Consider the following 55,438-nt stretch of genomic DNA (forward strand, 5'->3'; position numbering starts at 1 on the left):
ACATCAGCTTGGAAGGCTGGAGTTTTACCATTAAACTACACCCGCATATATTATTTTATATCCCGAATGGTCGGGAAGACAGGATTCGAACCTGCGACCCCTTGGTCCCAAACCAAGTGCTCTACCAAGCTGAGCTACTTCCCGTAGTATGGCGCGCCCGAAAGGAGTCGAACCCATAACCTTCTGATCCGTAGTCAGACGCTCTATCCAATTGAGCTACGGGCGCAAATTTTTAAAAAAGACTTAATCAAATCTACAATCACCAACATCTTTATTGGTGCGGCCGAGAGGACTTGAACCTCCACGGGGTTGCCCCCACTAGGCCCTCAACCTAGCGCGTCTGCCATTCCGCCACGACCGCGTAAATTAAATTAGCGACAAGATTAATCATACCACTTATTTTTCAGTATTGCAACTGGTATATTGTGGTGCGGGTGAAGGGAGTCGAACCCCCACGCCTCGCGGCGCCAGATCCTAAGTCTGGTGCGTCTGCCAATTCCGCCACACCCGCATATAAAATGGTGAGCCATGAAGGACTCGAACCTTCGACCCTCTGATTAAAAGTCAGATGCTCTACCAACTGAGCTAATGGCTCATATAGGGATGGATCCCCATAATAAATTGAGCGTTCAGTCGTGTGCTCCGCAGAACTTTCGTTCCACTCCGCAACTCGCAGCAAATTCACAGAAGTGCTGCTCGTCTCTACCAACTGAGCTAATGGCTCAAAAGAAAATGGCTGGGCTAGCTGGATTCGAACCAACGAATGACGGAGTCAAAGTCCGTTGCCTTACCGCTTGGCTATAGCCCAAAATATAAAAGTGACCCCTACGGGATTCGAACCCGTGTTACCGCCGTGAAAGGGCGGTGTCTTAACCGCTTGACCAAGGGGCCATTAAAAATGCAGAGCGGAGAAGGAGGGATTTGAACCCTCGCGCCGGTTACCCGACCTACACCCTTAGCAGGGGCGCCTCTTCAGCCTCTTGAGTACTTCCCCATAATGGCTCCGCAGGTAGGACTCGAACCTACGACCGATCGGTTAACAGCCGATTGCTCTACCACTGAGCTACTGCGGAATAATAAGTATTTCCATACGCCTATATAGCAATTTGTGTCCCCGCCTCAGGAAGATCTGCAAGAAGCAGCTCGGCGTGTACAACTCGCAGTTTATTCAGGGAAGTGATGCTCGTCTCTACCACTGAGCTACTGCGGAATAATCAAATTAGCTAAACGCCAAGTTAGCAACTTTTTTAATTCACATGCCTCAGAATGCCTTAGCAATCTGCAGCTGGCGTATCAACGGATTTTGTTGTTCCTTCCGTCGACTCTTACCATTATAATGACGGTGCACCTCAATGTCAAGAATGATTGGCATATAAATTTTGGCTTTCCTTCCATCCTCTACTGCGCATGCATTTCGTTTACTTTTCGGAGTTCTCCTCTGCATTTTCCGCATACATATTTGGCTGTGTTTATGTTTCTCCTTCTTTTGAAAACAATTCTGCAGCTTGTGCATTCATAGACCACGATCTTCTTGCTTTTCTTCTTTACTCCGCTTTCGGGAAGCTGGCCACAAAACCTCGGCGCTCCGACTTTTTTCAACAACGCTCTGAAGTCCGCGTCCCTGTGCTTGTATCCTTTACCAAGCAGATGGAGGTGGTAGTGGCAAAGTTCATGTTTTATAATTCCGACCAATTCGTCATAGCCCAACTGTTCCAAATACCGTTTGTTTATTTCGATATTATGGGTTTTCAAAAGGTACCTTCCGCCTGTTGTGCGTAACCTGGAATTAAAAACAGCTTTGTGCAGGAAGGGCAAGCCAAATTGCTCCTGTGATATTTTTTCCGTCAATTCCTGAAGTTCCTGGTTATCCATCCGCAATTCGCCACCTCTTTCTGTTGAACATGACAACCTATTATAGCATAGAATAGAAAAACATTAAGGTACGCAGGGAGGGCACTTGAATGCCAACATGGTTCCAAAACAGGATGAGGCGGGCATTTTATGAAAAGAATCGCTATCAGATTAAACTGCTTAACCAATGCTGGTTCTTCTATAGAAGGAAACATCCATCCTAACTCCCAATTATCATCCAAAACACCTCAAAAAAAAGACGTGCCCGCAATTCCCAGGCACGCCATTTTTACATTGTAGTACACATACATAGCTAAATCTTCATTGGCTTAGCCTAAAATTAGTTAGTGATCCCCTTCGCCAATTCAAGTGGGATCATTGTTATGTTTTTTATTGATCACCTTTTGCCGATTCAGGCTGGATCATCGTTAAGGAGACACGGCCTTTTTGTTTATCGACTGAATCAACCCACACAGTGACGACGTCCCCGACAGAAACGACATCAAGTGGATGCTTGACAAATCGCTTCCTTAGCTTGCTTATATGGACGAGGCCATCCTGTTTGACGCCAACGTCTACAAAAGCGCCGAAATCTACAACATTCCTTACTGTCCCTTGAAGTTCCATTCCTGGTTGGAGGTCCTCGAGTTTTAACACATCTTTTTTAAGCAATGGAGCATCTAGTTCATCACGAGGATCCCGTTCGGGCCGGATAAGGGCATCGATAATGTCCTTCAACGTGATTTCCCCAATTTCAAGCTCTTCAGCCACTTTTCCGTGATCGAGTTGTCCCAATGCTTCTTTCAGCCGGTCACTGCCAAGGTCGGTTGTCGTAAAACCAAGGCTTCCGAGCAGTTTTTTCACCGCGTTATAATTTTCAGGGTGGATGCCAGTCCGGTCCATGGGTTCTGCCCCATCCAGGATGCGAAGGAAGCCGATTGCCTGCTCATACGTCTTGGCGCCAAGGCGCGGAATTTTCTTCAATTGGGAGCGGTTGACGAATTTCCCTTCTTCCTCACGCTGCTTGACAATGTTCGCGGCGGTTGTTTTCGTCAGGCCGGCTACATATTGGAGCAGGGAAGGCGAGGCTGTGTTCACGTTCACTCCTACCTGGTTAACTGCCGTTTCGACGACAAAATGGAGAGATTCCGACAGTCTCTTTTGCGAAACGTCATGCTGGTATTGGCCAACACCGACCGATTTCGGATCGATTTTAACAAGCTCCGCAAGAGGATCCTGCAGGCGCCTCCCAATGGAAACCGCACTCCGCTCTTCTACCTGCAAATGCGGGAATTCCTCACGGGCCAGGTCAGAAGCCGAGTAGACACTTGCGCCCGCTTCGTTGACAATTAAATAGTATATTTCCTGGTTCACTTCTTTAAGGATATCGGCTACGAATTGCTCTGTTTCCCTTGAAGCAGTCCCGTTTCCGATTGCAACCATTTCAACTTTGTAGCCGGATAAGATGGCCATGAATTTTTCTTTCGCTTCGCGGCGTTTTGATACTGGCGGATGCGGATAAATCACATCTGTTTTTAGCAATTTGCCCGTATCATCGATGACAGCTAGCTTGCACCCTGTACGGTAGGCAGGATCGACGGCCAGAACCACTTTGCCCTTTAGCGGCGGCTGAAGCAGCAGTTTGCGGAGGTTTTCGGCGAAAATGTGGATGGCCTGTTCCTCCGCCTTTTCAGTTAACTCGTTGCGGATTTCCCTTTCGATTGAAGGCTGGATAAGCCGTTTGTACCCATCCTCGATTGCTTCAGTGACGACAGGTGCAGAAGGCGAGTGGACTTTTCCAATCCATTTCTTTGTTAAATAGTTCATGATTGAATCTGTCCCAGCTTTTATCGCGACTCGGAGAATTTCATCCTTTTCCCCACGGTTCAGGGCAAGGATTCGGTGAGGGACGATTTTGCTGACAGGTTCTTCATAGTCGTAATACATTTCAAACACTTTCTTTTCATCCTTTTCGGCGTCCTTGACCGCCGAGACGACCGACCCGGTCTTGAACATTTCCGTTCGAATCCACTTCCTGCTTTCCGCGTCATCCGACACGCGCTCGGCAATTATATCCTTGGCGCCGACAATGGCATCCTCGATTGAAAGGACGCCCATCTCTTCGGATAAAAACTCTCCAGCCTTGTCCTCAACGGAACCAGTTGAAAAAGTGAGAAGCCAGTCCGCAAGCGGTTCAAGCCCCTTTTCCTTGGCAACCGTCGCCTTTGTACGCCGCTTTTGCTTGTACGGCCTGTACAAATCTTCCAGCTCCTGGAGTTTTGTCGCTTTTTCTATTTGTTCGGCCAATTCATCTGTTAATTTTCCCTGCTCTGTAATGGAGCGAAGGATTTCTTCTTTCCTTTGCCCAAGGTTTTGCAGGTATTGCCATCTTTCCATTATGTTACGGATTTGCACTTCATCAAGCGCGCCCGTCTGTTCTTTTCTGTAACGGGCGATGAAAGGTACCGTGTTTCCTTCGCTGACGAGCGACATGACATTGTGGACCTGCTTAAGGGACAGTCCCTGTTCCTTGGCAATCAGTTTTGCGAATTCATCGTTCTTTGTGATGGTTTCATTCACTAACCATTCCTCCACTCTTTCTTGCTTCCTTTCTATTGTATCAAACTATCGGGATTGGAAGAAACACAGGAGTAGATGTTGGATACAAAAACTGCCAAACGGGAGGTGTAGCGAATGTACCGGAAACGCTTGGCATTGTCCCTTTTAATTTGTCTAGTTCCAGCGCCCAGCGCCTAGTGTACTTCGGTCCCCTCGCTACGATAAGTCAACATCGATTCGCATGTGCTCATCGTGTTTCCTTTATCTCCATCGGAGCCCTCCAGTCCATACGGCGCTAAACGGACGCTTACACTTTTCTTCAAAAAGCAAAGGAGCCTGCAATTACTGCAGGCTCCCGATAATAAAGGTCGCGTCATCTGATTTCGTTGGATATTTGCGTTTGATTTCGTCGGCGATCATGGTGACGGGGAAGAGGCCCTTCAGGAGGGTTTTTACTCCCTGAAAATCATATCCATCCGAAAAAATCAGGAATTTGGAATGGGGATCATAGGAAAAGCGCTGTGTATGGTAGGTTTGCGGTTTTCCAGACAGGTAGCCTGTGACTGGGAGGGGATAGGTCAGCTTTCCTTTTGAGGAATACAAAAAGAAGCGGATGTTCCCTACGCAGCTATATACAAACTCCCTTGCATGGAAATAGACTTTCAGTACGGAAACCGCTGCTCCCCTTTTATTGGCAAGGGCATCATTGCAAAATTTCATTAAAGTTTCCACGTCTTCATGGTGGTTTTTTTCCACCGCCAGGACAACCGCGTTCGATGCTTCGTAGGCGTATTGGCCGCTTCCAAGGCCATCGGCGAGTACACATACGAAATAGTCATCGGTCGCAACGAAGAAGTAGCTGTCCCCGCATTGGGATTTTCCTTCTTTGGCTGTTTGATGCGCATAAACCTCAATGTTGTCTTTTACAAGATGGTTCATGAAAGACACTCCGAGTTATTGGCCTCCGCATGGATCGCTTCCTGCAGCTTTTTAATTGCCCGCCTTTGCAAGCGGGATACATGCATTTGGGATATGCCAAGCTTGTCGCCAGCATCCTTTTGGCTCATATTCTCCAGGTAGGTGTACTGAATGATTTTCTTTTCACGGTCATTGAGGACGTGGAGGACTTTTTCAAGGACCAGCCTTTGGTTGATCTTTTCGTACCCTTCGTCTACACTGCCGACGATATCAAGCAGGGTGACAGTACCTCCATCCGAATCCGCTTCGATTGAATGATCAACGGAAAGGGCCTGGTAGCTTTTGCCCATTTCCATCGCCTCAAGCACTTCTTCTTCGGAAACCTCAAGGGCTTCGGCGATCTCGATTACCTTCGGGGAACGGTGGAGCTTGGTGGTCAGTTCCTCGACTGTTGTTTTAATTTTCGGGCCAAGCTCTTTGATCCTTCTAGGAACATGGACACTCCATGTCTTATCCCTTAGGAATCGCTTGATTTCCCCTATAATCGTCGGTACAGCGAATGCTTCGAAACTTTTCCCGAACGATTCGTCATATCTTCTGATTGCCCCAAGAAGGCCGATCATTCCCACTTGAAAAATATCTTCATGGAATGAGCGCCCTTTGGAATATTTACGCGCGATTGTTTCAACAAGATTTTTGTAGTGAAGGACCAGCTGCTCCTGGGCATCGTTATCCTGATGGAGCTGATACGCTTTGATTAGTTCATTTATTTCCTGTTTCCCGGAGGAGTTAGGTTGAGATTGTTTCGACATCCGTCTCCACCTGCTCTCCTTCAAGGTACTTGGTCATGAAGACCGTTACACCTTCTTTATGGTGAATCCTTACTTCATCCATAAGCGTTTCAATCAGGTAAAGCCCTAAGCCTCCTTCACGCAAAAACTCCACGGAATCATTGTCTTCATACCGGCCAAGGCCCTGCCTTGCCGACTCGAAATCAAAACTTTGCCCGTTATCAGCGACCATCACTTCAAGCCGGTCCTGATAGAGGCCGAAACCGACAATCACTTCGCCCTGGTCCTTGTTCTTGTAAGCATGCTGGACAGCATTCGTGCACGCTTCACTCGTCGCAATTTTCAAATCTTCCAAATCATCATATGAAAATCCCATCCGGCTCGCGATGCCGGAAAGTGTAAGGCGAATGACTCCTACATATTCGGGCTTGGCCGGGATTTTCATTTCAATATAGTCAAACGCCTGGCTCATTGCACTCCACCCTCTATCTGGCTATTTATATCTATGATGTCAGCCAGACCTGTAATTTCAAAAAGTCTGATTAACCGTTCCGATAACCCAACCAGCTTGAACTCGCCGTTGTGGCTGCGGACCGATTTGAATACGCCAACGATAACTCCAAGGCCTGTACTGTCCATATAGGATACTTCCGAAAGATCGATCACCATTTTGACGCCGTCTTTTTCCGATAGCGGAAATACCGTTTCACGAAGCTTCGGTGCCGTATAGGCATCTATTTCGCCGTTTACATATATTTCAACAAAATCATTGGATTCATTAACATCTAATTTGATATCCACTTTGACCCACCCCTTGTCTATTTACTAACCACTTAAACACTTTACCCGTTAGCGTGGCTGTTAAACGCTCCTTTTCAGGATAATCAGAGTAAAATCATCCCTTAATTGGAAATCCTGGAGCCTTTCAAGGTCTTTGTAAATATTGTTCACGATTTCCTGCGCATCCAGATGGATATATTTACGGATATAGCCAATAAGGGCATCCCGCTCAAGGAAGCCTTCCTCCGTCCGGCATTCCGTTACCCCATCCGACATAAGGATGATCATATCGCCCGGATTGATAAGGCGTTCGAACTGCTGATACTTCGTTTTTTTGTCTATGCCCAAAAGAAGCCCTTTCGCTTCCATTTCCGTAAATTCGCTTGTTTTCGCATTATAGTAAAATCCCGGCTCGTGTCCGGCCGAAGAATAATAAAAAATATGATTGCCCGGATTGTACATTCCGTAAAACATTGTGATGAACATGCTAGGATCAACGTTTTGCTCGACAACCCTGTTCAGGCTTTCAAGGACCATATTGGGGGCATGCCTGTTTTCCGGGAGGCTGTCCATCGCATACTTGATCATCGACATGCACAACGCGGCCGGAATCCCTTTGCCAATGACATCGGCGATCGCAACGTTCACACACTGGTTGTCATCCAGCACAAAATGGAAATAATCTCCATTCATATGCCTTGCCGGAACGCTTATTGCACCAATATCCATTCCTTCGACTTTCGGAATGGATGTCCCAAGGAGTGTTTGCTGGACATTCGCCGCTATTTCCATTTCAGTGCGGAATTCCATTTGCTTGTTCCTCAGGCTTTGGTGTTCCCTGTAGGCAAGCCCATAACCAACCATTACTTCCAAAAGTACGTCAAAAGAATGGATTACACTTTCAGGTATGGTGGGATAAAGGTCAAGCAAGAGGCTTTTATGAAGGCTTACGATTTCCTCCGGGGAAATTTTCTTCTCAATCAATTCCCTGCTTAACTTCTGCCCTTGGTACAAGATTTGTTCGGATTGGTCTTTCAGGTATTCGGTCAAAATATTCCGATACTGCGATTCCATTCTTTCCCGCAAATCCATCTTTCATCCCCCTAACGGAGCCATTTCACTGCTCTTATATCCGTTCCTTTACCAGGCGAAGAGAGGATGTCGAATTCATCCATTAGCCGTTTCACTCCAGGAAGGCCAGCTCCAAGGCCGCCGGAAGTCGAAAAGCCGTCCTCCATAACCTGCCTGATATCATTGATTCCGGGACCGCTGTCCACAGCAATCACCTTAAGGCCTGATTTTGGGCCGTCATAAATTTTCTCTATGCAAATTTGGCCCTGGCCCGCATATAGGTATATATTTCTCGCCAGCTCACTTATTGCAGTTGTAATTCTCGCCTGGTCCACAGTTCCGAACCCAAGCTCTCGGGCAACATTGCGGCCAAGCTGGCGTGCAGCCACAATGTCCCACTCATTTAGGATCTTTACACAGGATTGGATGCCCATTTAGCTAATCCCCCAATTCCTGTTGTAATTTCTCCAAACCTTTTTCTAAGTCTAATGCCGTTAGGACATCCTCCAATCCAATTCCCAGTTCAATCAGCGTAATTGCAACCGCTGGCTGGATCCCTGTAATAACGACCTTGGCTCCCATCAGTTTGGACATGCTTATCACATCGCCTAGCACTTTGGCGATGAAGGAGTCGATAAAATCGATCGAGGTAATATCAATTACAACCCCGTTGGCACTCGTTTCGTGGATTTTGTGGAGCAAATCCTCCTGAAATTGGAGGGCTGTCTGATCATCCAACTCCCATTGAATGGAAACAAGCAAGCAATCATGCAGCTTTAAAATAGGTATCCTCATTCTCATTATGCACCCTCCACGTTAATAATTTTCCGATTGGTCAGTTCCAAGGCGGCTTCAACGCCTTTTTTCAATGTATTTTTAGTCGTGAATTGGTTCAGGTCAATTCCAAGGTTAACAATGGTTTGTGCGATTTCCGGCCTGATGCCGACAAGCATGCATTTTGCCCCCACAAGGCGAACCGCTTCGGCAGCCTGGATAATATGATGGGCGACCATTGTATCGACAACCGGTACACCTGTAATATCGATTAATACTACCTCGGAACGGTGCTTGACGACGCCTGTCAGAAGGTTTTCCATAATTTGCTTTGCTCGTTCTGTGTCGATTGTGCCAACAAGCGGCATAACCGTAATTTTTTCAAAGACAGGAATAAGCGGCGCTGACAGCTCCTGGAGCGCGATTTTTTGAAGGGAGACGGTCCGTTCCCACGTCCTCGAATAAATATCGACCACTTCGTTTTGCAACGGGCTGATCCAGCGGTCAAATGCATAGACAAGGTCCATCTGGTTTTCGGCAGTTACATATCCTCTTTCCTGCATGCCTTCGAAAAGCATTTTGCTGAATGTCCTGACGCCTTCTATTACAAAGTGAAGCGGCCAGCCAAGCCTCACTACTTTTTCGGCAAATTCACTCAGCCTGAAACGGAACTCTTCCTTCGAACCCCCGAGGCTTGAGCCAATGAGTTCAATAAACTCTGAGCTCGTCCCATTAAAGACTTGTTCAGAGACCAACTTTAGTACCCGTTCGTCCCCCTCTGTCTTCATCCTGTCCATCCATTCATTTGCAAGCTCACTCTTTTGTGCTCTCAAATAGTCCAATATTAGGTTCTCCATTAGTCCTCCCTGCTTTTCCGGACGCTTCCTCCGCATTTTTTATCCAAAAAAGCGCTACTCATTATAATTTGCCACAAAAAATTCAAATAATTGTCTTATCTCAATTAAATGATAACAATAGTAAACCGTCAATTCCAAACTATCCGTTTTACTATTTAAACGGCTTATGCCGAAACGTTTTAAACGACTATGTTTTATACCCTAATCTTAACCGGGATAAACCCGCTTTTTTAAAATCAGAAAATGAAAATATTGGATGTTGATTCCGCTGCGGGACCCTATTTTCGAGTAGAAGCCAAAATAAAAAGGCGGCCCCCTTTGGGAGAGCCTGCCTGAATCAAAATGTTCAATATGAGGTGGTTATGTAGAATACGCCCATAAAGAGCGTAAAGGTTAAAACTCGATAAGACCCAGGCTAATCTGCAAGGCTTCATCCACTTTTTCCATCATCTCGTCATCAAGGTGGGTAATCTTATCCGTCAGTCTCTGTTTATCAATTGTACGGATCTGCTCAAGCAGGATGACTGAATCCCGTTCAAAACCATAGCGCTTCGCATCGATTTCAACATGGGTTGGCAGCTTTGCCTTTTGGATTTGGGCCGTGATAGCTGCAATGATTACTGTGGGACTAAACCGATTCCCTATGTCGTTTTGGATGACAAGTACAGGCCGGACGCCGCCTTGTTCGGAACCGACAACCGGGGATAGGTCCGCAAAATAAACGTCACCACGTTTAACAATCAAAGGATTATCCTCCGCTTACAAGACGTTCAACAGTGTGTTCCGCCTCATATTCTGCGAGGAATGCTTCCGATGCAATCGTCAAATTGATTTTGGCCATCTCCATGTAGCCCCGCCTCATGGCTTCGCGAATCTGTCTTTTTTTCTTTTCGCGTAAATAAGCCTTTGTTGCCTGGTAAATAAATTCGCTGCGGTTCACATTTTCAAGCTTAACGATTCCGTCCAACTCGGTTAAAAGATGTTGCGGCAATTTTACCAGGATTTCCGTTGTTGCGCCAGTCTCTGACACAAGCTACACCTCCACCATCACTATAAAGACCGTTTATTCCGCCACTATGAGCGGGAAAAGCCATTTTCTTTTTTAAAAGAGGCACTTCTATTGTTTCCGGTTTCGGCCGGACAAGAAGTCGCCATATTTTCTACCAGTTTTAATAATACCATGATTCGCATGGCTTGCAAAGCCAATTCCGTAATCAACATGTAGTATTGGCAAAAAAATTCGGTTTTAATCCATTAATTCGCCAGCAAATTGTTTCGAAGCCCGAGCATTTCCCCATTTTTCTTATACAGGCGCGGAACCCTGTTCGAAATGATGCAAGGAATTTCATAATTGATCGTGCCGAGGTTGTGGGCGATTTCGTCAATGCCGACAAATTCATCCCCCTGCTTGCCGATTAAAATGACTTCCGTACCGGGTGGCGCATAGTCCTCCAATCTCACCATGCATTGATCCATGCAAATCCTGCCGACAATCGGTGCCCGTTTTCCGCCAACAAGGACTTCCTGGCCCTGCAGCTGCCTGATCCAACCGTCTGCATAACCGATTGGTATTGTCGCAATCCATTCGTCGCCGGCTGCTTCATACGTGGCACCATAGCTGACCTTTTCTCCCTTTTTCAATTTCTTGACATGGACGATCCGTGAGTGCAGCGAAAAAGCTTCATGCAAGTTGGCCGGCACCTCGTCCTTCATTTCCGGGGAGGGAGAAAGCCCGTACATTGCAATGCCCAGCCGAATGGCATTGAACCTTGCTTCCGGGAATCTTATCGCCGCTGCGCTATTGCTCGCATGAACAAGGCTTGGGCGCGCGCTGAGTGTTTCAAGCAAACGCTCGAATTCCTCGAGCTGATGGCGGAAGTAGTCCGTTCCGGCTTCATCGGCCGTGGCGAAATGGGTAAATACCCCTTCAAGCTTAAATCTGCCGTCCTTCTGGATTAACTCCTCCGCCTTCTTCAATTCCGCGGCATCCCTGAAGCCAATCCGGCCCATTCCCGTATCCACTTTAATATGAATGGAAAGAGGATATTCACCGAGGTGGGCCGAAGCTTCCTCAAGCCATTCATAACTGAATGCCGTGACAGTAAGCTTGTTCCTAGCGGCCACTTTGACATCCTCCGGCCTAGTCGCCCCAAGAATCAAAATGGGTGCGCTAATCCCTTTTTTCCTTAACGCCAGGGCCTCATCCAAAAAGGCAACCGCCAAATAGCTTGCGCCAGCGGCAAGAGCTGTTTCCGCGACTTCCACCCCTCCATGCCCATATGCATTTGCTTTTACAACGGCAATGACCTCAACCTTATCGGGTAAAAGCTTTCTGATAGAAGAGATATTTCGTTCAATCTGGCCCAAATCGATTTCAGCCCATGTATCCCTAAAGAAAAAGCCGTCCTTTTCCATATTGTCACTTCCCTGGCATTGATTCGTTTTTTCTGATTTCATTATTCTATCATAAAGGATGCCAAGCACTACAAAAAACACAAATGGTATCTTCCTCCACCGCTTCCAATTCAGAAAAGCGGAAACGCGAAATAGTCCTTAATGCAAAAGGCGGACCCATTACCGGGCCCGCCTGAAACAATCGGGAAAGTTTCCTATTTTGACATTTCTCCTTGTACAGCCATCGCCAGGGATGCCATTTCTTCCTTTGTCAAATCATTGGAAGCAATCATGTAGTCTACCCCATCCTGGGACCAGCTTAACGAGTGGTTTGTGATTGCGCCAATTGTAAAGCCAAGGTCGACCGGCTCGCCGTTTGCATCAATCGGATAGGATGCCGAAGCAGGTTCCGCAACCCTTTTCTCCTGGACGAGCGTAAATGTTTTGGCACCGCCATATGTTAAAATAACCCGTTTTCCATCCTCGATTGCAATCTCTTTTTCCTTTTGCAGAGTCACTCCCTCAAGTAGTTCGGCCGGGTATTTGACCGTAAAGGATGTATCCTGGTTTGCCGCTCCAGCCATTACAGGGGCGCCAATCTGGGCCCTCGTCATATTTTTCTTCATTTCAAAATCATCTTTGTCAAAGCTCACATTGAATTTCACCTTTGAAAATTCAACAGTGACAAGTGCGTTCCTGTCAGCATCCATAACCCTGACAATGGCCGGAGAAAGATCCTTCTTATTGAATTTTATTTCCTGGGTCGGAAGCATATGGTTGTTTTGATAACGTGTTTTTGTTTCAAACACATAATAATCCTTTGTTGATGAAAATTTCGCCTCTTTGTCGGCGACGATATCTTTTACAAGCGATTCATACAGGTAAGCCTGGCTGCTGTTTTTAGGCCAGTCGCTCTGGAAACGGAAGCTTTTCTTCAATGCCGGCGTCAGGACAAAGACCCCTTCATCGTTTCTGAGAATCATTTGGCTCTGGTCCTTTTTGGCATTTTTCAAATTCACGCGATAGTAGGAAGGATCTTTATGCCAAATTTCCACTTTATACACTTGCGGCTTGGAACCCATTGACAGCGTCATCGTTGCATTCGCCTTATACCCTGAAAGCTTTTCCAGTTTACCCGCGAGCTGCTCCCGGACGGACTCCTGCGATTTCGAACCGCAGGCGGACAGGGCCAAAACAGCCAGCAACCCGGCAATAACGAGCAACACCCTTTTCCCCATTCTTTCAACCCCTTCTGTTCTCATATCATCGTTTTGGGAAGTCGGCATCCGGTCGCCCTGCTGCCTGTCTTCCCCGTGTCATTATGAATATATGAGACAACCATGGACAATATGTTAACGAATGAATTGAATTATGGGCTGGCCATTTGGGCGGATCTTTTTTAAAAAAAGAAGAGCCGGTTTAGCTCTCCTCGATGACAACATAGGCTGCTGCGTATTCCTTTGTGTGGGTGATGGAAAGGTGGGCATTCGACCCTACGGGGAGGGCGAAATACGGTTTTCCCAGGGTATCCTTGGCTATTTCGATATCCTGGAAGGAGAGTGAAGTGCCAATGCCGGTGCCGAGTGCTTTGGCAAATGCCTCTTTCGCCGCGAACCTGCCCGCTAGGTATTCAGCCCTTCTTCCATCCGGCAGCTGACTGTATTCCTCTTTTTCTCTCACGGTCAATATCCGGTCGGGAAACCGCCCCTGCTTTTCTAAAAGTTCTCTTATCCGGCCGATTTCAATTAAATCGATTCCAATTCCTTTTATCATTGTCCAACTTCCTTCTAACAGCTAGTTTGCAAGCATACGATTTACCTGAATGGATTTGTATGTGACTTCCGGCTAAGATGATAGTATCGCTTAATTCCGCAGTCATAGGAGGGCCCCCATGTTTACAAGAACCGAAAGCTTCAGCCAGTTCATCCGTTATTATCCGGTCGTATCTGCCATTGTCGCCATTAATCTGATTTTTTATCTCGCCACTGTTCTTCCTTTTTTCCCAAACTATTGGTTTATCTCGACCTTTACAGGCGTAAATCTTTATATCGCGGAGGGGGAGTTTTGGAGGCTTGCCACTCCTATATTCATGCATGCAGGTTTCTCCCACGTCCTGTTCAATAGCTTTTCGCTTGTCCTCTTTGGCCCGGGGCTGGAAAGGATTCTCGGCGGCGTTAAGTTTTTGGCAGTGTATTTCATATCCGGCATTGCCGCCAACTTCGCGACATTTCTCCTTGAACCGATGACCTTTACCCATGTTGGCTCGAGCGGTGCCATTTTTGGATTGTTCGGGTATTATATCGCGATGGTGGTTCTGAAGAAAAGAACCATGTCACGACAGGACAGCCAGGTCATCATGACAATTGCCGCGATTAGTGTCGTCATGACGTTCCTCCAGCCCAACATCAATATTACCGCCCATTTGTTCGGGCTATTGGCAGGGTTCCTGCTCGGCGCGGGGGCAGGCCGTAAATAAACATCCGTATAGTCGCCCTGCTAAGGGCCCTGCCATCCTGGCTTACGAACATTCCTTGGCCGAACTTGATAACCAATTGTATATGGCGATTGCATCCGCGGACTCGGCATCCTGCACTCCCCCGCCGGAAAATCCTGTGCCGGATTTGATGTACGCATCAATCCTGGCCAGCTGTTTCTTCCTTTGAAAATAACTTTCTCTAATGTCGATCGCTTGAATTTTATTTTTTTGCATGTGAATGATTGTTCTTCCCAGCATTCTCTTCCTGAAGGAAAGCTGTTCCTTTTTTATTTCCCAGCCGGCGGCCTTAAAGCGGGCATACGCCCATAGAGCTGCCGCAGCGGGAACAAGAATGGCCAAATTACCCCATGGCTGGAAAAACCAAGCCGCAAAGGCAGCTGGCGGAAGAGTGAAAATTAAACTTCTGAACAAATATCTCCATAACGACCTCCGGGGCACAGGAGTAAAATGGGCATTAAAATGATAATTCCCTAAATGCCCGCCAAGTACCGCTTCAATCTCCTCTAGCTTCACAAGCGGGAGGAGCATGATTCGGGCGCTGTCCTTGTCAAGGGCGGCCCCGCCTGCACTATCGACGTGTACTGCCGCATATCCAAGCAACTCCCTAACCGGGTTTTGTGAAATTTGCACGGCCTGGATTCGCTTAAGCGGGATGGTAATTCTCCTTTTTTCCAAAAGCCCCCGCGAAATCACCAATTCTTCCTCTGTTTTTTCAACCGAATAATTCCCGTACTTTACCATCATCCCAGCGATTGCAAGCAGCCAGGCGGCAAGCAATGTGATGAAAATGAGAATGCTGATAAAAACCATTCCATTTGAAATCAGGTTTTCAAACTCTTTAAAAACCTTTTTATAAGGGATCATTTCTTCAAATTGGAATATGAAGGCCAGCACCGCCGAGATAACGACCCCAGCACCTCCCGAGGTGGTTGCCATGAGAAAGAGTCTTGAAATTGGCAGTGAATAAATTGGGCGGTTGGTTGGCCGGAACTCATTCCCGGCCTCATCAAGAGCATGTTTTCCTTTGCCCGCCGCAATTGCTCCCTCCAATAAGGAGGCATCCCGCTTCGTAATCGCAGATAAAACAGCTTCTGGGTCTTCCGTTCCGGCTCCCCCTCCGGCCGTTTCAATCTTTATTTGGACAAGGCCGAACGGGCGCTGCAGTATTCCCTCTGTCCGGTCCACACTTTGAATCCTCTCCAACGGAATATACCTTTTCTTCCTAATGAGTACGCCATACTCAAGACGCAGTTCATTTCCCTCGACCGCATATGTGAACCGCAGCCATGAAAGGATTCCCGTAACGAAAGCAATTAAAATTCCAACTCCGGCAGCCACATAATAAAAAACATCCCATCCCGCCCTGGTTCCCAAAAAGAGAAACGCCGCAAATGGGACAATTATTCCTTTAATTTGCCTGATGACGTTGATAACGGCCGCAACAGGATGAAGCCTTTTCGGTTCAAACATCATCGTCCGCCACCCTCGCAAGCATTGAAATTTGTTTTCGCAACGCTTCTGCTTCGTCCTCTTCTAGAGCAGGTATTTCATGGATGGTTGCCGCTGTGGCGACCACCACGGTTGAAAGGCCATACCTCCGCAATATCGGCCCCTGGAATGTATCGACATGCTGGACCCTTGCCATCGGCACAAGGGAGCGCCTGATCACAAAAATGCCCTGCTGAAGTTCAATTTCCTGCTCCCTGACCTCATAACGCCAGCGCTTCCATTTTAACGGTGGGAACACAACTACCATAAAAGCGGTAATAGCCACCGCAATTAAAAAGAGGGTAAGGGGAATCCAAAGCGGCCAGTCAAACAACCTGGCAAGGCCAGCTGCAAGTGCAGTTGGAATCCAGATGAACAAGGTACCAAACGCTCCCCCTATCCGCCAAACCTTGAGTGCTTTCCGTGAAATTCGATTCTCCGGCTGTAAGATCATCTTTATCCTCCGATTATTATTCTGTATCCAGTATACCGAAGGAATTTCATTGCTGCACTTACTTACTTGATTAAGAATGAAGCCTGGTCGATGATTTCAACGCTTGGTTCGTTCCTTATTTCTTCCATAAGCCTGAACAGGGCGGCATCCTTTTCCTTTGCTTCTATCATGCAATCAATTTTCGGTACGGACCCTTTTACTTTTTGTAAAAAGCCCAAAAACATCTTGCAGTCGATATACCCGGCATGGGCCCTGAACTCACTTTCCGACTTCGGGCTTGAAATATGCATCTTAATGGGGAGCGTTGACGATGACCATGTATTTATTACCCTTTCCCACTCATCCTCCCAGCCAGCCCCGCCATTATGGGCAAGATGGTGATGGTAGTCGAATACACATGGGATGCCAAGCTTTTCACACAAATAGAGGCATTCTTTTAAAGTAAACGTTGTATCATCATTTTCAAGCATAATCATCTCCTGCAGATGTCGATGAAGAAAGCCCCAATTATGGATAAATAGCTCCAAAGCCTTTTCCTTGTCGTTATACCCGCCGCCAATATGGACGACACAGCGGTGCAAAGGGGGGATTTCCATTTCTTTTAATATGCGGTAGTGCATTGCGAGTGTCTGTATGGACGTTTTTAAAATATCCTTCTTATTTGTATTCAGGACAACAAAATGGTCCGGATGGAAATCAATTCGCGATGGATGCTCTTTTAAAAAGGCTGCTATATTCTTAAAACCCTCCTCTAAAGGGGTTATGTAATCCCAATCGGATAGTTCCTCGTGGTTAGCGAGGGGGATAAGCCGCGAACTAAGCCGGAAAAAATGGATGTCATTTGCCAGGTTATGCCTGAGAAGCCGGAGGCAATTGGCAAGGTTGGAAAGGGCAATCCGTTCCAGTTTCCTGATTGCCGCTTCCCTGTCCTTAAGCCGCCTGAATTGGGCGAACGTCATTGTTTGTGATGGGGAGCAATGCTCTACAATTGTGCTCATCGCCACGTATCCGAGCCTGATAACGGTCATTTGGCATCCCTCCAATTTAAGCTTTGTATTATTTTCGCCACAAAAACACAAATCAAGCTCCCAAAAAGAAACTGGAAACAAAAAACACAGGCCCCAATCGGGAACCTGTGCCTTAGACATTATTATTTATTGTAGCTGCGAGGCTTGCCGCCGGTACGCTTTTCGTATGGGCGTTTTTCGCCGTAACGGCCAGAACCTTTGCGGCGGTCATAACCGCCTTTGGAATCCCCGCGGCCGCCTCTGTTGAAAGGCTTACGATCGCGATCCCTTCTTTGTGGAAGAGGTGCTTCCTCAGTCAGTTTTACAGGAGTTTGGTCTGGCTCCTTCGTCAGCATTTTCAGAACAGCTGCGACGACAGTCGAAGCATCATGGTTTTCAAGAAGCTCAGCGGCAGCTTGCTTGTAGTATTGAAGATTATTGGACTCAATTGTTTGTTCAATCCGCTCGACAACCGCTTTTTGCTGCCCTTCAAGCGCTTCATCAAGGGTTGGCGGCTTCATTCTTTCCATCTTGCGCTTTGTTGTCCTCTCAACTACTGCTAGATAGGACTTTTCACGCGGCGTGATGAAGGTTAAAGCTACGCCTGTTTTGCCCGCACGCCCTGTCCTTCCGATCCTGTGGACATATGATTCCGGATCCTGCGGGATATCAAAATTGTATACATGGGTAACGCCTGAAATATCCAGTCCACGAGCGGCAACATCTGTCGCTACAAGGACATCGATGGAACCTTCTTTGAATTTCCTTAACACAGAAATACGTTTTGCCTGTGTAAGGTCCCCATGGATTCCCTCAGCCGTATAGCCCCTGAGCGTCAACGCCTCGGCAAGCTCATCAACACGGCGCTTCGTCCGGCCGAATACAATCGCCAGTTCCGGCGATTGGATATCAAGAAGCCTTGTCAGGACATCGAATTTATTCTTTTCCTGCACTTCGAGATAATACTGTTCAATTGATGGGACAGTCATTTCCTTTGCTTTTACACGGACAATCTGCGGGTCCTTCATGAACTTTTCGGCCATCCTCTGGATAGGTGCCGGCATAGTGGCAGAGAACAGCAGCGTTTGGCGCTCAGCAGGAATCTCGGCGAGGATTGATTCAATATCTTCAATGAAGCCCATGTTCAACATTTCATCCGCTTCATCAAGGATGGCTGTATGAACCTGGTCAAGGCGCATGGTCTTTCTGTTGATATGGTCGAGAACACGCCCTGGAGTACCGACAATGATATGCGGGCCTTTTTTCAATGAACGGATTTGGCGGCTAATGTCCTGCCCCCCATAAATAGGAAGTACTTGAATTCGTTTGCCGGCGCCAATTTTGTAAAGCTCCTCGGACACCTGGATGGCAAGCTCACGGGTTGGGGCAATGATGATACCCTGGATGGCATGGTTGGAAGGGTTGATTTTTTCAACGAGAGGAATCCCGAAGGCAGCGGTTTTCCCTGTTCCCGTTTGGGCCTGCCCGATAAGGTCCTTGTTTTCCAGGCTCAACGGAATGGTTTCCGCCTGGATGGGGGTTGCTTCTTCAAAGCCCATTTTAAGGACAGCTTTTAACGTTTGTTGGCTAATGCCTAATTCTTCAAACTTTATCAATGTTTTCATTCTCCTTCATGTGTTGCTGTAAATATGTTATGCGTGCAGAAAAACGTCCCGAATCCACATTCCGTTTTCATTTCTCTATTTTAGCAAAAAAAAGACATTCTCCCAAAGGAGTATGCCCTGTAATGACTACTTTTTAGACACGTTGGTGCTTATCATACCATTTCCGGCCTGATAATGCAATGAAGCAAACCTGCGCTAACAGGATTCCGGGAGCGCAGGTATGCCCTCCAGAAAGTCGTCTACCTGGGAAAAAAGGGCAGCTTTTTCCCGGCAATGGCAAATATGGTGGGCTGATTCTTTTATATAGGCCAACTTTTTTTGGTCTGAGGGTATTGTTTCATACAAAAACTCAGCGCTCTTGGGAGGAACAAGTCCATCCATCTCCCCCTGGGCAATAAACGTTGGCGCTTTAATCAGTGATAATTGGGGCCTTATAAAAGCAACCAGCTTCCTGAACTGCAGGGCTGAGGACAGTGGCGTTTCAGTTATTTTTCGTTTATAGCGCGAAAATAATTCATTTTCCTCCAAGGTTCCGTTAATTAGGTCCCTCGCCATTTCCCTTAATTCAGCAGCCATCTGCCTTGGGTTAAGGTAATAAGCGGCGGCGCTCAGGAGGACGAGCCTATCCACTTTATAATTTGCGGCAAGGTATCCCGCAATCAATCCGCCCATCGAAAAACCAATTACATATACTTCATCACACCGCTCGGCGAGTTCAAGGTATTCCTTTTCGGCACAAGCAATCCATTCCTTGAATTTTATCCCTCTTAGTGAAAGGGTTTCCCCATGCCCAGGCAAGGTTGGAATCCGAAATGCCCAATCGGGATGCCTGCTTTTAAGATAATCGGCAAGCGGTTCGACTTCATACGGCGCGCCTGTAAAACCATGGATGCATAAACAGCCTATCATGCCTGATCACTCCGGTTGCTTCAAGTTGAATAAATTAACGGCTTTCCTCCTTCTGTAGGGAGGCGACCACTTCTTCCAACCTCATTCCCCTAGAAGCTTTAAACAAAACCAGCGTTTGGGAATTTGTATGCTTTTTTATTTCATTGCTTAGCTTTTCCTTATCTTCAAAGGCATAAACCCTCTCCTGCCCCAGAACCTTCCTCGCTCCATCAGCAATCAGGGAACCAAGCTTCCCGTAGGTAAAGACGAGATCAATTTTCTCAGGGTCAAGCATTTCCCCAATCTTATGGTGATATTCCTTTTCAAGCGGGCCTAATTCGAGCATATCCCCAAGTACAAGGATTTTTTTCGCATATCCACCCAAATTGGCGACCAGTTCAATGGCCGCACTCATTGATGTCGGGCTTGCATTATAGGCATCGTTAATGATTTTTTCGCCATTTTGTCCTTCCGACAGCTCCATCCTCATCTGTGTCAGCCTAACTGATTTAAGGCCTTCTGCCATTTCCTCGAATGACACCGAGAAGTGGCGGGCAACAAGCATGGCGGCCATTGCATTCATAATATTGTGCGTTCCGAGAACAGGCAGGTAAAAACGCTTTCCCGAAAGGTTCACACGGAATTCGTTCCCATGAGCCGATTGGGTAATTTCAACCGGGTACATATCATTTGATTCACTGCGGCCAAATGTTTGCATATTGATGCCACTTCCCATCCCGGGTACCCTATCCATTAGAAGCGGCTCGTCCCCATTCAGGACAGCGATTCCACCTTCCTTCAACCCTTCAAGGATTTCAAGCTTTGCTTCGGCAATGCCTTCCCTAGATCCAAGGTCAAGTAAATGGGATTCGCCAATATTCGTAATAATGACAGCCTCGGGTAGTGCCAGCCTCGTCAGAAAGGAAATTTCTCCTCTGCTGCTCATCCCCATTTCAAGGACAGCCACTTCCGTATCCACATCCAAATTTAATATCGTGAGCGGAAGGCCTAGATGGTTGTTGTAGTTGCCTTCCGTTTTTTGCACTTTGTACTTTGCCGAAAGGAGGCTTGCCGCCATATCCTTTGTCGTTGTTTTTCCGTTGCTGCCTGTAACCCCGACTACTTTAACGCCAAGCTGTCGGCGGTAGCTCCTTGCCAGCTCCTGAAGCGCTTCAAGGCAGTCTTCCACAATCAGGACCGGAAGGCCTTGCGGTGGATTCGGGACATCCTTCTGCCAAAGGGCGGCGGCTGCGCCATTTTCAATTGCGCTTGCCACAAAGTTATGGCCATCAACCTTTTCACCTTTAAATGGGATGAATAAATTGCCCTTCTTTATTATCCGGGTATTGATGCAAACTCCGCTTACCAAGGTTTCTCCAAATGGTGATACATCATTGAGCACAGAAATCATTTTTGTAATTTCGTTAATCGTTTTCCGAATCAATCGGATTACCTCCTAATAAAGACCGGGCGATGCAACTTGGCCCAAAGATCGGATAGCCTTAAAAAGGACACCGCTATTGAAGTGTCCCGCCCGCCATTTCCTTAAAATGTATATTTGATGTTTTGTTTCTCCGCATGCCTTTCAAGTGCCAGTTTAACAAGCCTCTCTATAAGTTCCGGATATTCAACCCCTGTATGTTTCCAAAGCAGCGGGAACATACTGAACGGCGTGAAACCAGGCATCGTATTTATTTCATTGATTAATACTGCACCATTTTCGGCCAGGAAGAAGTCCGCCCTTACGAGTCCCGAGCAATCAAGCGACTTGAAGGCTCTGATTGCCATTTCCTTGATACGCTCGTATGTTTTGCCATCAATATCTGCTGGTATGATAAGAGCTGTGTCTCCGTCCTCGTATTTCGCCTTGTAATCATAGAAATCCGTTTTCGGAACAATTTCACCAGCAACGGAAACTTCTGGATTGTCATTGCCAAGTACGCCTACTTCGATTTCCCTGGCAGTAACGCCGACTTCAACAATTACCTTCCTGTCAAAAAGGAAAGCTTCCACAAACGCCTGCTCCAGTTCGCCGCGGTTCCTGCATTTGCTGATCCCGACACTGGAGCCGAGATTAGCAGGCTTTACAAAACATGGGTAGCCAAGCTTCTGCTCAACTTTTTCATAGGCTCCTGCCTTATCCGTCTCCCAGTCACTTCTGATGAAGGACGTGTAATCGACTTGCGCAAGGCCTGCTTCGGCAAAAATATTTTTCATCATTACTTTATCCATACCCGCAGCCGATGCGAGAACGCCATTCCCAACATAAGGAAGGTTCAATAATTCCAACAGCCCCTGGACAGTACCATCCTCTCCATTCGGCCCATGCAAAAGCGGGAAAATAACATCAAGTCCGCCTTCATTTTCATTGCCCGCAAAAATGGCCGGGGCAAGCTTTCCTTCTTCCGCTTCAGGTGAAAATTCAAGCTCTTTTACGGAGCTGATCGGCCCCTGAAGCTGCGGGCCTTTCACCCACTTTCCTTCTTCCGTGATATAAATCGGAAAAATATCGAATTTCTCGACATCAAGTGCTTTGATAACAGCCATTGCGGTTTGCAATGATACTTTATGCTCCGCGGATTTCCCGCCATATAGTAATCCTAATCTTGTTTTCATACCGTAACCTCCGTAAATTAATGCCCATGGGCAAATACAATTAAAATAATTTTCGTTAGTATATGATTCTGGCTTTCCTATTTTACCATCATCGAAAGGAAGATAGGTACGATATCGTTTTGTCTCTTACCAGTTTATGAAGGCGCCAGCCCGGCCAAAAACTCTAATCGCAAAACTGTCATTTCCCCGGCAAGGAAGTTCCTTATTATATAGTATGATTGGGTGGGCTACCTGCCTCATCACGGACATGCCTGATATTCTTTTATTTGCAAAGCCAACTCTATTATGTAGACTGGTGGAAATATCGTGGACTAGTTCCCGGCCGGATCAACTAACGAAAAGTCTCCAGTCCCTTGTTTTTTTATCAAAAACGAGTTTCGCATGGCATGGTTTCCTGACCGATCTGCTATAGGCTTCCGCCATGTCGTCCATATTTGCGAAATCGCCGATAACCCAAATTGGGATCTCAACCCTTCCCCTTTGAGTATCGGCATCCCTGATTGAAATGCAGATACCTTCCTTCATAAAAGAAGTCAGGGAGAGGAGCAGCTCCTTGTTCAAAATCGGATAAGAACGTTTTTTCCGGATTCCAAATAGGGTTTTTTCCACTTTCAAATCACCCAGCTTCAAAGGAATCACATAGCTAAGCATCGTAAAAAAGTCCATTAGGCTTCGATAATATGTCTTATTGAACCAGCCATCGTCATGGGCAAGGTAAACGAACCGATTGCCCAGCTGATTGTAAAATGGAGGCTTTAAATGCTGTTTGATATGGCCCAGGTACAGCAGCTCGGCAATATCATGGCCGTTCAGTTCGTTCAAGGCTTCCTCTTCATCAAAATCAACCCAGCAAAAGTCCCCATACCCATTTACGTCATCATGGGCAAGCTTTGCGATTTTATCTCTCGGTACATATTCAAACCGTGTGTGGCGGTTGTATTCCCCATCCTCGAATTGATGTTTCAATAAAAGGAGATGATTTGCAAAGCCTGAAAAAGCAGCGGTGAATTCACTGAATTCAATGCCGCAGGACATGACATATTGGGCTTGCTGGTTTAAATGGACATAGATGAGGTCACGTACGTCCCGGTGGTGCTTTTTCAAAGGCAAACTCCTCCAATCTGTATTAAAGTTCCCTTCCCATCATAACAAAATCCGGGAGAAAATTCGCATTTCAATTCGTTTACAAATATAAGGGTAAGATTATGAACAAAGTTCCCTCAGACTACCTGCCTATTTACACAAAATTTTGGGAATCCTGTGACAGAAACAGCCAACGAGCTGGCCTTTTTTCGTTTTATCATTTTCAATTCAGCGTCTATTTTCATATAATGAATGATGGCGGCAAGGCTGCCGGAAAGGAGCGTGAGCGCATGATAAAGAACATGACAGGGAATGAGATTACCCTTCAGGTAATCAAAGCCATCAAAGAAAACAAAAAGAAGGACTTCGAAGCGATTCTTGATGAACTCCAGCCTTATGACGTGGCCAAGCTTTATGAAGGCTTCCCGGAAAAACACAAGACACGCTTCCTCCTTTTCCTGAACCCGCATCTTCTCGCAGATTTACTTGAGGAGCTCGATACAGAGGAGCAGCATGAAGTACTGAATAAACTGGGGATTGAAAAGACAAGCAAAGTCCTTGACCTAATGGATAATGACGACCTTGCCTCCCTCCTTGAAGAGCTATCACCAGATAGAATAGCCGCCCTGCTTTCCGGAATGAAAAAAGAAGAGTCAAAAATCGTCCGGGATATCATGAACTATCCGCCAGAAACAGCGGGTAGGCTAATGACGAACCGGTTTGTCTGGATCAGGAATTACTATACAGTCCGGGATGCCGTCGGCAAGCTCAAGTCATTTGCCGAGTTTGCCGAAACCCTCAATTATTTATATGTAATCGATGACCAAAGGCGCCTCGTAGGCGTAGTTTCCTACCGCGACCTGCTTATTGCGGACGCGGATGAGGTCATTAATACTATTATGTACGAACGGGTCATATCCGTATCCGATATGATGGACCAGGAAGAAGTTGCAAGGATGATCGAACGGTATGACTTCATGGCCATTCCGGTCGTGAACTCAGAGAATGTACTGGTCGGGATTGTTACAGTTGATGATATTATCGACGTTGTGATCCAGGAGGCGAACGAAGACATCGAAAAACTGTCGGCCTCGGGAAAATCAATCGATTTTGACACGAAGGCATTCGTTGCAGCCTACAGAAGGCTTCCCTGGCTCATACTTCTCCTTTTTATAGGCCTGGTCTCTGGAAAGATTATCAGTTCTTATTCCGAAACCTTGGAAAAAGCAGTTAACCTTGCATTCTTCATGCCAATGATTTCCGGCATGACCGGGAATACCGGAACACAGTCGCTTGCGGTTGTCGTCCGGGGGCTGGTTTCAAATGATATTGACAAAAAGGTTATCGCCCGCCTGATCGGAAGGGAACTTGGGGTCGGCCTGCTCATTGGCTTGACGTGCTCCATCCTTATTTCTGTTATCGCCTATGTTTGGCAGGGAAACTTCATACTGGGCATGGTTGTCGGGAGTTCACTTTTCCTGACATTGATTATCGGAACACTCGCGGGAACGGTCATCCCAATCGTCCTCTATCATTTTAAAATTGACCCAGCGGTTGCTTCGGGGCCGCTCATCACCACTTTGAACGATATTTTTTCACTCATTACCTATTTTGGGATCGCCACATTGTTCTTACACAAGCTAATGTAAAGGGGCAGCCGCCCCTTTTCATGCATTGTTTTTCAGCGGGGAAATAACCAATAAATGGTGCTTCAATACGGTGATGGCCACCGGTGTTTCATGGTAAACCTCCCCATCCGTATCCGCTCCCATCGATTCTTCCGTCTGAATGGTGATTTCCTTTCCACTGCAATGGAACAGCTCATTCGCCGGACTGCCACTACCCATTGTGACGTCCGTGGCGAGCAATTCCCTTATAAGGGCCAAATTCGTATTTTTGATAACAAAAACATTCACCGTCCCGTCATCCACTTCAATATGCTGAAAAGGAAGCTGGTTAGTCCCGATAAACCTTCCATTTGCCACAAGGACCATTACTGCTTCTCCTTCAAACTGCTCTCCATCACAGTCTATTTTATACCGGAATGGTTCCATCTCCCTCATTGTCCTTATTGTGCTTAGGTAATAGCTAACTTTTCCTAACAACGCTTTTTCGGTTTCTTTTATATTGTTGGAGGCCTCTGTCACGAGTCCAACGCCTAAGAAATTGAGAGCAAACCCGCTGTTAATTTTCATGACGTCAATGGGGACAAGGTTCCCCTTATTAATCTCCTCCGCCGCCTTCTGGATGTCCTGCGGAATGCCGAGAGTCCTCGTAAAATCATTGCATGTCCCTCCAGGTAAAATGGCCAGAATCGGCCTTTTCTCCAGGGAAGAAAGCCCATTGATGCATTCATGGACAGTTCCATCCCCGCCCAGGATGATGACAAGATCGGCCGACTTTCCATAATTGGCACAAAGCTCCCCGGCATGGCCGGGCCACTCCGTTTTTAAAAGCAACAATTCTTCAATGGCGGGGCTGAGAACGGGGATACATTCACCCAACGTTTTCTGGATGTCCTTTTGTCCGGCGTTACCGTTATAAATCAGGACTGCCCGTTTAAATTTCGCCATGCCCTTCCCTCCTGTTAAAGTCCTCTTTTAACCCCTTATACCCGGATTATTCCCATCCAATTCCATATGGCTCAGTGACAGTTTAGGGAACTCATTCCCGGGTATATCTCCATTAACCTGCTAATTTAGGAAAATGAAGAAGGAGTGAAGTATATTGGAAAATAACTATCAATTTTGGAGCGGCTGGGACCGAATTGTATACAAGCTCCCAGACTTCCTGGTGGCATTGGCTGTTCTCCTCATCGGCTGGTTAATCGCCAAGGCCATCGAAAAGGGAGTATATAAAGCCCTTTTAAAGTCCAACCTCGATAACCGCCTCTTTTCCAATGTAAAGGACAGGAAGTACTCATCAGAAAAAATTATTAGTAAAGTTATCTACTATTTAATTTTGGCTTTCGTTTTTATCCTCTTCTTTAACATTCTTGGATTAAACATTATTGCAGGACCGCTTGTAACGATGCTAACCGCCATTACAGCCGCGGTTCCAAGCCTTTTAAAAGCGGCCCTGATCCTTGTGTTTGCATGGCTGGCCGCTACTGGAATAAGCATGTTGATCCGAAAAGGCGGCCGCACATTGAGGGTTCATCAATTGGCGCAGAAACTGAACATCACCCAGGACGGCGAGGCTCCCGGGCAATTGGCTGACAGAATTGCAAAGATTGTTTTTTATCTCGTATTGCTCGTATTCCTTCCAGGTGTGCTCGCGGCACTTGACATCAACGGGATTTCCGAACCGTTTTCCACTATGCTCGGAAGTATGCTGTCCTTCCTTCCAAAATTATTCTCCGCCGCACTGATTATCCTTGTCGGTTGGTTCGTGGCGAAGCTTGTCCGAGATATTGTGGCAAATCTGCTGCAAGGGCTTGGTTTGGATAGGTTAGTTGAGCGATTCGGTGCAAAAAGGCTATTTGAAGGGACAAGCCTTTCTTCGGTAATCGGGACAATTGCTTTTGTTCTTATCCTAATCCCGACTGTCATTGCCGCATTGGAACGACTTGATTTAAAAGGCATTTCCACCCCGGCCATCCATATGCTGAACAATGTCCTGGCAATGATTCCAAATATAGTCGTTGCCATCCTGATGGTGCTTGTTGGCATATGGATTGGAAAATGGGTAAACAATTTTGTCACCGGGTTGCTTGAACGGGCCGGTTTCGATGGCTTCTTGAAAGGGATCGGAATCGGGAAGGACGCGGCATCGACATTGTCTTTATCAAAAGTCGCCGGAACGGTCGCCCAGGTACTCATTGTCCTATTATTTACTGTTGAAGCTTTGAACCTTGTAGGGCTTAACTTCCTTGTTACTCTCGCAACAGGCATTATTGCATACTTGCCAAACGTACTCGCCGCTGTGATTATTCTGATGGCTGGGCTTTGGATCGGCAACTTTGTCAAGAAAGTCCTGTCAAGCATACTCCATGGCCCTCATGATGGATTCCTTTCATCCGTCGCGAAATACGCGGTCATTGCCATTTCAATTTTCATGGCACTCGACCAGCTAGGGGTTGCCGCTTCCATTGTCAACGCAGCTTTTATTTTAACCTTGGGAGGCCTCGCCCTCGCATTCGGCCTTTCCTTTGGCCTGGGCGGCAGGGAGTTTGCAACCAAATATCTTGCACGGTTCGACCAGAAGCTTGAGCAGACAACTGTCGTAAAACCGCCTGCTGGCCAGGGAGGAAATTCAGCGGGCATTGGAGGACAGCCCGGAAACCCAATGCAAGGCGGGCATCCAGGCCAAAGAAATCCAGCTGAAAAGCCATTTACCGATCCGAACAACCATAATCCGAATGATCCCGACAATCCATTTCACAACTTATAAGAATTTAAGACACTGCCGGTGGTCCCGGCAGTGTTTTTTCTAGATAACTTTCTCTTTCCCGTAAAGGGATATTTCTTGATAGTGAAAATTTTATCAGTACAAGGGTTCAACAGATTTCAATCAAACGTTTGATTGAAATCCTCTTCTATTTCACAATAATGTTGGTTCACCAATTATAGTCGGGTTCAATTTGGGCAGCGCGAACCGTGATTGTATCTAACCGTATTCTGAGATAAACTAGAATACGATATTACTATTAAGCAGGTGTGCCATGAAGGAGTTTATTTTTAATATATTGACCGCCTTGTCTGAACTCGGTTATCTCGGAATCGCCATTGGCCTCATGATTGAAATTATCCCAAGCGAAATTGTCCTTGGGTATGGCGGGTATATGATTTCCCAGGGGACGATCAATTTTCCGCTCGCAGTTATTGCCGGGACAATCGGCGGAACCTTTGCCCAGCTGTTCCTCTATTGGGCCGGTTACTATGGCGGGCGCCCGTTTCTCGAAAAATACGGAAAATATATTTTTATCAACCGCCACCACATTGACCTATCCGAAAAGTGGTTTGAAAAATATGGATCGGGAGTCATCTTCTCAGCCAGATTCATTCCGGTGGTCAGGCACGCAATCTCCATTCCGGCAGGCATTTCAAAAATGCCTCTCTCAAAGTTTACCCTCTATACAGTTGCTGCTGTTGTTCCATGGACAATTTTCTTCCTCTATCTCGGAGTTGTCCTTGGGGAAAATTGGGCGAACATTAAGGAAGTCGCTCAGCCATATGTCCTTCCAACTCTTGGGGTTGCCATCGTCCTAGGCATTGCCTACATTTACATAAAAAGAAGGAAATAATCGATTGCCGGCTATCCGGCGATTTTTTTTGTAAAAAAAAATTTTTTAATATGGTCAAAAATGTCAGAAGTTTGTCACAAAAAGTAAATCAAAACCTGTTAAAGTAAAATCATCCCTTTTTATTCAATTCCCAACTCCCTCAGTGGCAAAGGGTTGCCTCCCACAATCCATCATGCCAAAAATTGATTTTTGTAATCGTTTGCAAACCATTTTTGTTACAAATTTTTAACATTGACTAGAAATTTTCCGGAATTTAAAATGAAGGGTGCGCTTTTCCGTAGGTGAATTTTACAAGCAAAGGGGAAAGATTTATGAAAAGAATAGGTTTAGCTTGGCAAATCCTAATTGGTCTTATTGTCGGGATTGCCGTCGGTGCTGTTTTTTACCAGAACCCATCTGTACAAGCTTACTTGCAGCCAATTGGAACCATCTTCATTCGTCTGATTAAAATGATTGTCGTCCCAATCGTCATTTCCAGCATCATTGTGGGAGTCGCGGGTGTAGGCGACATCAAAAAACTTGGGAAATTAGGCGGCAAAACACTCCTCTATTTCGAGATCATTACAACAATCGCCATCATAGTTGGATTGCTTGCGGCAAATATTTTCCAACCTGGAACCGGGATTGATATGGGCTCCCTCACTAAAGGAGATATCGGCAGCTATATGTCCACGACCGAAGAGGTCAAAAGCCATAGCATGGCCGATACATTTATAAACATTGTTCCTACTAATATTATCGATTCACTTGCACGAGGCGATATGCTCGCCATCATCTTTTTCTCCGTCTTCTTCGGCCTTGGGGTAGCCGCAATCGGCGAAAGAGGCAAGCCCGTCCTGGCGTTTTTCCAGGGAACGGCTGATGCGATGTTTTATGTTACGAATCAAATTATGAAGTTTGCTCCATTCGGGGTTTTTGCCTTGATCGGCGTTACAGTGTCCAAGTTCGGGGTCAGTTCCCTCGTTCCACTCAGCAAACTCGTAATTTTGACCTATGGAACGATGGTTTTCTTCGTCCTTGTCATTCTTGGATTAACCGCAAGAATTTTTAAAATCAATATTTTCCATCTGTTTACGATTCTTAAGGACGAGCTGATCCTTGCCTATTCGACGGCCAGCTCGGAAACGGTACTTCCGAAGCTGATGGAAAAAATGGAGAAGTACGGCTGCCCGAAAGCCATTACTTCCTTTGTAATCCCGACAGGGTACTCCTTTAACCTGGATGGTTCAACACTTTACCAGGCTCTCGCGGCAATCTTCATTGCCCAGATGTATGGCATTGATCTTAGCTTAGGCCAGCAGATCTCTCTTTTACTTGTATTGATGGTGACATCGAAAGGGATTGCCGGCGTTCCTGGCGTTTCATTCGTCGTCCTTTTGGCGACACTGGGTACGGTGGGCATTCCGCTTGAAGGCCTTGCATTTATCGCAGGGATAGACAGGATTCTTGACATGGCCAGGACAGCAGTGAATGTTGTCGGCAACTCGCTTGCTGCCATCGTAATGTCGAAGTGGGAAAAACAATTCGACGAAACCAAGGCCACTGCATACCTTGCTGAAATTAAAGACAGCCAACCTGCAACTCTTTAATTTATCCTCTAAGGTTGCCCTTTTTAAAAGGGCAGCCTTTTATTTTTTCAAAAAAATCCATCCCTTATGTTTAAGGATGGATTGTGCGTGGTATATGGTATATGTTTGGTAGTGAAAACTTGTGGATTAGTTCAGCCACTTTGTAATTTTTACATAGGTTCCCTTGCCTTCAGCTGTCTGGATTGAGAATTCATCGGCCATCCTTTTAATGGCGGGAAGTCCGGCTCCAAGGCTGCCGGAGGTTGAATACCCTTGTTCCAGCGCCCGATTGACATTCAAAATTCCTGGTCCGCAATCGATGGCATGGATTTTTACGCCTTTCGCCCCATTGCGCCCTTTAATCGTTTCGATTGAAATATAGCCCCGGCCGGCATATTTGAAGATATTGCGCGCAAGCTCCGAAATAAGGGTAATAATACGAGATTGGTCGAATGCACTAAAACCAAGCTCCTTTGCCAACTCCCGCGCAACCCGCCTGGCCGACATGATATCGCTTTCGGTCTTTATTTCAATATGTGGCTTGTCCGGAAAATGTCCATGCAACAGGCAATCCTGACTCATTTCATTTGTGATTTCAAAAACCTCCACCATTGATTCCCCCTTATAAAATAAGCCAGAAAGGCCTTGCAAATCCTTCCTGGCTTATTGGCGGTGTTTTTTTTCATGCCCCTCGCCACATCTTCTGGCAGAATTTTATATAGGAAAACGGGATAATTCGATAAGAAACTCTGCTAAAACTTCATATTTTCATGTGTATTTACTCATTTAGTATACTGGAAAACCTTACAAATAACTACAGGAATAAGTTACTAAACCAATTTTCCCAACTTTTTTACCGTTAAATTTCCACTATTTTACTTTTTAGTTGTCAACCGGAAATGTTTTTGTGCTTGTTATTATTTTCTTATGAAAATCTTAAATCATTCTATCAGTTTTTGTTGTCGGAATATGGAGAACATGTGCAGGTTTTTCCCAATATTTTTCGCCATGGACCTTCAATTTTTTCTGTGCCGGACTATTAAAGTTGCCAAGGGCATTCATGTTTTGCTAATAATAATAATAATAATAGAGATTTAGCTTCGCCATTCGGCAAACGGTACATTTACCGTGTAAAAAATAGGAGGTGTAGCCCTGGTTTTCAGGGCATTCCATTGATCGCATTTAATTTGCTGCTAGTTTTTGTTTTAATTGCGTTGACGGCTTTTTTTGTCGTGACAGAATTTGCGATTGTCAAAGTTAGAAGTTCCAGAATTGACCAATTGATTGAAGAAAACAGAAAAGGGGCTAAGGCAGCAAAACATGTCATTACGCATTTGGATGAATATTTGTCTGCTTGTCAGCTCGGCATTACCATTACAGCCCTCGGCCTCGGCTGGCTTGGTGAACCGACCATCATGGCCTTGCTTAAGCCGATCTTCACTAATTTGGAATTGAGTGAATCCATTTCAAAGGTCCTGTCGTTTGGGATAGCCTTTTCGCTCATCACATTTTTACATGTGGTTGTTGGTGAACTTGCGCCAAAAACGTTTGCGATCCAAAAAGCTGAAGCGGCCACATTATTTCTTGCAAAACCTATTATCACTTTTTACAAAATCATGTATCCATTTATTTGGGCCCTGAATGGTTCGGCGCGATTCCTTGTTGGCCTATTTGGCTTAAAGCCGGCATCCGAGAGTGAGATTGCCCATTCAGAAGAGGAACTCAGGATCATTATTTCAGAAAGCTATGAAAAAGGTGAAATCAATCAATCGGAGCTCACCTATGTAAACAATATTTTTGAGTTTGATAACAGGATTGCGAAGGAAATTATGGTTCCACGTACCGAAATCGTTACTTTTTCCATCGATGACAGTATGGAGGAAATTCTTGAAACAATCCGCCGGGAAAAGTATACCCGCTATCCCGTTGTAATTGGGGACAAAGACAATGTAGCCGGAATGGTCAACATTAAGGAAATCCTTACGGCAACATTAAAACCCGAGGCGTTAAAAGAAAAGCCGCTTACCTACTTTATTAAACCGATCATCCATGTCATTGAAACAATCCCAATCCATGAACTCCTTGTAAAACTTCAAAAGGAGCGAACCCATATGGCCATTCTGGTCGATGAATATGGGGGAACGGCCGGGCTTGTGACCGTCGAAGACATTCTGGAGGAAATTGTCGGGGAAATCCGCGATGAATTCGATGCCGACGAGGTTGCCGATATTAGGAAAATTAAGGACGGCCACTACATTATGAGCGGAAAGGTGCTTCTCGAAGATGTTAACGATATCCTTGGGATATCGATGCCCGAAGAGGATATCGATACATTGGGTGGCTGGATCCTGTCGCATACGTATGACGTTAAAATTGGGTATGTCCTGAATGAAGAAGGCTATGACTTTAAGGTAATTGATCTAGATGGACATCAGATTCTCTATGTTGAAATTAAACGCTCGGAAGCAAAGCTACCCGCCGGACAGCTTACAGAGTGATAAAAAAGAACCTTTCCTCCTAAGTGAAAGGTTCTTTTATTTGTTCATTCGTACGGTTTTGTTAAGCCTAATGGGGTTATGCGAGAATGCCGAGGTGAACCATGTTACCTGATGGATCCACTACAGTCCAGTTTTCATTTACATTGAATCCGAGAGCCTCTAGTTTGCCGGAAGCCTCTTTCCGTTCCTGTTCACTTGGAAAAATGAGCGAGAATTGTTTCAGGCCGACACTATTTTCTGGAGGCGGCGGAGCTCCTGCACCATTCCACGTATTCAGGCCAAGGTGGTGATGATACCCGCCCGTGGACATAAACAAAGCCTGGGGATAGCGGCTTACAAGATCAAAGCCCAATCCTTCCCCGTAAAATTGCTTTGCCTTCACTAAATCGGCAACATGCAAATGGATATGCCCCATAATCGTACCAGCCGGCAACCCTTCCCATTTGCTTCCTCCCGCTTCCGCCAGAATGCCTTCTGCGTCCAGTTGCTTCGTTGCCATTTCAACTTCATTGCTCTGCCAATTCCATCCTGAAGAAGGGCGATCAGCATAAATTTCAATTCCATTCCCGTCCGGGTCGTCCAGATAAATTGCCTCGCTAACAAGATGGTCTGCCGCCCCAATCGGATATCCGAGCTCGAGGATATGCCGCAAAAATTTCCCCAGCTCTAAACGGCTTGGCAAAAGCAGCGCAAAGTGGTATAAGCCGGTCGTCCTCCCCTGTTTTGGGATCGCATTCGCAGGCTGCTCAAGCGTAAGAAGACCCTCCCCCCCACTTCCAAGAATCGCCTTCGTTTCCGATTGTTCCAGTACTTCACAGCCAATGACCCTCTTATAAAATTCGAGTGAACGCCCAAGGTTCTCTACTTTAATATGGACATTGCCGATAAATGTATTTGGCGGCTGATGGAACTTCATTTCCATTGCATTCCCTCCTTCATATTTATTTAAGAAATGTTAGTATAAAGGATTGTTTTCGTCAAACAATGGCTTCTCTCATCCTCATTAGTCTATTATTAAATCCTTTCCCTCATTCACCGGCAAATTAATCCTTCATCCAGAGAAACTTGTCGAAAATATTTACCAATTTCTTCTTGCGTTCTAATTTTTTAGAACGTATAATCATTTTAAATCGAAATAGAAACTTAGATTGGAGATGAGGGGTTTTATGGAGCCAAAAATAATGGAAATCAACCTGGAGCAGCAAAAACTCATTTCTACCCCGCTAAGGGTAAAAATTATTTACTTATTATCCGAGGAGACGATGACAGCCAAACAGGTTGCCGATGAACTCGGCAAAACCCCCGGCAGTATCCATTACCATATTCAACAACTTTATAAAGGTGGAATCCTCGAACTTGCCGAAACGCGTGAAAACAAGGGGATTGTAGAAAAGTATTATCGTTCAAAAGCCACCCATTTCAACTTAAACATAAAGGACCCAGCCCGAAAAGGGATACGCACAAAAGGAATAAGCCTTGAATTTACAGATGAGGAATTAAAAGAGTTCGAGGAGGAATATGACAACCTCCTTGAAAAGTGGCTTAAGAAAACCGTCGCGCATAAGGAAGGGCGTACCTCCTTCACGGTTTCACTCGAATTGAAAAAGGATCTTACCGGAGAGGACGTGCAATGATGGAACACGCCGTCAAAAGAAATCTGTATCTTTTTGTCCCCGCTAAAATGATTGCTGTGCTTGGTTCATCGATTTACAGTTTTGCCATTGGGCTATATATCCTAAGCCAGACCGGGTCGGCCCTCAACTTCTCGATCACGCTCCTGATGGGAAGCATACCGCGGATTGTACTATCCCCGCTGGCTGGTACGGTTGCGGATCGCTTTGACCGAAAAAAAATTATTATAGCGACAGACTTCGCGTGTGCCGCCTGGCTTGGCATTGTATTTTTCCTGTTTACATTCGTTACGAAAGAAATCTGGCTACTCTATTTGGCTACAGCCGTCCTGACTTCACTAAATACCTTTTACTCAACAGCGGTTACCTCCACAATCTATAACATGGTTGGCCCGGACCACCTTCAGAAGGCGATGTCGCTTAACCAAACGGCTATTTCCTTATCAACGATTCTTGGCCCCGTTCTTGGCGGCGCGCTGTTCGGATTATTCCCTGTTAATTCCTTCATGGCCATTAACATCGCCGCATTCACTATTTCTGGCATATTCAGCCTTTTTATAAACTATCACCTGTTTGCCGAGAAGAAAGAAAAAGAAAAAAGCAAAGGTTTTTTCCATGATTTAAAGGAAGGATTCACGTATGTTAAAAATGAGTCGTTCATCAAAAGCATTGTTTTTTTCGCGATAGGGCTGAACTTCTGGTTTGCGGCCGCCCCGATCGCACTCCCTTATATTGTTATGGTCGTCCGGAAAATGCCGTCCTACCAACTCGGCATCATTGAAGGCGCTTTCTCGATTGGAACATTGCTGCTTGCCGTGATCCTTACCGTCCGCCCAGAAATAAAAAGAAAAGACCGGGCCATCCTTGGCGGGGTCGCGGGTATGTCGATAATCATCATTCTGTTCGGCCTTCCGAGCCTGCCAGCCGCAGCGGGTATATCAAACAGTTTCATCTTCATTTATATGATCGTCCTTGCCCTCATCATGTCTTCCCTTGGCATGGTCATTAATATGCCAATCTTCGTCCTGTTGCAAAAGAAGACGCCCGACGAACTGCGCGGCAGGGTAATGTCCCTTCTTGAGGCAGGCGCCGGTGGGATGATGCCCATAGGACTGATCCTTTTCGGCTTCCTGTTTGAAAAGGTTCCAGCATGGCTTTTAATGGGAGTCAGCGGTGGCTGTGTCCTTTTGCTCGTAGCCTATCATTTTTATAAAAGGACATTCGCAACTCATTTGGAGGAAACAAAAACGGAGGAAACCCCTGTTCCTGCTCACTCGGGAACTTAATCCAGATTCCAAAAAGCGCCGGCAAAAACCGGCGCTTTTTTAATGTTAAATGGATTTCTTGTGTATTCAGCCCGAACAGCCCGGCTGCGGCTGGCTAGGAAAGGGTAACCCGATTCTTTCCTTCTTTTTTGGACGTGTACTGCGCTTTGTCAGCCCGTTCCAATAATGATACAATCGTATCCCCTTTCAAATAGCCTGCTATTCCAAAGCTGGATGTTACCCTTCCCGCAATTGAAAAATCATGCTGTTCAATTCTTTCTCTCAGGCTTTCGGCTAAATTGGCTGCAGACGATTCCTTTTCTTTTAAAACAATGATGAATTCTTCGCCTCCCCACCTGCCAAACAATTCGTTCGGGCTAAGGGAATCCTTAATAAGGAAAACAAACTCCTTTAAAACAGCATCTCCTACATGGTGCCCAAACCGGTCGTTGATCGTTTTAAAATCATCAATGTCAAAGAAGATAATGGAAAAAGCTTGCTCAGTATCGCCTGATTCTTTAATATGGCCATCAAGCCATTCATCGAGTTGATAGCGATTGGCAATCCCCGTCAATGAATCGGTATACGCTTCCCGTTTCGCCGCAGCCAACTCAGAATAGACACCAACTAAATGGTGGGCAAAATACAAAACAACAATATAGACACTATTCGCCAAATAAAACTGTAAAAGAGAGTCAATTTCTTCCGCATTAAACCTTCCAGCATTCATAGCTCCCGGCACAACGGTGATTCCCATGACAATCAGCGAAAAAATAAGGCCTTGCTTATTTTTCAAAGTGAGAAAGATATACATCATATAAATCGGCATCCAAATAATAAAATCCCCCAAAGAATCATAGCGAGGTTTCAATAGGACATTATAAAGCGCATCATAAAACGTAATAATGTGGTACATCGTTACAAGGAACAGGTTTGAAAGCTCAACAAACCGAATAGCACGATTCCTATATAACAGAAGCCAGCTAATGCTAAACCAGCCAATTAAGACTGTATTGATTATCGAACTAAGCTGATACTCTGCGTTAGCGTTATTCTGCAAATAATTGTTTAAAAAGAGTGAAACGAGAACACATGGAACAACCCATAAATAAATCGTCCGTTTCAATGAATAAAGCGACTTATGCTGTTTATCCATCCAGCTGCCTCCATGCCCCCCGTTTTTACTGGCGTATTCATTAATAAGAGGTATGTATATTACTTAAATAGTAGGCGGAAAGGCCTATAAATACAAGAGGGATTTTACAATTATTATCCAAAATTTACCGAAATTTTAAAATTCTAGCTTACCCAAAACCAGATGAATATTATTATGTTATTTTTCAAATGGGGATTCAACATTTCTCATACATCATTTCCTATTCTAATAAAAATGCCGGACTATTAAAAATAGGCAGTTTCGAAGAAAAAATGTATGATGGTACGAAAGGAGGAATTTCATGGAAGCTTTGTTTCGTTATAACTGGATGGTTAGAGAGGAATGGTACCGTTGGTGCGAAGGCCTGAGCGAGGAAGAACTTCTTGCAGAACGGACTGGTGGGGTTGGAGGAATCCTTAAAACACTGTTTCATATTATCGATGTGGAATGGAGCTGGATTCGTATCATCCAGGGAAAGCCTGACTTCCAGGAAAAATTCGAAGACTTTAACTCGCTTCAAAAGGTAAGGGAGCTCGATGCAAAGTTCCGTGTTGAAGTAGAAGAATTCGTTAGGAATTGGGAATCCAGCATGGAAAACAACCTTCATCAAGAAACTGAGCCGGACGGGAGTGTGTCAACTGACACATGGGGCGAGGTCATGCGCCATGTGATCGTGCATGAGGTCCACCATATTGGGCAATTATCCGTTTGGGCAAGGGAGATTGGAAGGAAGCCGGTTTCGGCCAATTTTATCGGTCGAGGGCTCCTAACGGCACAAACCACTGAGCAATAGCAAAAGGCATCGGGCTACCCGATGCCTTTAACAGATTTTTGGCCAGAAGCTGTACATAAAAAGAATTACAATTAGTGTTGTGACGACAGCTATTTTATCAAGACTTAGTATTCAATCCTTTAAATCCGTATTTCTCCAGTACCTCCAGTGACTCACTTCCAGTTAAGTACTCGTAAAATTCAGTTGCTTCTTTCAAATGGCGGCTGTCCTTCATAATGCCAAGAGGATAAATGATTGGACCGTGTAAATCCTCTCCCGCCGTATTGGTAATCTCCACTTTTTTGGAGCCCATGGCATCGGTTTTATACACTAGCCCTGCATCCACATTGGCGGTTTCCACATAGGTAAGCACCTGGCGTACGTCCTTGGCGTAAACCACCTTTCCCTCAACCGCCTGCCAGACTCCGAGGTGTTCCAGTGTTTCCCTCGCATATTTTCCCGCGGGGACCGATTCCGGAGTCCCAATCGATAGTTTATCCGCTTTAGCCAAATCTTCGAATGTACGGATGGGGTTCTGTGCATTTTTCGGGATAACGAGAACAAGCTCGTTGCCTATAAGATTTGTCCTTTTTTCAATCAGACCCTCTTCCTCCAGCTTGTCCATTTTGTCTACGGCTGCCGAGAAAAAGATGTCAACCGGGGCCCCCTGGGAAATTTGCTGCTGCAATGCTCCTGAAGAGCCAAAGTTATAGTTAATTTTTATACCCGCATGTTCTTTTTCAAAATTGGCGGCGATTTCATTTAAGGCGTCCTGCAGGCTCGCAGCCGCAGAAACGGTCAGCTCGATTTGTTTTTCTCCCAGCTTCCCTTTCTCGGCACAGCCCGAAACTGCCATTATTAATAGAACCAACGCTATCAAACTAAATTTCCTCACATACGCTCTTCCTTCCCGGGGTGAAACCATTTATCCGTCAATCGAAAATTTCATTTTGGATTGAAGTTCTATTTACTGTATAGGCTGAATAAAAATTTATTTTTTTATGGAACCGTTATGGTTGATTTCCGTTCCGGGCACACGCTTTCCGCGGGGCGTCAGTGGAGCCTCCTCGGCGCTAGCGCCTGTGGGGTCTCCACCTTGCCGCTGCATCCCGCAGGACACTGAATGGCACCCTCGAATTCGCCCACGCACGAAGAAAATGCGTAGCATTTTCGAGGAGTCGGTGCCCTCCGCTCCAATCAACTTGCATTTCAAATTCATTGTATAAGTAAATTTATTTAAACCNCACTGAATGGCACCCTCGAATTCGCCCACGCACGAAGAAAATGCGTAGCATTTTCGAGGAGTCGGTGCCCTCCGCTCCAATCAACTTGCATTTCAAATTCATTGTATAAGTAAATTTATTTAAACCTAAATTATACTTTTGATTATACACTACGGCGGTATTGATTTCTGAGATAGCAGGCTCTTGTCTTAAAGGTTTCATATATGAAAAAACGCCCGGAGGAGGACCAGGCATTTTTTAACCCTTGATCTTGCTATCCAAGCTTTTTCTCATAGCACGAGCATTCATGAACCCTTTTAAAGCGTCCCTGGATTTCCTCTTTCTTTTCGCCGACATAATGGCCATACGCCTGAACAAGGTGAAAACCTTGAAGGCTGATGTTCAAAGCCTGCCTAATTTCCTCTTTCCCTTCCATATACACCTGAAGGTACGAATCGACTTTTTGAAATTCATTTTTCACATACCATTCATTTACCCAATCATCATCCCTTGTCCATGCCTCAAAACGGTTCAGGCCTTTCTCCCTTGCCACTTTTTCGGCTTCAAGCAATAGCTGTTTTCCGATACCCAGTCTCCGAAAATCCGGGTGGATGGCAATATGCCATATCATGCCGCCCAAACCTGTCCCTCTCGAACATACCGTTCTTTCCTCGATCTCATATTCTACATCAATTAACCCGACCACAAGGCCATTCTCTATCGCAACAAGTTCAATAGCGGGATTTTCATATGTTTCTTTTTCTCTTAATACATTTTCATAATAGGCTGTGTCCAAAAACGCCAGCACCCTGCAGCGCACCCAGCCTGTCTCATCATCTGATCGATACGGCCTGATTTCCAATCCGTCCGCCTCCTAATATTTTTCGTTTTGAAGCTATTAAACTCCATAAATAAAGACCTTCGTCCGAATCACGAAGGTCTAAAGTGTACTCAATCTTTTGCAAATTAATTTTTCCTAGTTTGAGGGGTATGAACCAACGCGACTCTAATCACGGATATAAAATTACTAGTTTTCATGTTAATCCCCTCCTTCTCCAACAATTTCCTTACAAGATTCATTGTATGGTTATCTTCGTAAAAAGTAAATACCCCTATATGGTTATTCGGACAATGTACCGGGAGAAGGTGATCGGCAGCCCGGCCTGCGTGGAGTTTTTTTCAAAAATCTTAGTGATTTCCGCCAGGTTATCTTCTAGCATTCTTTTATAAACACTCGGTTTTTGGCCAAAACACCGCCACTTTATGACATCAACTGGCATGTGCAAATATTCCGTGGCCTCTATATGTTCAATCTCAGCTGAGGAAAAGCTACCCGCTTCAAGGCGTTTTCTAATCTGATTTAGGATTGGTGTGCCCTCCTTCTTTTCAAAAAAGATTGGGAATAGAAGGGGCAGCTCCTTCCCAAGTTCGTCCCCGGGATGAAGGCCAAGCACCGTTCCGCCCTCCTTAACTGCTTCTTTTAAGAAAGGATAGGCGGATGTCGGGCCTTTTCGGATATAAGCGCAATCAAATGGTCCCAGCTCTACTGGCAATCCATTCTTTGAGTTCCCTGTGACGAAGGAGACATTCGCCCGTTTTTTCTCATTTCCGGCAGCGGTGAACGTTTCCGTTGCATCAAAGCCAACAATCTCCTTTGCAATTTCCGCGCACTGGAGCGTGAATTCCCCATCGCCGCACCCTATATCAAGAACTTTTTTATCTTTTACCATCTTCAAAACTTCCGCATCAAAAACGGTCTCTCCATTTGGCTCTGATATCGAGGAGCTCCACGTGTACCGGTATTTGCCTTCCTGGTTTCCAATGTGTTTGTACCATTCCATGGAATGTGGCGGAAGCCAGTCCGAAAGAGCGGCCGGGTCGGTCAGCATGTATTTTCCTCCTTTTTTTAACAAGCTAAAACGTCCAGGCCATCGAAAAAAAACAACGCAGCCATTGGATATTTTTGTCATATATATTGAATCACATTTACAACAATTGGTATAATTATTATATAATTCAAAAAATGAAATTCGAGAATAGCACATAACCATTTTTAAGGAGTTGGTTAAATGAGAAATGTGGACAAAAGTGGCAAAGCCATAGTATTGGCTTCCTTAATCCTTAGTGCAGCGGTCAATCTACTTATCCTGCCGTTAAGTATTTATATTGGGAATTTACCAACCACTCCACCAACAAATACGGTTTCCGGCTTTACAATCCGGTTCCTTTTTATTCAGTTCCTCCCGTTACTCTGGCTTGGAATAAGCATTTACCACTGGAGAAAAGGGTTAAAAGCGGAACGCAATCCTATTCTATAATTCTCTTGCAATGGGCGCCAGGCACTCTTTTTACAAAGGTGGCTGGTGCCCACTTTATTTTTCATAACGCCTGCCATATTGGTTCGACATCATAAATCGATATTCTCCACGATAACTTCATCCCAGGACATGCCCCCATCCCCTGTTTTATACAACAAAGCGCCTTCCTCATTCCCAATCGCCATCCAACCTTTACTTTCGTTAATAAAATCAAAAGCCAGGATCCTCGCATTTTCCGGAATCAAGCTTTTAACAGAATCAACAATCCTCCACTCATTAACAAATGCATACATTTCATTCCGGTTGCTAACAAGCCACATCCTGTTCAAACTCACAGCGTCCATTTCCAGTTCATATTCACCACCATTTTGCATAGGGAATTCGGGAGCTTTGATAATGTCCCAGCTTCGGCCACCATCCTCCGTTGCATACAAATACATTTCCACATGGTCCTTTCGAAAATGGAGAGGGATAAACCCAACCGAATCACTAAAGAAGGTTGGGGTTTGCAAGTCAAAGAAATGATCTCTTGGCATTTGCTCTGTAACAGGGAGGGAAAAGAATACCCAGTCCTCTCCTCCATTTATTGAACGATAAATCCATGGGGAACCGCTTGCAACAAGCGGAATCCAGCCCTCATCATTTGAGGAAAAGACAGCCTTTGATTTGTTGCCATCGATCGGGATTTCTTTCTTTGTTGATCCTCCTGATATAGCGATCCAGGTTTTGCCGCCGTCTTCAGTTTTCGCAAGCTCTATATGACTGCCGCCCGCTCCTATACCCTTTACATAATTCGTCATCCAGCCAGTCTTTTCATTTAAAAAATGAAGCCCAATTATTTGGCTCACTGTTGAAAGCGGTTCGCTTTTCGTCCAGGTTTCCCCTCCGTCCGCTGTATAAACAAGCTGCTTATCCGCAAACTCCTTTGTGGTCAGCCAAACATCATTTTCGTCCAAAATGTACGTGGGAAAAGTTATATCTCCTCCGGGCGTTACATCTCGCCAGTTCTTGCCTCCGTCCTCAGTCTTTAATAATCTTCTACTCGAATCCTTCAAAGCAAACATCCACCCTTTGCTTTCATTGATCATCCTAAGGTGCATCACATAAGGGAGGTACTGGTTTTCCATCTTTTTTACCGCAGCACGTTTGGCATTTGTTTGATCGGTATTACAGCCAGCAATCAATATCACGCAGCATATTAGTAAAACAGCGGCCAAAGTCCTTCTTCGATTCATGTAGTCCCCCCTAATCCTCTTCCTTCCTGGCTTTCCGAATTCAATCAAACGTTTGATTGAATTTCATAAACCTATGGGAATTAAGATTTTGCCTTCTATAGTTTAGAAAAATCCTCAACCATTTTTTGAAACTCTTCATGTTCTTCAAGGAACGGAATGTGGTTGCTTTTTTGAAAAATATAAAGTTTTGAATCTGGAATCAGTTCGGCTATTTCCTTTGAAAAATCAACAGGGCACTGCGAATCATACTCTCCGCAAAAGACAATAGCCGGAATGCGTATTTGCCTAATCCTCTCTCTGATATCATAAGCAGGTAACTCAGTATAAGAATAATAGTCCAGCCGCTTTTGAACCACTTTTCCGCTACTCGGTTTTGAAAAGTACTCTTCAAATTTCTCCGGGTCATAAAGCGACATTTCCGTCCATTCCCTGCTCGCTTTCATCCTTTCCTCCCTAGAAGACTCAGCGGACTTAAGGATTGAAAGCAGTTCTTTCAGGCGGGGGTTAAGCGGATTGTTCCCGCAATAGATGCTTCCACTATGTTCCATATAGCCTTTCGACGCCGAAGCTCCGCCCACCATGACTTTTGTTAAGGAATCGGGAAACGAGGAAGCGTAAACCAAGCCAAGCATCCCTCCGGTCGAGTGTCCGGCATAGCCCCACTTCTCGATATTCAAGGCGCTTCTTAATGCTTCCAAATCAAGGGCCGTTTCTTCCATGCTCAGTTCTTTATCAATGTAAACTTTGCTTGAATAGCCGGCTTCCTTTAAATTCACCAAATAGACTTTAAATGACTGGGTGAACATATCAGCGAAGTAGTTCCCCCGTTCGTTGAATTCACTATACAAATGCGTAATGCATAGCGGCTCCCCGCTCCCGCAAACAAAGACCTCAAACGTCCCTCTATATGTGCTTATAAGTTCTCTTTTCCACATAGTTACCTCCAAGCAGATTATATCTCTACTTATTCTCGTTATCGAAGGATTATCCTTTAAAAAGAAGAAGGTTAGCTGAAAACAAAAAACCCGCCTATTACAGACGGATATTAGAAAAACATTCTTTTAACCCAAAGCTCCTATGTAACCATTGTGGCCTTGGATCTCTTCTGATCCTCATCAGCCTGGTTATCGTCACCTTTATTCTTATACGCAATTGCTCGGGCCTCGTATGCCCTGGCGATTCCCGGAAGGTTCCCGATTTCTGTAAGGATGGCAATTGCCTTAGTAGCATACTCAATAATTTCCTCCTTCCCCGCAGGCACCATGCCCTTGTTTCCTAAATCAGAGAGAATAATCCAATACCAGCCTATCCCTTGCTTATGATCAGCTGACTCCCCTTTTTCAAAGGCCACCTTCGCTTGATTTAGTAAGGACAGGCCGTCTTCAATTTGCCGGCTGGACAATAGGTTAATTCCTGTTGAAAAAAGGCTTTGGGCATACGCAATCGAATCTCCCGAAAGCTTCGCGCTCTCAATTTCCTTTTTATTGATTACACTTGCTTCTTCACGCCGCCCCAGCTGGCGGAGCATTCCTGCCTGGCGAAGATAGCATTGGGCCAATAATTTGTATGCAGGTACCGCTTCAGCTAAATTACGCTCGATGAAATTCGCAACCTCTAATTCAACTTCGCGATAATACTCCAATGCCAATTCATATTTTTCCTGCTGCTCGTATAAAACAAGTGCCTCTTCTAGCTTTTTCTCCAATAAAAGCAACTGATTCTCCATTTGATACCCCCTGCAACATTTTTATCTTCTTATGTTGACAGTTCTATTTCAATTCCAAGGATTCCTTCTTACTTATCCATTAATGGTAAAAATGAGAAAAAACTAATCTCCCCAAGATGCTCTAATAGTCTCTATAAACCTAAACAATTATAGACTCTGGAAGTATGCACAAATTGCTCTATAACTGAATCAACTTCTTCACTATCTTTAATTACGAACCAATAGTCTGCCTGACCCACGCTGCCCTTAACTGTTGATGTCCAGAAAAAATCAACTCAAAAAACAACTCACAAGCAAACGTGTAGTCAACCCGAATAAAGCCTGCTATAATTGACACTTGCGCTCAAAAAAGAAGTCTATGTCTAGTGAGAATTGCTTTTTCATATGCTTGAAGAGCCAAAGCTTTTGTACGAACACGATTCTCATGGCGAATCTGATTTTCATCTTGGCAATCACTGATCCATGGTTTAGACCGGTTTTTTTGGTGCATACTTGAGTTAATAAATATTTATCTAAAAGGGGAATACATCATGAGCGGCTATAACGCAGTATCAGCAAAAAATACAGAAAATGCTCCAAACGGTAACGGTCTATATTCACAATCTGTAGCTTTCTCCCATTACAATAATCTTTCAGCTCAATTACCTATCGAACCCAAAACTGGTCAATTGGTAGCTGGTGGGGTAAAAGAGCAAGCTGAACAGTGCTTTAAAAATATCAAGGCAATTGTAGACAGCATCGATCATGTTATGAGCGATATTGTTAGAATCACGGTATTCGTTAAAGATATCAAAGATGTTGACGCTGTAGACGAAGTTTATAAAACATTCTTCCCAACTTATGTTCCTGCACGGACAACTGTTGCAGTTGAAGCTTTGCCTATGGATGCATTGGTGCAAATTGAAGCACTTCTTTCACACGGTGAAGGTACAATTCCAAACGCACCACAAGCAGGCGACCTTATCAAGCTTACAAATAACACGGCCAATGCACCTACAAATCCTCTATCTACCCAAACCGTGGCTTTCTCTCATTACAATTATCTTTCAGCTCAATTGCCTATGGATCCAAAAACAGGCAGATTGGTTACTGGAGGCGTCAAAGAGCAGGCTGCACAGAGCTTGAAAAATATTAAGGCAATATTAGAAAGCATCGACGTTCCTTTTGACGATATTGTTAAAATTACAATCTTCCTTAAAGACCTTTCGGATATTGAAGCGGTAAACGAAGTTTATAAAACGTTTTTCCCAGATTCCGCTATCGCCAGGGCCGTAGCCTATGTCCCTGCACGGACAGTAGTTGCAGCTTCAGCTTTACCTATGGATGCTTTGGTACAAATGGAAGCAGTGGTGTCACACGGAGATGGTACGCCTCCACAAGCTGTTGAAGACAGACATGGAATCGTTATTTGGGCAAACAACACTGAAAATGCACCAAAGAGTCCTCTGTCTACGCAAACTGTAGCGTTCTCTCATTACAATCATCTTTCAGGTCAATTACCTTTGGATGCAAAAACTGGCCAATTGGTAGCTGGTGGTGTAAAAGAGCAAGCTGAACAGTGCTTGAAAAATGTTAAGGCTATTGTAGAAAGTATCGATCACGTTATGGACGATGTGGTTAAAGTAAATATCTTCGTTAAAAATATTGAAGATATGGATGCTGTAGACGAAGTTTACAAAACATTCTTCCCAGGCGGAGTTCCTGCACGAAGAACAGTTGGCGTATCGGCCTTACCTGAAGATGCTTTAATCCAAATCGATGTAGTTGTATCAAATGCTGAAGGAACACCTCCAAAAGCATAACAGGCATTAGTTTGTAATTACAGGAACGATCAAAGTTACTTGTTAATGCGAAATCGCTTATCCTATTCATAATAAGGGGCTGGCTCAAATGAAAATTGAGACAGCTTCTGTTTTTTAACAGCGCAGATGAAAAAGGCATCAAGATTTTAGCCAAATATGGCAGAAATCTTGATGCTTTTTTAGTTACTTCTAATAGGAGTAGAGGTTTAAAAAATATTAGATTTTTTTAATTCATTTACCCAAAGGTATGCGATTTGGAAAGTCTTTTTTCCCGTAACACTTACTACCGTTGTGAGTCCAAACTACTCCACCGTCACAGATTTGGCCAGATTTCTCGGCTTATCGACGTCGCAGTCGCGGTGGAGAGCTGCGTAGTAAGCTAAAAGCTGCAAAGGTACAACAGAGATAAGTGGTGTTAATTGCTCATGAACGACTGGCAGGACAAAGGTATCTTCGTCTGTTTCCAGCCCTTTCATGGAGATGATGCAAGTGTTGGCTCCGCGGGCTGCCACTTCTTTAACATTGCCGCGGATGCTCAGATTGACGTTTTCCTGGGTCGCTAGGGCAATAACCGGGGTTCCTTCCTCAATCAGGGCGATGGTGCCGTGCTTCAACTCGCCGCCGGCAAAGCCTTCTGCCTGAATGTAGGAAATTTCCTTCAACTTTAACGCGGCTTCAAGGCAGACATAATAGTCTACAGCCCTTCCAATAAAGAAGGCGTTTCTTGTGACGGTCAGGAATTCCCGGGCGATATGTTCGATGATTTCCTTTGAGTCGCACAGTGCTTCCATGGCGTTCGCGACAATGCCAAGTTCCTGTACAAGGTCGAAGCCAATTTCTCGGCCGCGGCTCTTCGCTGAAACATCGGCTAGAATCGCCAGGACAGCCAGCTGGGCGGTGTATGCCTTTGTGGATGCGACGGCAATTTCAGGTCCAGCGTGGAGGAGCAGCGTATAGTCTGCTTCACGGGAAAGAGTTGAGCCCGGTACATTTGTAAGTGTCAGGGCTGGATAACCCATTTCCTTGACCTTTACAAGGACTGCACGGCTATCGGCTGTCTCACCGCTCTGTGAAATGAACACAAAAAGCGGCTTTTCAGAGAGTAGCGGCATGTTGTAACCGAACTCGCTCGAAATATGCACCTCGACAGGAATCCCTGCGAGCTTTTCAATCAACTGCTTCCCGACTAGCCCAGCATGGTAAGAAGTCCCCGCAGCAATAATATACATCCTGTCGGAAGCCTTGATCGCGTCAACAATCTCGCTGGCAATGGATAGTCCACCGTTTACATCCTGGTACTTTTGGATGATTTTCCGCATGACAAGTGGCTGCTCGTCAATTTCCTTCAGCATATAATGGGGATATGTGCCTTTTTCAATATCACTGGCATCAAGTTCTGCCTTGTATGGCGCCCGGCTGATTGTTTCGCCTTTCAGGTTCTGGATTGTCACTTCTTCCTTTTTAACAATGACAATTTCCTTATCCATAAGCTCTACAAATTGGTCTGTCACCTGCAGCATCGCCATGGCGTCACTCGCGACAACATTGAACGTATCACCTAGGCCCACGAGCAGCGGGCTCTTATTTTTAGCGACATAAATGGTTTCATTATCTTCTTCATCCAGCAAAGCAAGCGCATATGACCCCTTTAGAAGGTTTAGCGCCTTACGGAAGGCCTCAAGCGTGCTCAGGCCCTCTTTAGCAAAAAGGCTGATCATCTGGACGATGACTTCCGTATCTGTATCGCTCTGAAGTTCGACATCCTGCAAATATTCGCGCTGAAGTTCCGAGTAGTTCTCGATCACCCCGTTATGGACGAGGGTAAACCTGCCTGAGCTGCTTTGATGCGGATGCGCATTCCGTTTACTAGGCGCACCATGGGTTGCCCAGCGGGTATGGCCTATTCCGGCACTCGCTTCGACACGTGTGTCGACAATCTCCCTTAGGTCAGCAATTCGGCCTTTTTCCTTGAATACCTGTACGCCATCACTGTTCATAATAGCGATCCCAGCTGAATCATAACCACGGTATTCAAGCTTTTCTAGGCCTTTCAGCAAAATTTCCTTTGAATCTTTAGTTCCTATATATCCAACAATTCCACACATATTCATGTCCTCCTGTTGCAAAGAGGGCAAGACCGTACCGAGGGCAAAGCTTGCCCCCTTATCTCCGTAATCTTCTATTAGGATGCCTTTGCGGAACACCTTTTATTTATGCGCAGCTTGCTTCCCTTTGTCCACCGAGTCGCCTCAATGCTTTAAGGAGCAAGATTCGGCCGTGCGCTGCGGCCGGGAGGCATCCGCCGAAACCTTCGATAAACCTCCACCTCGTCAACTAACCCCTTTTCCGTTCAGGTTAGTTCTGGCGCTTTGTAATTTGGCAAACCTCTGCCCACCTTTCCATTCTTGAATAAATTAGCTTTTTAGCAAACAAGCAGTTTACATATTACCTGAAGAACGTATATCCGTCAATATGAAGTGTTTCCCGGTTTTTTACCTAGGCGGATGGAACTAAAACCTCCCTCGATGCTAATAAAATATGCATAAGGGAACGCGTCTGTTCCCTTATGCATAGGATAAGCACTATTCCTTTAAACCCATTTCCGCTTCTACCACTGTGGCAATCCGGTTAACATAGTCTTTGCACAGCTCCTCGGTCGGTGCCTCTGCCATGACGCGTACGAGCGGCTCTGTTCCAGATGGACGGACAAGGATTCGCCCATTTCCGGCCATTTCTGTTTCAACCTGAGTAATGATTTCCTTTACTTTCTCATTATCGGTTACATGGTATTTGTCCGTTACCCGGATGTTGACCAGGATTTGCGGGAATTTTTGAATTTCACTTGCTAGCTCGGATAGCGGCTTCTTTGTCGCCTTCATGATATTCACTAGCTGCAAGCCGCTCAAAAGCCCATCACCGGTTGTATTGTAGTCGAGGAAAATGATATGCCCGGATTGTTCCCCGCCAAGATTGTAACCATTTTTCTTCATTTCCTCTACCACATATCGGTCGCCGACAGCCGTCTGGACACTTTGGATACCGTTCCGCTCCAGCCCTTTATAAAATCCAAGGTTGCTCATAACAGTTGATACGACAGTCGAATGTTTAAGCCTGTTATGTTCCTTTAAATACTTGCCGCAAATGTACATGATTTGGTCGCCGTCCACGATTGCGCCGTTTTCATCAATTGCAATGACACGGTCGCCGTCCCCGTCAAATGCAAGCCCGATATCCGCTCCTTTTTCTTTTACAAAAGCAGCCAGGGCCTCTGGATGGGTGGAGCCCACTCCCGCATTAATATTCAGGCCGTTTGGTGAAGCGCCCATTGTTGAAAGGTCGGCCTCAAGATCTGCAAACAGATGGGTCGCCAGTGAAGACGTCGCTCCATGCGCGCAGTCAAGCGCAATATGGATACCTGAAAAATCTTCATCAACCGTTTGTTTAAGGTATTGAAGGTACTTCTGCCCGCCTTCAAAATAATCATTCACAAGGCCAAGATTGGCTCCTATTGGTCGGGGCAGGTTGTCCTCAGGCAAATCCATCAGCTGTTCAATTTCATTTTCCTGTTCATCGGATAGCTTGAATCCATCCGGACCGAAAAATTTGATTCCGTTATCTTCAACAGGATTGTGCGATGCGGAAATCATTACTCCCGCTTGCGCCCCCAATGCCTTTGTAAGATAAGCTACCCCAGGCGTGGAAATAACGCCAAGCCTCATTACTTCCGCACCGATTGACAGAAGGCCTGCGACAAGCGCGCCCTCAAGCATGTGGCCCGATACTCGGGTATCACGCCCGATAATCACTTTTGGCCTCTCTTTATCTTTCGTGAGGACAAATCCCCCGAACCTTCCTAATTTAAAAGCAAGCTCCGGTGTCAGCTCGCTGTTTGCGACACCCCGTACTCCATCGGTCCCGAAATATTTTCCCATTCTACAATCGCTCCTTCTGCTAAATCCACATCAAATTAAATGGTTGCTATGCATCTGTTTTTGTTATCGTAACGGTAGCTGTTGTTTTGGCCATTCTCCAGGAAACATCTTGAGGCCCGTCGACCTCTATGTCAACATCGTGATCTCCTTCTTCCAAACCCGACAATTCAACAAACAGCCGGAAATCGGACGGCCCGATTGAATCAATTTTCTCGGACGGCCCATAGACAAGCAAGCTTGTGCTGCCGCCTTCCGGGTCTTTGAAGACAACCTTTTGATCAGGGGAAAGCCCCCTTATATTGACTGGGATGGAAGAAATCTGTTTTTCTTCCTCTCCCTTACGCACCTTCACAGTTATTTTCACCAGTTCTGGAGAAACCTTTTTGATTCCCTCCGAAATGATGACTGGAACAGTAACCGTTCCACTTTCTTTTATTTTGCTTAAATCAACTTCTGCCCTAACAGCTTTTGTGGCGGCGAGGACGGCCTCATCGGCTGTGATAACAGCATCCTTCACATCTGCTTCAATTGATTCAAGGACCAGACCATCAGGCAATGAACCTTTTTGGATAATATTGATTGGCACTTGTTTCGTCAAGCTTTTTATCGGAATGGTCACTTCCACTGAATCGGGTTCAACAATAACGCTCAGTTTGTTCAGCTCTCTGTCGAATACTTGTATTTTAGCATCCCTTGTTGTTGTTTGTTCAATCGGCCTCTTTAAATCGACCGTCGCCTTCACATACGTAATGCTCTCAATGATATCTCTCGCACCTGTAATCTTTACTTTATCCGGAGAAACCTTTGGCGATGAGGCAGCGAATCCGTCTTTTACCATCGAAGTATTGTACTCGGGGTCGACACTGAATTCCCTGGTTGTCCTCTCTTGGACTGAAATATTGACTGTTGATGGTGAAATCACCGCATCCAGTTTATCCGAAAGGTCGCGAATCTTCAATTTCACGGACCTGTTGCCGATCTGGGCACCTTCCAGGTCAACAAACACTTCAAAGTTCCTCAATGTTTTTGCATTCTGAACATGGCTTTTCGGCCCGGTAATTTTCATGTCTACCGTTTCGGGTATTCCTGTAACAATAAGATTTTTCGTATCGTAGTACGCATTAACGGGAACATCTTTTATCGTCTCGGTCGTTTCATCCCCGGGCACGTAAATTTCGTTCAGCTTTTTCCCCTCGGTTGCCGGTACAGAGGAATAAAGCAAGAACGCGAGCAATAGGGCGACGATTTTTACAAACCAGCTGTTATCCAGCATTCTATCCATTTTTCTTCATCCTCCAATTCCAAAGGGTTGAAGATGATGTTTTGCCCCTGTCTTTTCCTACAAATTCATTATTAATCATTTCCTTGAAGGTTTCCATGCTTAAATCCCGGTACAATTCCCCATTCTTGGTAAGCGAAACGCTTCCCGTTTCCTCGGATACGACGATGGTAATGCTATCGGTCACCTCGCTGATTCCAAGCGCGGCCCTGTGCCTTGTCCCAAGTTCCTTCGAAATGAACGGGCTTTCCGATAAAGGCAGGTAGCATGCCGCTGCGGCTATATTGTTCTTTTGTAAAATAACAGCCCCGTCATGCAGTGGCGTATTCGGAATGAAAATATTGATTAGGAGTTCCGATGAAATCTTCCCGTCAAGCCGGATGCCGGTTTCAATATAGTCGGTCATCCCCGTTTCACGCTCTATTGAAATAAGGGCCCCAATCCTTCGTTTCGCCATATAGTCGGTGGCTTTAAAAATGGCCAACGCCGTTTTCTCAAGCTCTTCCTCTTCCTGCCCGCTTGTTCGGGAAAAGAACCGGCCACGGCCGAGCTGTTCAAGCGCCCTTCTCAATTCTGGCTGAAAAATAATAATGATGGCGAGGAAACCCCAGGTTATAATATTGTCCACAATCCAGCTCAAGGTTCTTAGATCCAAAAAGTCGCTAAGTACCTTTACAATTAAAATGACAAAGATTCCCTTTAAAAGTTGGACCGCCTTTGTCCCTTTTATTAAAATAATCAGTTTATAGACGACGTACCAGACGATGGCAATGTCGACTATGCTGGCCAAAGATTTAAAAAGTGAAAAATCTCCAAAAGACATTGGTTTTCCTCCGGTCGTGTAATAGGGAAAGAGCCGAAAAGCGGGCTCTTTTATATAAATCGGTTGCCGGATTGCTATTGTATCCGGATTTCGCAGCGCCAGCTTCAATTAACAAAAATAAACCAATATGATTTCATATGTAACTTTCTCATTATACCATAAAATGATTCTGGACGGAGGAGTGTGGACCGAATGCAAAGCATTTTCTTCAAAGGCAGCCAACGAAAATAAGCCACCCATGTGGCTTATTTTTCGTCAGGCTCTTTTTTGCCATCAAGGCTTACAAGTTCGGTTGCCGTTCTTTTAATTTGATACCATATCCAGTCAAAGGCGCGGTCTACCTCTTCTATTTTCCCGGTCACATTTCCTGCCGAGGCCATGTACTGCTCCCCATTAATTACAGTTACATTTCCCTGGACTTCCCCTTCAATTTTAATGTTACCGTTTTTTACAACCAAATCCCCTTTGACTACCTTTCCCGCTGGAACAATTACCGTGTGGTCTTCAATCACAACCTGGCCTGCGTTGGTGGTCGAGAACTCACGGTCGCTATCCCACGCCGAGAATAGGCTTCCGGCCATCAGGAAAATAAAGACTGCCGCCGCCGTAACAATCGGATGCCGCTTCATCCAACGCTGCATTCCTACCTTTTTCTTTTCCTTAGGCAGTTTAGCCATAACCGATTGCGTAAAATCGTCCGGTGCATGAACATTCGCAGTGCTGCGGATAAGGGCGATGGTTTTCTTCATTTCATGAAAGATATTCTGGCAAGCCGTGCACGTGGCTAAATGATCCTTTAATATCTGTTCGTGCTCAGGGTCTAAATCTTCATCAAGATATTCATGCATGTATACAATAATTTCCTCGGGACAGTTCACATCATTCACCTCTTATACATGTCGTAATTGCTTCCTTAATGCTTCCCGCCCTCGATGAATCCTGGTTTTTACCGTTCCAAGGGGCAAATCGAGTATTTCGCTTATTTCATTTAGCGACAACTCTTCAATATATTTCAGGACAATGACTGACCTGTATTTTTCGGGCAGCCTTACGATTTCCCCCTGGATGGCCTCTTGAAGCTCCATCATCTCGACCTCCTTATCGGGAAGGGGGGAGTCGGACGGTATACGGGAATATAGGGTCAAGCCCTCCGTCCCGGCCACCTCGGCATCCAAATAATAATCCGGTTTTTTCTTACGGATTCTGTCGATGCAGAGATTGGTCGCTATTCTGTACAGCCAGGTCGAGAATTTATATTCCTGGTTGTAGCTATTGATATTCACATACGCCCTTATAAAGGCTTCCTGGGCGATTTCTTCAGCTTCATGCCTATTTCCGAGCATCCGGTATCCAAGCTGGTACAGCTTATCCTTGTACAGCTCGACTATCTCAGCAAATGCATCCTGATCGCCTTTTTTTATTTGTTTTATTCTTTTTTTAACAAGAGCATCCAATGTTTTACCTCCGCCTCCACTTGCGGCTATCCGATAGTACGAACCGCTTGCAAAAAGGTTTCATGTATTTAAAAACAATTTTAACAAAATCTTACCATATATCTCTCTCTGAGGTTTGAAATTATGAAAGAACGGAGATAAAAATAGTAACTTTGAGAAAGGAATTGGTACCCATGCATTATCATCTATCCCAACTGGCCAGAGAAATTGAAACATCCCGTAGGGAAATGGTCCAGCTTGCTTCCAAAGCATCCCTTACAGACCGAAACGTGATCGAGGCCAGCACCAAACTGGACTCTTTGCTAAACACATACCATCTCTTAGTCAGCCAAAAATAAATCAAGTTAGGTATTCCCATTAAAAAACCAGCTGCCTCTCCTTAGAGCGGACGCTGGTTTCTTGTTTCTCACTATATTTTCCTTATAAAAGTTTTTCGCCAAATAGCGATCCCATCAGTTCCACAGCAACTTTTGCGGTTTTGTTCCGTTCATCAAGAATAGGATTCACCTCAACAAATTCTGCTGAAGTAATCAAGTTTGCTTCGGCTAGCATCTCCATCGCCAGGTGGCTTTCCCGGTAGGTGATACCGCCGAATACAGGCGTTCCTACCCCTGGAGCGTCCTGAGGATCTAACCCGTCCAAATCAAGGGATAAATGGACACCGTCTGTCCTGGTTTTAAGATATGCAATTGTCTCTTCCATTACACGCGCCATACCCATACGGTCAATTTCATGCATTGTATAAACTTTAATGCCTTTTTCCTTAATCAGGTCCTTTTCTCCGTCATCAAGCGCCCTCGCGCCAATAATGACAATATTCTCCGGCCTAACTTTTGGGCAGTAGCCGCCTAGTTCCGTCAGCATTTTATGTCCAATTCCGATGCTGACAGCAAGAGGCATGCCGTGAATGTTTCCTGATGGGGACGTTTCAGCCGTATTTAAATCACCATGGGCGTCATACCAAATAACCCCTAGGTTCTTATAATGTTTGGATATGCCAGCCAACGTGCCAATCGCAATGCTGTGGTCGCCCCCAAGTACAAGGGGAAACGACCCCTTTTGGACAACCTTATCCACTTCCTCGGCAAGCTTAGCATTTTTTTCTGTTATTAGTTCAAGATTCCTTAATTTGGACTCCCTGTCGATAACAACTTCAGGCCTGCCGACAGGTATGTCCCCCAAATCCTCTATCTCATCAAACAATTTTTTCAGCCGTTCGACAACTTCAGCATAGCGTATGGCGCTTGGACCCATATCCACTCCTCTTCGCAACTGTCCAAGGTCCATTGGCATTCCGATAATGGACAACTTTTTCATTGTGAACTCCCCCTTTGTATACCTAATTGTAACCGCTTCCCTCAGAATGACTCAACTCGGCAAACCTTTGAATATATATACAGTGTTAGTCTATAAGGGGGAGAATCGCTTTTTAGTTTTAAAAAAGGGGCTGAATCGTTGCTCCCTAGATTTAGTCTGGGCTTGTTAATTAAGTAACACCAGTTCCGGGTTTTGATTGTTTCTGTTCCCTGTTAGTGCGACACCTTTTCGCCTTTTGCCCAAATCTTTGTCGCTCAAACGGATTTGTGCGACACCTTTTCGCCTTTGCCCAAATCTTTGTCGCTCAACTGGATTGGTGTGTTAACCTTCTCGGACATGTAGTTTACTTGGTTTTATTCATCCGAACTTCCTCATGAATCCTAACCTGCCGAACAAACTAAAACATAAGTCGCAGTGTTTAATGCTTTCAAAACGACAAAAAAGCCTTAAATCCAATTTGGATTCAAGGCAAAAAGGTCTTTATGTAGAAAATGTGATGGTGGAGCCTAGCGGGATCGAACCGCTGACCTCCTGCGTGCAA

53 protein-coding genes and 9 tRNA genes are annotated in these 55,438 nt (G+C 45.4%); 13 read left to right on the plus strand and 49 right to left on the minus strand.

Annotated features, from left to right (window positions below):
• Positions 1–67: 67 nt before the first annotated feature.
• From RB160_RS22575 to RB160_RS22620, 10 genes are all read right to left on the minus strand, one after another.
• Positions 68–144, minus strand: a tRNA-Pro gene (locus RB160_RS22575).
• A gap of 5 nt (positions 145–149) precedes the next feature.
• Positions 150–226 (minus strand) — tRNA-Arg (locus tag RB160_RS22580).
• Between the two features lie 49 nt (positions 227–275).
• A tRNA-Leu gene (locus RB160_RS22585) sits at positions 276–361 on the minus strand.
• A 65-nt stretch (positions 362–426) separates the two neighbouring features.
• Positions 427–511 (minus strand) — tRNA-Leu (locus RB160_RS22590).
• An 8-nt stretch (positions 512–519) separates the two neighbouring features.
• Positions 520–595, minus strand: a tRNA-Lys gene (locus RB160_RS22595).
• A gap of 138 nt (positions 596–733) precedes the next feature.
• Positions 734–808: transfer RNA gene (locus RB160_RS22600), tRNA-Gln, on the minus strand.
• 11 nt (positions 809–819) lie between these two features.
• A tRNA-Glu gene (locus tag RB160_RS22605) sits at positions 820–891 on the minus strand.
• Positions 892–906: 15 nt separating this feature from the next.
• A tRNA-Ser gene (locus tag RB160_RS22610) sits at positions 907–994 on the minus strand.
• 4 nt (positions 995–998) lie between these two features.
• A tRNA-Asn gene (locus RB160_RS22615) sits at positions 999–1,073 on the minus strand.
• A gap of 325 nt (positions 1,074–1,398) precedes the next feature.
• Entirely contained in the window at positions 1,399–1,872 is a 474-nt protein-coding gene (locus RB160_RS22620; RefSeq protein WP_316572725.1) for a SprT family protein, read from the minus strand.
• Positions 1,873–1,961: 89 nt separating this feature from the next.
• Between RB160_RS22620 and cmpA the strand changes: the two genes are divergently transcribed.
• Complete coding sequence (gene cmpA, locus RB160_RS22625) at positions 1,962–2,075, plus strand: cortex morphogenetic protein CmpA (protein ID WP_316572726.1); 114 nt, start codon at positions 1,962–1,964, stop codon at positions 2,073–2,075.
• Positions 2,076–2,241: 166 nt separating this feature from the next.
• On the opposite strand, the gene RB160_RS22630 is transcribed toward cmpA, so the two are convergent.
• The 14 genes from RB160_RS22630 to acpS all read right to left on the minus strand — a co-directional run bounded on the left by RB160_RS22630 (position 2,242) and on the right by acpS (position 13,768).
• The gene (locus RB160_RS22630; RefSeq protein WP_396954767.1) at positions 2,242–4,419 is read right to left on the minus strand and encodes a Tex family protein; all 2,178 of its coding nucleotides are present in this window, start codon (positions 4,417–4,419) and stop codon (positions 2,242–2,244) included.
• Between the two features lie 333 nt (positions 4,420–4,752).
• Positions 4,753–5,349: a PP2C family serine/threonine-protein phosphatase gene (locus RB160_RS22635; protein WP_316572727.1), complete on the minus strand. Its 597-nt coding sequence runs from the start codon at positions 5,347–5,349 to the stop codon at positions 4,753–4,755.
• Positions 5,346–6,140: an RNA polymerase sigma factor SigB gene (sigB, locus tag RB160_RS22640; protein WP_316572728.1), complete on the minus strand. Its 795-nt coding sequence runs from the start codon at positions 6,138–6,140 to the stop codon at positions 5,346–5,348. The genes RB160_RS22635 and sigB overlap by 4 nt, the downstream gene beginning before the upstream one ends.
• Positions 6,118–6,591 (minus strand): anti-sigma B factor RsbW, encoded by a 474-nt coding sequence (gene rsbW / locus RB160_RS22645; RefSeq protein WP_316572729.1) that lies wholly within the window; start codon positions 6,589–6,591, stop codon positions 6,118–6,120. The genes sigB and rsbW overlap by 23 nt, the downstream gene beginning before the upstream one ends.
• On the minus strand, positions 6,588–6,920 hold the full coding sequence (locus tag RB160_RS22650) for an anti-sigma factor antagonist (RefSeq protein WP_053364856.1): 333 nt from the start codon (positions 6,918–6,920) through the stop codon (positions 6,588–6,590). Before RB160_RS22650 ends, rsbW begins: the two co-directional genes overlap by 4 nt.
• A 60-nt stretch (positions 6,921–6,980) precedes the next feature.
• The gene (locus RB160_RS22655; RefSeq protein ID WP_316572730.1) at positions 6,981–7,991 is read right to left on the minus strand and encodes a PP2C family protein-serine/threonine phosphatase; all 1,011 of its coding nucleotides are present in this window, start codon (positions 7,989–7,991) and stop codon (positions 6,981–6,983) included.
• Between the two features lie 11 nt (positions 7,992–8,002).
• Positions 8,003–8,404 (minus strand): anti-sigma regulatory factor, encoded by a 402-nt coding sequence (locus RB160_RS22660; RefSeq protein WP_053364854.1) that lies wholly within the window; start codon positions 8,402–8,404, stop codon positions 8,003–8,005.
• 4 nt (positions 8,405–8,408) lie between these two features.
• Positions 8,409–8,765: an STAS domain-containing protein gene (locus RB160_RS22665; protein WP_027324001.1), complete on the minus strand. Its 357-nt coding sequence runs from the start codon at positions 8,763–8,765 to the stop codon at positions 8,409–8,411.
• A 5-nt stretch (positions 8,766–8,770) separates the two neighbouring features.
• Complete coding sequence (locus RB160_RS22670; RefSeq protein ID WP_316572731.1) at positions 8,771–9,601, minus strand: RsbT co-antagonist protein RsbRA; 831 nt, start codon at positions 9,599–9,601, stop codon at positions 8,771–8,773.
• A gap of 393 nt (positions 9,602–9,994) precedes the next feature.
• Positions 9,995–10,345: a type II toxin-antitoxin system endoribonuclease NdoA gene (gene ndoA, locus RB160_RS22675; RefSeq protein WP_019156408.1), complete on the minus strand. Its 351-nt coding sequence runs from the start codon at positions 10,343–10,345 to the stop codon at positions 9,995–9,997.
• 4 nt (positions 10,346–10,349) lie between these two features.
• Positions 10,350–10,631, minus strand: a complete 282-nt coding sequence (locus tag RB160_RS22680; protein ID WP_053364852.1) for a CopG family ribbon-helix-helix protein — start codon at positions 10,629–10,631, stop codon at positions 10,350–10,352.
• A 224-nt stretch (positions 10,632–10,855) separates the two neighbouring features.
• Positions 10,856–12,016, minus strand: coding sequence for an alanine racemase (gene alr / locus RB160_RS22685; protein ID WP_316572768.1), 1,161 nt, complete (start codon positions 12,014–12,016; stop codon positions 10,856–10,858).
• A gap of 194 nt (positions 12,017–12,210) precedes the next feature.
• Complete coding sequence (locus RB160_RS22690) at positions 12,211–13,233, minus strand: LolA family protein (RefSeq protein WP_316572732.1); 1,023 nt, start codon at positions 13,231–13,233, stop codon at positions 12,211–12,213.
• Positions 13,234–13,414: 181 nt separating this feature from the next.
• Positions 13,415–13,768 carry a holo-ACP synthase gene (gene acpS, locus RB160_RS22695; RefSeq protein ID WP_316572733.1) on the minus strand — a complete coding sequence of 118 codons (354 nt, stop codon included), beginning with the start codon at positions 13,766–13,768 and terminating at the stop codon, positions 13,415–13,417.
• Positions 13,769–13,886: 118 nt separating this feature from the next.
• Between acpS and RB160_RS22700 the strand changes: the two genes are divergently transcribed.
• On the plus strand, positions 13,887–14,471 hold the full coding sequence (locus RB160_RS22700) for a rhomboid family intramembrane serine protease (RefSeq protein ID WP_316572734.1): 585 nt from the start codon (positions 13,887–13,889) through the stop codon (positions 14,469–14,471).
• Between the two features lie 42 nt (positions 14,472–14,513).
• Here the strand turns inward: RB160_RS22700 and RB160_RS22705 are convergent, their stop codons facing one another.
• From RB160_RS22705 to RB160_RS22740, 8 genes are all read right to left on the minus strand, one after another.
• Positions 14,514–15,965: a PH domain-containing protein gene (locus tag RB160_RS22705; protein ID WP_316572735.1), complete on the minus strand. Its 1,452-nt coding sequence runs from the start codon at positions 15,963–15,965 to the stop codon at positions 14,514–14,516.
• On the minus strand, positions 15,955–16,434 hold the full coding sequence (locus RB160_RS22710) for a PH domain-containing protein (protein ID WP_316572736.1): 480 nt from the start codon (positions 16,432–16,434) through the stop codon (positions 15,955–15,957). Before RB160_RS22710 ends, RB160_RS22705 begins: the two co-directional genes overlap by 11 nt.
• 62 nt (positions 16,435–16,496) lie before the next feature.
• Positions 16,497–17,462: a UV DNA damage repair endonuclease UvsE gene (uvsE, locus tag RB160_RS22715; RefSeq protein WP_316572737.1), complete on the minus strand. Its 966-nt coding sequence runs from the start codon at positions 17,460–17,462 to the stop codon at positions 16,497–16,499.
• A gap of 122 nt (positions 17,463–17,584) precedes the next feature.
• Positions 17,585–19,066: a degradosome RNA helicase CshA gene (gene cshA / locus RB160_RS22720; RefSeq protein ID WP_396954765.1), complete on the minus strand. Its 1,482-nt coding sequence runs from the start codon at positions 19,064–19,066 to the stop codon at positions 17,585–17,587.
• Positions 19,067–19,261: 195 nt separating this feature from the next.
• On the minus strand, positions 19,262–19,975 hold the full coding sequence (locus RB160_RS22725; RefSeq protein ID WP_316572738.1) for an alpha/beta hydrolase: 714 nt from the start codon (positions 19,973–19,975) through the stop codon (positions 19,262–19,264).
• 34 nt (positions 19,976–20,009) lie between these two features.
• Entirely contained in the window at positions 20,010–21,398 is a 1,389-nt protein-coding gene (locus tag RB160_RS22730; RefSeq protein ID WP_316572739.1) for a UDP-N-acetylmuramoyl-tripeptide--D-alanyl-D-alanine ligase, read from the minus strand.
• A 101-nt stretch (positions 21,399–21,499) separates the two neighbouring features.
• Complete coding sequence (locus tag RB160_RS22735; protein ID WP_316572740.1) at positions 21,500–22,570, minus strand: D-alanine--D-alanine ligase; 1,071 nt, start codon at positions 22,568–22,570, stop codon at positions 21,500–21,502.
• A 327-nt stretch (positions 22,571–22,897) separates the two neighbouring features.
• Positions 22,898–23,674 carry a hypothetical protein gene (locus tag RB160_RS22740; protein ID WP_316572741.1) on the minus strand — a complete coding sequence of 259 codons (777 nt, stop codon included), beginning with the start codon at positions 23,672–23,674 and terminating at the stop codon, positions 22,898–22,900.
• A gap of 269 nt (positions 23,675–23,943) precedes the next feature.
• On the opposite strand from RB160_RS22740, the gene mgtE reads away from it, so the two are divergent.
• Positions 23,944–25,302 carry a magnesium transporter gene (gene mgtE, locus RB160_RS22745; protein WP_316572742.1) on the plus strand — a complete coding sequence of 453 codons (1,359 nt, stop codon included), beginning with the start codon at positions 23,944–23,946 and terminating at the stop codon, positions 25,300–25,302.
• Between the two features lie 18 nt (positions 25,303–25,320).
• Here the strand turns inward: mgtE and RB160_RS22750 are convergent, their stop codons facing one another.
• A complete protein-coding gene (locus RB160_RS22750; protein ID WP_316572743.1) occupies positions 25,321–26,226 on the minus strand; it encodes a diacylglycerol/lipid kinase family protein in 906 nt (301 codons plus the stop codon).
• A gap of 154 nt (positions 26,227–26,380) precedes the next feature.
• Here RB160_RS22750 and RB160_RS22755 point away from each other — a divergent pair, with 154 nt between their 5' ends.
• From RB160_RS22755 to gltP, 3 genes are all read left to right on the plus strand, one after another.
• Positions 26,381–28,045 carry a mechanosensitive ion channel gene (locus tag RB160_RS22755; RefSeq protein WP_316572744.1) on the plus strand — a complete coding sequence of 555 codons (1,665 nt, stop codon included), beginning with the start codon at positions 26,381–26,383 and terminating at the stop codon, positions 28,043–28,045.
• A gap of 271 nt (positions 28,046–28,316) precedes the next feature.
• Entirely contained in the window at positions 28,317–28,898 is a 582-nt protein-coding gene (gene uptA, locus RB160_RS22760) for an undecaprenyl phosphate transporter UptA (RefSeq protein WP_316572745.1), read from the plus strand.
• Positions 28,899–29,209: 311 nt separating this feature from the next.
• On the plus strand, positions 29,210–30,487 hold the full coding sequence (gene gltP, locus RB160_RS22765; RefSeq protein ID WP_316572746.1) for a glutamate/aspartate:proton symporter GltP: 1,278 nt from the start codon (positions 29,210–29,212) through the stop codon (positions 30,485–30,487).
• A 126-nt stretch (positions 30,488–30,613) separates the two neighbouring features.
• Here gltP and RB160_RS22770 read toward each other — a convergent pair whose 3' ends face one another.
• Complete coding sequence (locus RB160_RS22770) at positions 30,614–31,048, minus strand: anti-sigma regulatory factor (RefSeq protein WP_316572770.1); 435 nt, start codon at positions 31,046–31,048, stop codon at positions 30,614–30,616.
• A gap of 590 nt (positions 31,049–31,638) precedes the next feature.
• On the opposite strand from RB160_RS22770, the gene RB160_RS22775 reads away from it, so the two are divergent.
• Entirely contained in the window at positions 31,639–32,964 is a 1,326-nt protein-coding gene (locus RB160_RS22775) for a hemolysin family protein (RefSeq protein ID WP_316572747.1), read from the plus strand.
• 76 nt (positions 32,965–33,040) lie between these two features.
• Here the strand turns inward: RB160_RS22775 and RB160_RS22780 are convergent, their stop codons facing one another.
• Positions 33,041–33,880: a VOC family protein gene (locus tag RB160_RS22780; RefSeq protein ID WP_316572771.1), complete on the minus strand. Its 840-nt coding sequence runs from the start codon at positions 33,878–33,880 to the stop codon at positions 33,041–33,043.
• Positions 33,881–34,130: 250 nt separating this feature from the next.
• Between RB160_RS22780 and RB160_RS22785 the strand changes: the two genes are divergently transcribed.
• Entirely contained in the window at positions 34,131–34,598 is a 468-nt protein-coding gene (locus tag RB160_RS22785) for an ArsR/SmtB family transcription factor (RefSeq protein WP_316572748.1), read from the plus strand.
• The gene (locus RB160_RS22790; protein ID WP_316572749.1) at positions 34,595–35,881 is read left to right on the plus strand and encodes an MFS transporter; all 1,287 of its coding nucleotides are present in this window, start codon (positions 34,595–34,597) and stop codon (positions 35,879–35,881) included. Before RB160_RS22785 ends, RB160_RS22790 begins: the two co-directional genes overlap by 4 nt.
• A gap of 94 nt (positions 35,882–35,975) precedes the next feature.
• Here the strand turns inward: RB160_RS22790 and RB160_RS22795 are convergent, their stop codons facing one another.
• The gene (locus RB160_RS22795) at positions 35,976–37,016 is read right to left on the minus strand and encodes a GGDEF domain-containing protein (RefSeq protein WP_316572750.1); all 1,041 of its coding nucleotides are present in this window, start codon (positions 37,014–37,016) and stop codon (positions 35,976–35,978) included.
• A gap of 301 nt (positions 37,017–37,317) precedes the next feature.
• On the opposite strand from RB160_RS22795, the gene RB160_RS22800 reads away from it, so the two are divergent.
• Positions 37,318–37,809: a DinB family protein gene (locus RB160_RS22800; RefSeq protein ID WP_316572751.1), complete on the plus strand. Its 492-nt coding sequence runs from the start codon at positions 37,318–37,320 to the stop codon at positions 37,807–37,809.
• Positions 37,810–37,906: 97 nt separating this feature from the next.
• Here RB160_RS22800 and modA read toward each other — a convergent pair whose 3' ends face one another.
• The 3 genes from modA to RB160_RS22815 all read right to left on the minus strand — a co-directional run bounded on the left by modA (position 37,907) and on the right by RB160_RS22815 (position 40,900).
• Entirely contained in the window at positions 37,907–38,713 is an 807-nt protein-coding gene (gene modA / locus RB160_RS22805) for a molybdate ABC transporter substrate-binding protein (protein ID WP_396954766.1), read from the minus strand.
• Between the two features lie 572 nt (positions 38,714–39,285).
• Entirely contained in the window at positions 39,286–39,873 is a 588-nt protein-coding gene (locus tag RB160_RS22810) for a GNAT family N-acetyltransferase (RefSeq protein WP_316572752.1), read from the minus strand.
• A 250-nt stretch (positions 39,874–40,123) separates the two neighbouring features.
• A complete protein-coding gene (locus RB160_RS22815) occupies positions 40,124–40,900 on the minus strand; it encodes a class I SAM-dependent methyltransferase (RefSeq protein WP_316572753.1) in 777 nt (258 codons plus the stop codon).
• 180 nt (positions 40,901–41,080) lie between these two features.
• Between RB160_RS22815 and RB160_RS22820 the strand changes: the two genes are divergently transcribed.
• On the plus strand, positions 41,081–41,329 hold the full coding sequence (locus RB160_RS22820; protein ID WP_316572754.1) for a hypothetical protein: 249 nt from the start codon (positions 41,081–41,083) through the stop codon (positions 41,327–41,329).
• 89 nt (positions 41,330–41,418) lie between these two features.
• On the opposite strand, the gene RB160_RS22825 is transcribed toward RB160_RS22820, so the two are convergent.
• The 3 genes from RB160_RS22825 to RB160_RS22835 form a co-directional block, all read right to left on the minus strand.
• On the minus strand, positions 41,419–42,564 hold the full coding sequence (locus RB160_RS22825) for a WD40/YVTN/BNR-like repeat-containing protein (protein ID WP_316572755.1): 1,146 nt from the start codon (positions 42,562–42,564) through the stop codon (positions 41,419–41,421).
• 95 nt (positions 42,565–42,659) lie between these two features.
• Positions 42,660–43,499, minus strand: a complete 840-nt coding sequence (locus RB160_RS22830; RefSeq protein WP_316572756.1) for an alpha/beta fold hydrolase — start codon at positions 43,497–43,499, stop codon at positions 42,660–42,662.
• A 140-nt stretch (positions 43,500–43,639) separates the two neighbouring features.
• The gene (locus RB160_RS22835; protein ID WP_316572757.1) at positions 43,640–44,290 is read right to left on the minus strand and encodes a hypothetical protein; all 651 of its coding nucleotides are present in this window, start codon (positions 44,288–44,290) and stop codon (positions 43,640–43,642) included.
• A gap of 530 nt (positions 44,291–44,820) precedes the next feature.
• Between RB160_RS22835 and RB160_RS22840 the strand changes: the two genes are divergently transcribed.
• Positions 44,821–46,092: a RidA family protein gene (locus RB160_RS22840; protein WP_316572758.1), complete on the plus strand. Its 1,272-nt coding sequence runs from the start codon at positions 44,821–44,823 to the stop codon at positions 46,090–46,092.
• 302 nt (positions 46,093–46,394) lie between these two features.
• On the opposite strand, the gene glmS is transcribed toward RB160_RS22840, so the two are convergent.
• The 6 genes from glmS to sigW all read right to left on the minus strand — a co-directional run bounded on the left by glmS (position 46,395) and on the right by sigW (position 53,580).
• Positions 46,395–48,197, minus strand: a complete 1,803-nt coding sequence (gene glmS / locus RB160_RS22845) for a glutamine--fructose-6-phosphate transaminase (isomerizing) (RefSeq protein ID WP_316572759.1) — start codon at positions 48,195–48,197, stop codon at positions 46,395–46,397.
• A 477-nt stretch (positions 48,198–48,674) separates the two neighbouring features.
• The gene (glmM, locus tag RB160_RS22850) at positions 48,675–50,024 is read right to left on the minus strand and encodes a phosphoglucosamine mutase (protein ID WP_316572760.1); all 1,350 of its coding nucleotides are present in this window, start codon (positions 50,022–50,024) and stop codon (positions 48,675–48,677) included.
• Between the two features lie 46 nt (positions 50,025–50,070).
• The gene (locus RB160_RS22855; protein ID WP_316572761.1) at positions 50,071–51,306 is read right to left on the minus strand and encodes a CdaR family protein; all 1,236 of its coding nucleotides are present in this window, start codon (positions 51,304–51,306) and stop codon (positions 50,071–50,073) included.
• Positions 51,299–52,126: a diadenylate cyclase CdaA gene (cdaA, locus tag RB160_RS22860; RefSeq protein ID WP_316572762.1), complete on the minus strand. Its 828-nt coding sequence runs from the start codon at positions 52,124–52,126 to the stop codon at positions 51,299–51,301. The genes RB160_RS22855 and cdaA overlap by 8 nt, the downstream gene beginning before the upstream one ends.
• Positions 52,127–52,371: 245 nt before the next feature.
• Positions 52,372–53,004, minus strand: a complete 633-nt coding sequence (locus tag RB160_RS22865; protein WP_316572763.1) for a zf-HC2 domain-containing protein — start codon at positions 53,002–53,004, stop codon at positions 52,372–52,374.
• A gap of 12 nt (positions 53,005–53,016) precedes the next feature.
• The gene (sigW, locus tag RB160_RS22870) at positions 53,017–53,580 is read right to left on the minus strand and encodes an RNA polymerase sigma factor SigW (RefSeq protein WP_316572764.1); all 564 of its coding nucleotides are present in this window, start codon (positions 53,578–53,580) and stop codon (positions 53,017–53,019) included.
• A 173-nt stretch (positions 53,581–53,753) separates the two neighbouring features.
• On the opposite strand from sigW, the gene RB160_RS22875 reads away from it, so the two are divergent.
• On the plus strand, positions 53,754–53,918 hold the full coding sequence (locus RB160_RS22875) for a Spo0E family sporulation regulatory protein-aspartic acid phosphatase (RefSeq protein WP_316572765.1): 165 nt from the start codon (positions 53,754–53,756) through the stop codon (positions 53,916–53,918).
• 82 nt (positions 53,919–54,000) lie between these two features.
• On the opposite strand, the gene rocF is transcribed toward RB160_RS22875, so the two are convergent.
• Positions 54,001–54,897, minus strand: a complete 897-nt coding sequence (rocF, locus tag RB160_RS22880; RefSeq protein ID WP_316572766.1) for an arginase — start codon at positions 54,895–54,897, stop codon at positions 54,001–54,003.
• Between the last annotated feature and the right edge of the window lie 541 nt (positions 54,898–55,438).

The organism is Neobacillus sp. YIM B06451 (assembly GCF_032667185.1).
GTDB lineage: Bacteria > Bacillota > Bacilli > Bacillales > Cytobacillaceae > Bacillus_D.

Excerpts from the sequence above, each read along its gene's own strand:
- RB160_RS22835 (WP_316572757.1), bottom strand. The coding sequence starts at position 44,290 with ATGGAGAATCAGTTGCTTTTATTGGAGAAAAAGCTAGAAGAGGCACTT.
- RB160_RS22725 (WP_316572738.1), bottom strand. The coding sequence starts at position 19,975 with ATGATAGGCTGTTTATGCATCCATGGTTTTACAGGCGCGCCGTATGAA.
- alr (WP_316572768.1), bottom strand. The coding sequence starts at position 12,016 with ATGGAAAAGGACGGCTTTTTCTTTAGGGATACATGGGCTGAAATCGAT.
- RB160_RS22875 (WP_316572765.1), top strand. The coding sequence starts at position 53,754 with ATGCATTATCATCTATCCCAACTGGCCAGAGAAATTGAAACATCCCGT.
- RB160_RS22710 (WP_316572736.1), bottom strand. The coding sequence starts at position 16,434 with ATGATCTTACAGCCGGAGAATCGAATTTCACGGAAAGCACTCAAGGTT.
- RB160_RS22840 (WP_316572758.1), top strand. The coding sequence starts at position 44,821 with ATGAGCGGCTATAACGCAGTATCAGCAAAAAATACAGAAAATGCTCCA.
- cdaA (WP_316572762.1), bottom strand. The coding sequence starts at position 52,126 with ATGTCTTTTGGAGATTTTTCACTTTTTAAATCTTTGGCCAGCATAGTC.
- rsbW (WP_316572729.1), bottom strand. The coding sequence starts at position 6,591 with ATGAGCCAGGCGTTTGACTATATTGAAATGAAAATCCCGGCCAAGCCC.
- RB160_RS22780 (WP_316572771.1), bottom strand. The coding sequence starts at position 33,880 with ATGAAGTTCCATCAGCCGCCAAATACATTTATCGGCAATGTCCATATT.
- glmM (WP_316572760.1), bottom strand. The coding sequence starts at position 50,024 with ATGGGAAAATATTTCGGGACCGATGGAGTACGGGGTGTCGCAAACAGC.
- RB160_RS22785 (WP_316572748.1), top strand. The coding sequence starts at position 34,131 with ATGGAGCCAAAAATAATGGAAATCAACCTGGAGCAGCAAAAACTCATT.
- RB160_RS22830 (WP_316572756.1), bottom strand. The coding sequence starts at position 43,499 with ATGTGGAAAAGAGAACTTATAAGCACATATAGAGGGACGTTTGAGGTC.
- sigB (WP_316572728.1), bottom strand. The coding sequence starts at position 6,140 with ATGTCGAAACAATCTCAACCTAACTCCTCCGGGAAACAGGAAATAAAT.
- RB160_RS22655 (WP_316572730.1), bottom strand. The coding sequence starts at position 7,991 with ATGGATTTGCGGGAAAGAATGGAATCGCAGTATCGGAATATTTTGACC.
- RB160_RS22770 (WP_316572770.1), bottom strand. The coding sequence starts at position 31,048 with ATGAGTCAGGATTGCCTGTTGCATGGACATTTTCCGGACAAGCCACAT.
- gltP (WP_316572746.1), top strand. The coding sequence starts at position 29,210 with ATGAAAAGAATAGGTTTAGCTTGGCAAATCCTAATTGGTCTTATTGTC.
- RB160_RS22750 (WP_316572743.1), bottom strand. The coding sequence starts at position 26,226 with ATGGCGAAATTTAAACGGGCAGTCCTGATTTATAACGGTAACGCCGGA.
- RB160_RS22620 (WP_316572725.1), bottom strand. The coding sequence starts at position 1,872 with ATGGATAACCAGGAACTTCAGGAATTGACGGAAAAAATATCACAGGAG.
- rocF (WP_316572766.1), bottom strand. The coding sequence starts at position 54,897 with ATGAAAAAGTTGTCCATTATCGGAATGCCAATGGACCTTGGACAGTTG.
- RB160_RS22855 (WP_316572761.1), bottom strand. The coding sequence starts at position 51,306 with ATGGATAGAATGCTGGATAACAGCTGGTTTGTAAAAATCGTCGCCCTA.
- cmpA (WP_316572726.1), top strand. The coding sequence starts at position 1,962 with ATGCCAACATGGTTCCAAAACAGGATGAGGCGGGCATTTTATGAAAAG.
- RB160_RS22790 (WP_316572749.1), top strand. The coding sequence starts at position 34,595 with ATGATGGAACACGCCGTCAAAAGAAATCTGTATCTTTTTGTCCCCGCT.
- acpS (WP_316572733.1), bottom strand. The coding sequence starts at position 13,768 with ATGATAAAAGGAATTGGAATCGATTTAATTGAAATCGGCCGGATAAGA.
- RB160_RS22700 (WP_316572734.1), top strand. The coding sequence starts at position 13,887 with ATGTTTACAAGAACCGAAAGCTTCAGCCAGTTCATCCGTTATTATCCG.
- RB160_RS22820 (WP_316572754.1), top strand. The coding sequence starts at position 41,081 with ATGAGAAATGTGGACAAAAGTGGCAAAGCCATAGTATTGGCTTCCTTA.
- RB160_RS22800 (WP_316572751.1), top strand. The coding sequence starts at position 37,318 with ATGGAAGCTTTGTTTCGTTATAACTGGATGGTTAGAGAGGAATGGTAC.
- RB160_RS22815 (WP_316572753.1), bottom strand. The coding sequence starts at position 40,900 with ATGCTGACCGACCCGGCCGCTCTTTCGGACTGGCTTCCGCCACATTCC.
- RB160_RS22795 (WP_316572750.1), bottom strand. The coding sequence starts at position 37,016 with ATGGATAAACAGCATAAGTCGCTTTATTCATTGAAACGGACGATTTAT.
- RB160_RS22705 (WP_316572735.1), bottom strand. The coding sequence starts at position 15,965 with ATGATGTTTGAACCGAAAAGGCTTCATCCTGTTGCGGCCGTTATCAAC.
- RB160_RS22690 (WP_316572732.1), bottom strand. The coding sequence starts at position 13,233 with ATGGGGAAAAGGGTGTTGCTCGTTATTGCCGGGTTGCTGGCTGTTTTG.
- RB160_RS22670 (WP_316572731.1), bottom strand. The coding sequence starts at position 9,601 with ATGGAGAACCTAATATTGGACTATTTGAGAGCACAAAAGAGTGAGCTT.
- RB160_RS22635 (WP_316572727.1), bottom strand. The coding sequence starts at position 5,349 with ATGAACCATCTTGTAAAAGACAACATTGAGGTTTATGCGCATCAAACA.
- uptA (WP_316572745.1), top strand. The coding sequence starts at position 28,317 with ATGAAGGAGTTTATTTTTAATATATTGACCGCCTTGTCTGAACTCGGT.
- RB160_RS22825 (WP_316572755.1), bottom strand. The coding sequence starts at position 42,564 with ATGAATCGAAGAAGGACTTTGGCCGCTGTTTTACTAATATGCTGCGTG.
- glmS (WP_316572759.1), bottom strand. The coding sequence starts at position 48,197 with ATGTGTGGAATTGTTGGATATATAGGAACTAAAGATTCAAAGGAAATT.
- RB160_RS22660 (WP_053364854.1), bottom strand. The coding sequence starts at position 8,404 with ATGGGCATCCAATCCTGTGTAAAGATCCTAAATGAGTGGGACATTGTG.
- mgtE (WP_316572742.1), top strand. The coding sequence starts at position 23,944 with ATGATAAAGAACATGACAGGGAATGAGATTACCCTTCAGGTAATCAAA.
- RB160_RS22665 (WP_027324001.1), bottom strand. The coding sequence starts at position 8,765 with ATGAGGATACCTATTTTAAAGCTGCATGATTGCTTGCTTGTTTCCATT.
- uvsE (WP_316572737.1), bottom strand. The coding sequence starts at position 17,462 with ATGACCGTTATCAGGCTCGGATACGTGGCGATGAGCACAATTGTAGAG.
- modA (WP_396954766.1), bottom strand. The coding sequence starts at position 38,713 with ATGGTTTCACCCCGGGAAGGAAGAGCGTATGTGAGGAAATTTAGTTTG.
- cshA (WP_396954765.1), bottom strand. The coding sequence starts at position 19,066 with ATGAAAACATTGATAAAGTTTGAAGAATTAGGCATTAGCCAACAAACG.
- RB160_RS22735 (WP_316572740.1), bottom strand. The coding sequence starts at position 22,570 with ATGAAAACAAGATTAGGATTACTATATGGCGGGAAATCCGCGGAGCAT.